At 41.4% G+C, this 57,671-nt stretch carries 47 protein-coding genes (1 of these 47 running past the window's edge); 26 read left to right on the forward strand and 21 right to left on the reverse strand.

The features are described from left to right. The coding region (locus BMY21_RS14255; RefSeq protein ID WP_143064248.1) for a helix-turn-helix domain-containing protein at positions 1-317 on the reverse strand (317 nt) is incomplete at its 3' end. Positions 318-424: 107 nt separating this feature from the next. Here BMY21_RS14255 and BMY21_RS14260 point away from each other — a divergent pair. The 5 genes from BMY21_RS14260 (at position 425) to gltA (ending at position 9,428) form a co-directional block, all read left to right on the forward strand. Next, complete coding sequence (locus BMY21_RS14260; protein ID WP_074645450.1) at positions 425-2,833, forward strand: helix-hairpin-helix domain-containing protein; 2,409 nt, start codon at positions 425-427, stop codon at positions 2,831-2,833. Positions 2,834-3,012: 179 nt separating this feature from the next. Beyond that, complete coding sequence (locus BMY21_RS14265) at positions 3,013-5,742, forward strand: hypothetical protein (RefSeq protein WP_074645347.1); 2,730 nt, start codon at positions 3,013-3,015, stop codon at positions 5,740-5,742. A 10-nt stretch (positions 5,743-5,752) separates the two neighbouring features. Beyond that, positions 5,753-6,961 (forward strand): hypothetical protein, encoded by a 1,209-nt coding sequence (locus BMY21_RS14270; RefSeq protein ID WP_074645349.1) that lies wholly within the window; start codon positions 5,753-5,755, stop codon positions 6,959-6,961. A gap of 126 nt (positions 6,962-7,087) precedes the next feature. Next, complete coding sequence (locus BMY21_RS14275; protein WP_074645351.1) at positions 7,088-7,942, forward strand: sulfide/dihydroorotate dehydrogenase-like FAD/NAD-binding protein; 855 nt, start codon at positions 7,088-7,090, stop codon at positions 7,940-7,942. A 10-nt stretch (positions 7,943-7,952) separates the two neighbouring features. After that, on the forward strand, positions 7,953-9,428 hold the full coding sequence (gene gltA / locus BMY21_RS14280; RefSeq protein WP_074645353.1) for an NADPH-dependent glutamate synthase: 1,476 nt from the start codon (positions 7,953-7,955) through the stop codon (positions 9,426-9,428). A 73-nt stretch (positions 9,429-9,501) separates the two neighbouring features. Here the strand turns inward: gltA and pyrG are convergent, their stop codons facing one another. Both pyrG and carB read right to left on the reverse strand, forming a co-directional pair. After that, positions 9,502-11,094, reverse strand: a complete 1,593-nt coding sequence (gene pyrG, locus BMY21_RS14285; protein WP_074645355.1) for a CTP synthase — start codon at positions 11,092-11,094, stop codon at positions 9,502-9,504. A 30-nt stretch (positions 11,095-11,124) separates the two neighbouring features. Then, on the reverse strand, positions 11,125-14,286 hold the full coding sequence (gene carB, locus BMY21_RS14290) for a carbamoyl-phosphate synthase large subunit (RefSeq protein WP_074645357.1): 3,162 nt from the start codon (positions 14,284-14,286) through the stop codon (positions 11,125-11,127). 207 nt (positions 14,287-14,493) lie between these two features. Between carB and BMY21_RS14295 the strand changes: the two genes are divergently transcribed. Continuing rightward, positions 14,494-16,584 carry a methyl-accepting chemotaxis protein gene (locus tag BMY21_RS14295; protein ID WP_074645359.1) on the forward strand — a complete coding sequence of 697 codons (2,091 nt, stop codon included), beginning with the start codon at positions 14,494-14,496 and terminating at the stop codon, positions 16,582-16,584. A 13-nt stretch (positions 16,585-16,597) separates the two neighbouring features. Here BMY21_RS14295 and BMY21_RS14300 read toward each other — a convergent pair whose 3' ends face one another. After that, the gene (locus tag BMY21_RS14300) at positions 16,598-17,740 is read right to left on the reverse strand and encodes a carbamoyl phosphate synthase small subunit (RefSeq protein WP_074645361.1); all 1,143 of its coding nucleotides are present in this window, start codon (positions 17,738-17,740) and stop codon (positions 16,598-16,600) included. Between the two features lie 248 nt (positions 17,741-17,988). On the opposite strand from BMY21_RS14300, the gene dapF reads away from it, so the two are divergent. After that, a complete protein-coding gene (dapF, locus tag BMY21_RS14305) occupies positions 17,989-18,852 on the forward strand; it encodes a diaminopimelate epimerase (protein ID WP_074645363.1) in 864 nt (287 codons plus the stop codon). A gap of 9 nt (positions 18,853-18,861) precedes the next feature. Further along, positions 18,862-20,061 (forward strand): LL-diaminopimelate aminotransferase, encoded by a 1,200-nt coding sequence (locus BMY21_RS14310; RefSeq protein ID WP_074645365.1) that lies wholly within the window; start codon positions 18,862-18,864, stop codon positions 20,059-20,061. On the opposite strand, the gene BMY21_RS14315 is transcribed toward BMY21_RS14310, so the two are convergent. The 5 genes from BMY21_RS14315 to BMY21_RS14335 are packed head-to-tail and all read right to left on the reverse strand — an operon-like array spanning position 20,039 to position 23,934. Then, positions 20,039-20,485 (reverse strand): DUF3021 family protein, encoded by a 447-nt coding sequence (locus BMY21_RS14315; protein WP_074645367.1) that lies wholly within the window; start codon positions 20,483-20,485, stop codon positions 20,039-20,041. The genes BMY21_RS14310 and BMY21_RS14315 overlap by 23 nt on opposite strands. Further along, positions 20,482-20,919 carry a LytTR family DNA-binding domain-containing protein gene (locus BMY21_RS14320; protein ID WP_074645369.1) on the reverse strand — a complete coding sequence of 146 codons (438 nt, stop codon included), beginning with the start codon at positions 20,917-20,919 and terminating at the stop codon, positions 20,482-20,484. Before BMY21_RS14320 ends, BMY21_RS14315 begins: the two co-directional genes overlap by 4 nt. A gap of 7 nt (positions 20,920-20,926) precedes the next feature. Then, positions 20,927-22,072, reverse strand: a complete 1,146-nt coding sequence (locus tag BMY21_RS14325; RefSeq protein ID WP_074645371.1) for a hypothetical protein — start codon at positions 22,070-22,072, stop codon at positions 20,927-20,929. After that, positions 22,069-23,274, reverse strand: a complete 1,206-nt coding sequence (locus tag BMY21_RS14330; protein WP_074645373.1) for a 4Fe-4S binding protein — start codon at positions 23,272-23,274, stop codon at positions 22,069-22,071. Before BMY21_RS14330 ends, BMY21_RS14325 begins: the two co-directional genes overlap by 4 nt. 15 nt (positions 23,275-23,289) lie before the next feature. Further along, positions 23,290-23,934, reverse strand: coding sequence for a sulfite exporter TauE/SafE family protein (locus BMY21_RS14335; RefSeq protein ID WP_074645375.1), 645 nt, complete (start codon positions 23,932-23,934; stop codon positions 23,290-23,292). 428 nt (positions 23,935-24,362) lie between these two features. Here BMY21_RS14335 and BMY21_RS14340 point away from each other — a divergent pair, with 428 nt between their 5' ends. After that, positions 24,363-25,172, forward strand: a complete 810-nt coding sequence (locus BMY21_RS14340; RefSeq protein WP_074645377.1) for a prephenate dehydratase — start codon at positions 24,363-24,365, stop codon at positions 25,170-25,172. A 131-nt stretch (positions 25,173-25,303) separates the two neighbouring features. Beyond that, positions 25,304-26,332 carry a 3-deoxy-7-phosphoheptulonate synthase gene (locus BMY21_RS14345; protein ID WP_083379885.1) on the forward strand — a complete coding sequence of 343 codons (1,029 nt, stop codon included), beginning with the start codon at positions 25,304-25,306 and terminating at the stop codon, positions 26,330-26,332. Here BMY21_RS14345 and BMY21_RS14350 read toward each other — a convergent pair whose 3' ends face one another. Then, positions 26,333-26,947 carry a DUF2271 domain-containing protein gene (locus BMY21_RS14350; RefSeq protein WP_074645381.1) on the reverse strand — a complete coding sequence of 205 codons (615 nt, stop codon included), beginning with the start codon at positions 26,945-26,947 and terminating at the stop codon, positions 26,333-26,335. Positions 26,948-27,251: 304 nt separating this feature from the next. On the opposite strand from BMY21_RS14350, the gene BMY21_RS14355 reads away from it, so the two are divergent. From BMY21_RS14355 to BMY21_RS14370, 4 genes are all read left to right on the forward strand, one after another. After that, a complete protein-coding gene (locus tag BMY21_RS14355) occupies positions 27,252-27,812 on the forward strand; it encodes a tryptophan transporter (RefSeq protein ID WP_074645383.1) in 561 nt (186 codons plus the stop codon). A gap of 38 nt (positions 27,813-27,850) precedes the next feature. Continuing rightward, positions 27,851-29,578, forward strand: a complete 1,728-nt coding sequence (locus BMY21_RS14360; protein WP_074645385.1) for an ABC transporter ATP-binding protein — start codon at positions 27,851-27,853, stop codon at positions 29,576-29,578. A gap of 79 nt (positions 29,579-29,657) precedes the next feature. Then, entirely contained in the window at positions 29,658-30,440 is a 783-nt protein-coding gene (locus tag BMY21_RS14365) for an energy-coupling factor transporter transmembrane component T family protein (protein WP_074645387.1), read from the forward strand. Positions 30,441-30,459: 19 nt separating this feature from the next. Further along, entirely contained in the window at positions 30,460-30,858 is a 399-nt protein-coding gene (locus BMY21_RS14370; RefSeq protein WP_074645389.1) for a PaaI family thioesterase, read from the forward strand. 96 nt (positions 30,859-30,954) lie between these two features. Here the strand turns inward: BMY21_RS14370 and BMY21_RS14375 are convergent, their stop codons facing one another. Beyond that, positions 30,955-32,235: an O-acetylhomoserine aminocarboxypropyltransferase/cysteine synthase family protein gene (locus BMY21_RS14375; RefSeq protein WP_074645391.1), complete on the reverse strand. Its 1,281-nt coding sequence runs from the start codon at positions 32,233-32,235 to the stop codon at positions 30,955-30,957. 633 nt (positions 32,236-32,868) lie between these two features. Between BMY21_RS14375 and BMY21_RS14380 the strand changes: the two genes are divergently transcribed. The 8 genes from BMY21_RS14380 (at position 32,869) to BMY21_RS14415 (ending at position 40,229) form a co-directional block, all read left to right on the forward strand. After that, complete coding sequence (locus tag BMY21_RS14380; protein WP_074645393.1) at positions 32,869-34,974, forward strand: glutamine synthetase III family protein; 2,106 nt, start codon at positions 32,869-32,871, stop codon at positions 34,972-34,974. 102 nt (positions 34,975-35,076) lie between these two features. Then, entirely contained in the window at positions 35,077-35,391 is a 315-nt protein-coding gene (gene ureA / locus BMY21_RS14385; protein ID WP_074645395.1) for an urease subunit gamma, read from the forward strand. An 18-nt stretch (positions 35,392-35,409) separates the two neighbouring features. Then, positions 35,410-35,727: an urease subunit beta gene (gene ureB, locus BMY21_RS14390; RefSeq protein ID WP_074645397.1), complete on the forward strand. Its 318-nt coding sequence runs from the start codon at positions 35,410-35,412 to the stop codon at positions 35,725-35,727. Positions 35,728-35,738: 11 nt separating this feature from the next. Then, complete coding sequence (gene ureB, locus BMY21_RS14395) at positions 35,739-37,466, forward strand: urease subunit beta (RefSeq protein ID WP_074645399.1); 1,728 nt, start codon at positions 35,739-35,741, stop codon at positions 37,464-37,466. Between the two features lie 21 nt (positions 37,467-37,487). Then, on the forward strand, positions 37,488-38,048 hold the full coding sequence (locus tag BMY21_RS14400; protein WP_074645401.1) for an urease accessory protein UreE: 561 nt from the start codon (positions 37,488-37,490) through the stop codon (positions 38,046-38,048). Continuing rightward, a complete protein-coding gene (locus tag BMY21_RS14405) occupies positions 38,005-38,718 on the forward strand; it encodes an urease accessory protein UreF (RefSeq protein ID WP_177177769.1) in 714 nt (237 codons plus the stop codon). Before BMY21_RS14400 ends, BMY21_RS14405 begins: the two co-directional genes overlap by 44 nt. Positions 38,719-38,747: 29 nt before the next feature. Next, positions 38,748-39,359: an urease accessory protein UreG gene (gene ureG / locus BMY21_RS14410; RefSeq protein ID WP_074645405.1), complete on the forward strand. Its 612-nt coding sequence runs from the start codon at positions 38,748-38,750 to the stop codon at positions 39,357-39,359. A gap of 18 nt (positions 39,360-39,377) precedes the next feature. Next, positions 39,378-40,229, forward strand: coding sequence for an urease accessory protein UreD (locus BMY21_RS14415; protein WP_074645407.1), 852 nt, complete (start codon positions 39,378-39,380; stop codon positions 40,227-40,229). A 112-nt stretch (positions 40,230-40,341) separates the two neighbouring features. On the opposite strand, the gene urtE is transcribed toward BMY21_RS14415, so the two are convergent. The 8 genes from urtE to BMY21_RS14455 form a co-directional block, all read right to left on the reverse strand. Next, positions 40,342-41,037, reverse strand: coding sequence for an urea ABC transporter ATP-binding subunit UrtE (urtE, locus tag BMY21_RS14420; protein ID WP_074645409.1), 696 nt, complete (start codon positions 41,035-41,037; stop codon positions 40,342-40,344). Next, positions 41,030-41,878 (reverse strand): urea ABC transporter ATP-binding protein UrtD, encoded by an 849-nt coding sequence (urtD, locus tag BMY21_RS14425; protein ID WP_143064249.1) that lies wholly within the window; start codon positions 41,876-41,878, stop codon positions 41,030-41,032. Before urtD ends, urtE begins: the two co-directional genes overlap by 8 nt. After that, positions 41,875-43,026, reverse strand: coding sequence for an urea ABC transporter permease subunit UrtC (gene urtC / locus BMY21_RS14430; RefSeq protein ID WP_083379888.1), 1,152 nt, complete (start codon positions 43,024-43,026; stop codon positions 41,875-41,877). The genes urtD and urtC overlap by 4 nt, the downstream gene beginning before the upstream one ends. A 10-nt stretch (positions 43,027-43,036) precedes the next feature. Continuing rightward, complete coding sequence (gene urtB / locus BMY21_RS14435) at positions 43,037-43,942, reverse strand: urea ABC transporter permease subunit UrtB (RefSeq protein WP_074645411.1); 906 nt, start codon at positions 43,940-43,942, stop codon at positions 43,037-43,039. Between the two features lie 148 nt (positions 43,943-44,090). Further along, a complete protein-coding gene (urtA, locus tag BMY21_RS14440; protein WP_074645413.1) occupies positions 44,091-45,287 on the reverse strand; it encodes an urea ABC transporter substrate-binding protein in 1,197 nt (398 codons plus the stop codon). A gap of 139 nt (positions 45,288-45,426) precedes the next feature. Continuing rightward, on the reverse strand, positions 45,427-45,705 hold the full coding sequence (locus BMY21_RS14445; RefSeq protein ID WP_074645414.1) for a hypothetical protein: 279 nt from the start codon (positions 45,703-45,705) through the stop codon (positions 45,427-45,429). Continuing rightward, positions 45,705-46,064, reverse strand: a complete 360-nt coding sequence (locus BMY21_RS14450) for a hypothetical protein (protein WP_074645416.1) — start codon at positions 46,062-46,064, stop codon at positions 45,705-45,707. Before BMY21_RS14450 ends, BMY21_RS14445 begins: the two co-directional genes overlap by 1 nt. A gap of 147 nt (positions 46,065-46,211) precedes the next feature. Continuing rightward, positions 46,212-46,571 (reverse strand): response regulator transcription factor, encoded by a 360-nt coding sequence (locus BMY21_RS14455; RefSeq protein ID WP_074645418.1) that lies wholly within the window; start codon positions 46,569-46,571, stop codon positions 46,212-46,214. Between the two features lie 577 nt (positions 46,572-47,148). Between BMY21_RS14455 and BMY21_RS14460 the strand changes: the two genes are divergently transcribed. Both BMY21_RS14460 and BMY21_RS14465 read left to right on the forward strand, forming a co-directional pair. Then, complete coding sequence (locus BMY21_RS14460) at positions 47,149-48,819, forward strand: ammonium transporter (protein ID WP_074645421.1); 1,671 nt, start codon at positions 47,149-47,151, stop codon at positions 48,817-48,819. A gap of 213 nt (positions 48,820-49,032) precedes the next feature. Then, positions 49,033-50,352 (forward strand): formylglycine-generating enzyme family protein, encoded by a 1,320-nt coding sequence (locus BMY21_RS14465; protein ID WP_074645424.1) that lies wholly within the window; start codon positions 49,033-49,035, stop codon positions 50,350-50,352. A 234-nt stretch (positions 50,353-50,586) separates the two neighbouring features. Here the strand turns inward: BMY21_RS14465 and BMY21_RS14470 are convergent, their stop codons facing one another. Continuing rightward, on the reverse strand, positions 50,587-51,471 hold the full coding sequence (locus BMY21_RS14470) for an alpha/beta hydrolase family protein (protein WP_074645425.1): 885 nt from the start codon (positions 51,469-51,471) through the stop codon (positions 50,587-50,589). A gap of 386 nt (positions 51,472-51,857) precedes the next feature. On the opposite strand from BMY21_RS14470, the gene asnB reads away from it, so the two are divergent. Beyond that, positions 51,858-53,612, forward strand: a complete 1,755-nt coding sequence (asnB, locus tag BMY21_RS14475) for an asparagine synthase B (RefSeq protein WP_074645427.1) — start codon at positions 51,858-51,860, stop codon at positions 53,610-53,612. On the opposite strand, the gene BMY21_RS14480 is transcribed toward asnB, so the two are convergent. Further along, positions 53,609-54,997, reverse strand: a complete 1,389-nt coding sequence (locus BMY21_RS14480; RefSeq protein WP_074645429.1) for an HD domain-containing phosphohydrolase — start codon at positions 54,995-54,997, stop codon at positions 53,609-53,611. The genes asnB and BMY21_RS14480 overlap by 4 nt on opposite strands. Positions 54,998-55,326: 329 nt before the next feature. Here BMY21_RS14480 and BMY21_RS14485 point away from each other — a divergent pair, with 329 nt between their 5' ends. After that, a protein-coding gene (locus tag BMY21_RS14485; protein ID WP_083379890.1) for a glutamate synthase-related protein crosses the window boundary here: on the forward strand, positions 55,327-57,671 show its 5' portion. The gene runs 2,245 nt beyond the window's last position; only the first 2,345 of its 4,590 coding nucleotides appear in the window; the start codon lies at positions 55,327-55,329; its stop codon lies off the right edge, out of view.

The following is a 57,671-nucleotide window of genomic DNA, read 5'->3' on the forward strand; positions in this document are numbered from 1 at the left end:
CCTTTAGTTTTATATTTTTTAACCCACTGACATAACTGTCCTGAATCTATTCCTGCATTACATGAAACTTCTTTTATTGAATTACCAGCAAGAACTTGTGCTACAAGTTCATAGCGTTCTGAAGCTCTCCATTTCTTTTTCTTTGTTTTGATTTTTAATGCCTCTGGTCCATTGGCATCTTCTATCTTTTTCCATCTTCGAATCATCTTATGGAAATCTTGCGGATCTTTGAAATGTTCTGGAGTTTCTTCCCAAAACCCTTGTTTGTACATTTCAACGCAGTGTCTTTTGTACTCATACGAGTAATGTTGATGCATAAAAATACCCCCTTTCTGTTTGTCCAGAAAAGGGGGTACATATCAATGTTTCGGGGCTTTTTTTTGGCTTGCCCGACTATCTTCTTTTCACTACAATTACTCCCACTATGGAATTTACACAAGAAACTATCGACGCACTTTCGGTTAACGAAGTGGAAATTATGAAAAAAATCGCTGCAGAGCTGAATATCCGCGTGCAGCAGGTAAGTGCAGTTATAAGCCTGGTTGAAGAAGGATGTACAATCCCGTTCATCAGCCGCTACCGCAAGGAAAAACATGACAATCTTGATGAGGTTCAGGTTCGTGACTGTGACCACCTCTATAAATCATATCATAACCTTGAAGATCGCCGCCTTGAAATTGTAAAAGGCGTTTTTGCTCAGGGAAAACTCACAGAAACTCTTTATAACGCAATTATGTCTGCCACAACAATGACAGCTTTGGAAGACCTCTGGGCTCCGTTCAAGAAAAAGAAGAAGACCCGCGGTATGGTTGCTGCAGAAAAAGGTCTCGAGCCATTGGCAGACTTTATGCTTGCAGACAACGATGACGCTGCAGTTGAAAAAGAAGCAGAAAAGTTCGTAAAGACTGATAATGAAGATTCTGCTTTGAATGTTGAGTCTGCCGCAGATGCCCTCGCTGGTGCAAAAGATATTATTGCAGAGCGTGTAAGCCAGGAAACTGCAAACCGCGAAACAATTCACGATCTTTATATGAGAACCGGAACAATCAAAACAAAGGGTATTGTTCCAGAAGGACAGGACGCTACTGTTGCCGAGAATACTTCTACTTACAAAATGTACTGGGATTACACAGAGCCTTTGAACGAAGTAAAACCACACCGCATTCTTGCTATCAACCGTGGTGAACGCGAAGGTGCTCTTGAAGTTACAATTGATGTTGATGTTGATTCAGCAGTTGCAGCTCTTCAGAGAAAGGCTACAATCAGCAATAAATATCATAAAGAAGCTATTGAAGACGGTGTTGTACGCTTGTTGAGCCCTGCCGTTGTTCGCGAAATCCGCAGTGACGAAGCAGACGAAGCTGATGTTCACGGAATCGGTATTTTCAGCGAAAACCTCAAAAACCTTTTGATGACACAGCCAATTAAGGGAAGCCGTGTTCTTGGTGTTGACCCTGGTATCCGTACCGGTACAAAGTGCGCTGCCCTCGACGAAACAGGTAAATATCTTGGTTATTTCAAGTTCTTCCAGGTTACAGACCCGGACGGTTCTTACAAAATGATCAATGACGCTATCGATAAGTATGACATTCAGGTTGTTGCTGTAGGTAACGGAACTGGAAGTCAGGAAGTTCAGGCTATCGTTAGCAAGGTTATCAGTGATAACTATAATGATGTAGTTTATACGGTAGTTGATGAATCTGGTGCTTCAGTTTACTCGGCAAGTGATATTGCCCGCGAAGAGTTCCCGGACCTCGACCTTACAATCCGTGGTGCCATTTCTATGGGCCGCCGTCTCCAGGACCCACTTTCAGAACTCGTTAAAATCGACCCTAAAGCTATTGGTGTTGGTCTTTATCAGCATGATGTAAATCAGAAAAAGCTTGCTGAACAGCTTGATGAAGTTGTAGGTTCGGTTGTAAATAATGTTGGTGTAAACCTCAATACTGCTTCTTACTCACTTTTGAAGTACGTTTCTGGTATCAATTCAACTACTGCAAAGAAGATTGTTGCTTACCGCGACCAGAACGGAAAGATTAAGAGCCGTGAAGACCTTAAAAACGTTCCTGGTCTTGGACCTAAGGCATTTGAGCAGTGTGCCGGCTTCCTTAAGATTGCAGAAAGCTCTGACCCGCTCGATAATACCTGGGTTCACCCTGAAAACTACGATGCAGCACGCGAAGTTCTTCCATATATTCAGAACAAAGAAAAGTTTCCTGCTGACCTGATTAAAAAGCTTGCAGAAAAATACAATATCGGCGAAACAACTGTAAAAGACATCGTAGAAGAGCTTCAGAAGCCAAACCGCGACCCTCGCGACGGCTATCCAGCTCCAATCATGCAGAAAGGCGTTTTGCAGTTTGAAGACCTTAAAGAAGGTATGAAAGTTACCGGTAAAATCAAGAACGTAGTAGACTTTGGTGCCTTTGTTGATATTGGTTTGCATGAAACTGGTCTTGTTCACCTTAGTGAGCTTAGCGACAGCTTCGTAGAAAACCCAATGGATGTTGTTAAAGTAGGTGATGTTCACGAGTTTACTATTATTGAACTCGACCGCGACCGCCGCCGTATCGCCCTTTCTCTTAAGAGTGATGCTGCAAGCCGTGCCGGAACTGGTCAGAAGAGCACTGCCCGCCGTGAACCATCTGCTGGAGCAGGTGCTTCAGGTAATGGTCGCCGTGTTGTTGTAGTAAAGAAGAGTGGAGCATCAGGAAATGCCGGCTCACAGCCACGTCGTGACGATAACCGCCGCAGTAATAACAACTACAATTCTGGCAGCGATGATGGTATGAGCTATAACCCATTTGCAGCCTTCTTTAACAATAAAAAATAATTTTTTGAAAAGTGTTTATTTTGTAGACCTCGCGTGTTATAATACCTAGGTCTACAAATAGACAAAAATTAATAAGATAAATTTAAGAATATAAAAAGTCCGTACATAAATCCAGATTATATATTAGATTATATATTTTAGAGAGAGTTTGCCGCGAGAGCGGATACAGGAGGTGTCTTATGAAAAAAATAGCTTTTGCTATCATTTCTATAGGCTTGGTATTTGCATTAGGAAGCTGCTCATGGAAGCTTCCGGAAACAATTTCTGTTAAGACAAATGCAGATTATGAGTTTTCACTTGGTAATGTTGAAAAAGATTTAAGTGATAAACTTGGGGTAAGTAATTTAATCGGTACGGTTGAACTTCCAAATAATGGAAAGATTTACGATTACTGGCCTAGGAAATCAGGTGACACTCAAAAATTCCTGATGTATATGCCTTTACAGAATATTCCTATAGATATCAGTGATTATTTTGATAAAGGAGCTCTCGCAGATTCTATCAGTAACATTTCTTTCGAAAAGGAATTTGAAGTTCCTACAGTAGACTTCAGTTATAATCTGGATATAGATCTTGATGAGGTTAATGAACAGATTTGTAATGAATTCAGACTTGCCGGTATCATGCTGAATTATGGTACGTCTACTTTCAGTCAGATTTATAATTTTGCAGATAAGTTGTCTTTTAAGCAAGGTACAATGAAGATTGCAGCATATAATGTTGATATATCTTCATCATCAACATCTGTGAATGATATTATTACAACTATCGATACTTCATATAATGGTACAGTTTATTTAAGAAGTAATGGAAAAACTGTCAGTGGAACTTTCTATAATGGTGTTGCAGAAATAAATTTGAGTTCATTTATTTTTAAGACATCAGATATCAGCATAGAATTCTCTGAAACTTCAAATTCAAAAGCATTCATTGCTACAATCGATACTTCAAATAAATCAGTACATCCATATCAGATTAATTCTGTAGAAGGCCTTACATTAACTCAGCCAATTTCATACAGTTTCACTCAGAATATTGATGGACTGAGTGGTCTTGATAATGTTGATGGATGTACCATTGGTGACGGAGATTTAACTCTGAATTTTTCAATTCCTAAAGAATGGAAAAATGTAAATCCTTCTTATGAGATTGAATTAACTGGTGGAATTAATCTTGGAAGTGGAGTTCAGACTGTAGCTACTAGTCCTGCCACTCTTCCATTGGATAATAAATCAATAACTACAGACGATATTCACGCAAATGTAGATTTCAATATTGTTATTGCAGATGCAACTATTGATTTTGAAAAGAAACCTTCTATTGGAATCGGAACAAAAATAAGAGAAATTGAAAGTGTAACAGTGAAACTTTCAAATCAGAGCCTTTCATTCAATGAAACTCAAGAAATACCAGAGGATGTGTTAAAAATTGTGAAGGAATTAGAGCTTCATAAATGTGGTGTAAAAGGTACATATACAAATACCTTACCTTCAGAAAATGTTATTTCTCTCTCTGTATTCTCTAACTTCTTCGATATTCATGCTGTGTCTGATGCAACATTAGGAAAGAACATAAATATTGAAGGCGGAAAAACAGATTCTCCAATAAATATTCTTAGTGGTGATGATGACGTTGAGGATTATACAAGAACAGTGAAACTTGAATCATCTCCATCTGCTTCAGATGAATTCAATGCATTTGATTTTAAGGTTGATGTTATACTTCCTGGTGGAGAACAGGATAAAATTACTGTTAAAAAGGTTAAGCCTGGAACAACATATACCTTTGCAATTAATCTTGAGCCTGTAATTGACTGGGAATCAGTAACTATCAATCTTGATACTCTTCCTTCAATGTCAGATACAATGGGAACAGGCTTTAATCCATCTTCATTGTATGCTTCTTTGGAAGATTCACTTGGAAAAGAATTCGCAGAAAATATTGAACTTCCAGATTGTAAACTGTATCTCTATCTTACCAGACCTGATGTAACAGTTGATGGCGATTCTGTATTTGAAAATCTGGATTTTGGTTCTTCATCAGTAAGAATGTTCTATGGAACAAACCCATCAGATGGTTCAACTCCAACTCAGTTAGGTGCTTTTGAAAAGCCAATTCTTACTAATGGTAAAGCTTATGATGAAAACGGAAACGAAGTAGATGTTGAGTTTGTAGCAGAACCAAATATTGTTACAGAAAAGAATGAAAATGGAGATGAAGTAGTTATATCTGAAGCAACAGTAGGCTCAAGTCTCATGCTTTCACTTCAAGATGTACTTAAAAAACCAAATGATATTGATGACAATACATTTAAAGATTCTCAGCTTTGTGTAGATTATAATATTTCTTTGAGTGGAACTGGAAGCAGTGGAATTAAAATTACTAAAGCTGCTTTGGAAAACTCAGAGTCAGGTTCTATCGGTATTTTTGCACTTTTAGAGTTACCTGTTAAGTTCCAGGTAAAGGATGATGATGATGGAATTGAAGAATTTGTTGAAATAGATCTTTCTTCGATAACAGGAGATTCTTCTAATACATCTAATTCATCAAGTTCAGGAAGTTCTGATTCATCAGATGATTCTATTTTTTCAAAATATATTGATGCTGTAGATTCTTTGGAAATCAAATATACAGTAAATCAATTGCCTATAACTTTTAAGGATGTTCAGATAGGTATAGATCTTTTTGGTACCGGAACAATTGACAATTATTATAAATTAGATAAGTCTGGTATAATACCTTTTGGTTCCGAAACTGTCAAACAACTACAGGCTTCTTCAGATAGTATTAGTCCAAAGATTAAATTACGAATGAAAGAAGGGGCGTCAATATCAATGACTCGTGATAAATCTGTAAATGTATATGTCGAAGTCGGTCTCAAAACAGATGGAATTGTTCAGATAAAGTAGGGGGTAGTATATGAAGAAATTATTTGCTTGTATTTTTGCAGTTTCAGTAATATCTACTGCTGCCTTTTCACGAAACTTCTTTTCTCAGCGATTCTTTGAAATAAAAGCTGGTACTGAACTTGGGGTATCAAATAATCTTTTTACCGTTAATGAACTTTTGAAAAAAGATTTGATAATTGATTTACCTCAGCTTGCTGCTGATTGCCCTGATAATGGTTTTAATATCCGTGCAGGTGCTAAACCAACCTGGGAAATGAATTTTAATATTGTAAATGTTCATGTTGGACTTTCAGCAGGAGTTGAGCTGTTTGAAAGCATGTCTGTAGGCAAGGACCTTTTTGATTTCCTCGGTAATGGAAATTCAGTTGGTGATGTTTTGAACTTCAACCTTGATAATGATGCAGATGTCTTTGCCTTCTCGCAACTTGATATTTGTATAAAGTTCGGAAAACTTAAGGTAGAGGTTCAGCCTGCAGTATTCCTTCCAATTATGTCTATGCGTGGTGGTGGTGCAAAAGCTACTGTTGTAAATGGAATTGATGGAAGTCTTGATATTTCTATGGACATGAACATGGATGTTTATTCCATTACTGAATTATCTGTAACTGATAATGGTTTTTCTTTTGATACAGATAAGTTAATTTCAGCATTGTCTAAAGGATTCGGTTTTGATTTTGGACTTGGTTTATCATGGGATATTACAAAATCATTTACAGTAGGTTTGACTAGCCGTATTCCAATCGTTCCTGGTACATTAGGTTATAAATCTAATATTCAGTGGGGAATGGATTATAGTGTAAAGGTTTCTGATTATGAAAATCCAGAGAAAACTGAGCGTGAAAGAACTGTAACAAATGAAAATGCGACATTAACTATTCACCGCCCATTAAAGGTTAATATTTATGCTGATAAAGCTCTTCTCGGAACACTCTTTAATGCCCGTGCAGGTGTTGGTTTTGGAATTAGAAGACCTTTCTGTAGCGATGCATTATTCTATCCTGAGTATTATCTTGGCATCGAGTTTAATCTTATTAATGCCTTTAAGCTCAAGGTTTCGACAGAATATAGGGACCAGACTTTTATTCATCAACTTGGTACAACAATAAATCTACGTCTTGTTCAGTTTGATTTTGGTATTTCAACACAGTCTTCAAACTTCATAAAGAGTATGGAAGTAGCCGGTTTAGGCGGTTACGCATACGTTTCTGTGGGCTTCTAATAAAGTCTGCTTGAATAGCGAAGAACGCGGTGGTAAGTGATCCACCGCGTTTTTTTTGTCCTCAATTGACTTGATTTTCCCCATATTGTACAATAATCTACCATTTATTTTTTAAGAGGACTGAAGATGTTTAAAATTATTGAAAAAAAACAGCTTTCTGCCGGTGTATTTTATATGAAGGTTACTGCTCCTGAAATTGCACGTAACCGCAAGGCAGGACAGTTTGTAATCGTTCAGGTTGATTTGGATTTTGGTGAGCGTATTCCGCTTACTATTGCTGATGCAAATGCTGAAGAGGGCTGGATTGCTCTCGTTTTCCAGGCTGTAGGTGCATCAACTTATAAACTCTCTTTGAAAGAGGCTGGCGAGGAACTTCCTGCAGTTCTTGGTCCTCTTGGAAATCCTTCTAAAATTGAAAAATATGACCGCCCTGTACTTGTTGTTGGTGGTGGTTTCGGTGTTGCCCCATGTTACCCAATCGTTCAGGCTCACAAGGCTATCGGTAATAAGGTAATCATGGTTATCTGTGCACGTAATAAAGACCTTTTGATTTATGTTGATGAAATGAAGGCTCTTGCTGACGAAGTAATCATCATGACAGACGATGGATCGGCTGGACGTCAGGGTGTTTCAACAGTACCTGTAAAGGAAATGTGTGAAAGCCAGTGCCCACCAGCAGAGGTTATCGCAATCGGTCCTCCAATTATGATGAAGTTCTGTGCTCTTACAACTAAGGAGTACGGTGTAAAGACAACAGTTTCTTTGAACACAATCATGATTGATGGAACTGGTATGTGTGGTGGCTGCCGTGTAAGTGTTGGCGGTGAAACAAAGTTCGTTTGTGTTGATGGTCCAGAGTTCGATGCACACATTGTAGACTGGGACAACATGATGATGCGTATGAAGTCTTTCAAGCCACGTGAAACTGAAGATTTCCACAAGTGCAAGATGCAGGCAGAAGCTGATAAGCTTGCAAAGTAGGAGCAAAAAAATGGCAATTAACGTAACAGAAGAATTAAATAAAATCCAGGATTTGATTAAAACTAACGGAAAGCTTACAGCTAAAGACCGTAACGCAATTCCACAGATGGAAATGCCAGCCCGCGATCCAAAAGTTCGCGCTCGCCAGATGGACGAAGTTGCTCTTGGTTTCAGTGCTGAACAGGCTATCGTTGAAGCTAACCGCTGTCTTCAGTGTGCAAAGCCATTCTGTATGGAAGGCTGTCCTGTAAACATCGATATTCCAGGCTTTGTAAAAGAGATTGCAAACGGCCAGTTCAAGGCTGCTGTTGATATTATTAAAAAGACATCACTCCTTCCTGCTATCTGTGGTCGTGTTTGTCCTCAGGAAAAACAGTGTCAGGGAAAATGTACTGTTGGTAAGGTTTACAAGAGTGCAGAAAAGGCTGTTTCTATCGGTCGTCTCGAGCGCTTTGTTGCAGACTGGGAACGCGAGAACAATCAGGTAACAATGCCTGAGGTTGCTCCAGCAACAGGAAAGAAGGTTGCAGTTATCGGTTCAGGTCCTGCAGGTCTTACAGTTGCTGCAGACTGTGCACGTGCTGGTCATGAAGTTACTGTATTCGAAGCTTTCCACAAGTGTGGTGGCGTTATGATGTACGGTATTCCTGAGTTCCGTCTTCCAAAGAAAATCGTTCAGGACGAAATTGAAAATCTTAAGAAAATCGGCGTAAAGTTTGAAACAAACTTCCTTGTTGGCCGTACAGATACACTTGATCAGCTTCTTGAAGAAAAAGGCTTTGATGCTGCTTTCGTAGGAACTGGTGCAGGTCTTCCAAAGTTCCTCAACATTCCTGGAGAAAACCTCATTGGTGTTTTCTCTGCAAACGAATATCTTACCCGTGCAAACCTTATGAAGGGTTACGATAAGGATCACGCTGCAACTCCAATTTACGAAGCAAAGCACGTTGTAGTTTGTGGTGCCGGAAACGTTGCAATGGATGCTGCCCGCATGGCATTCCGCCTTGGAGCAGAAACTGTTGATGTTGTTTACCGCCGTACAAGAAACGAAATGCCGGCTCGTCTCGAAGAGATTGGTCACGCAGAAGAAGAAGGCGTAAACTTCCGCTTCCTCGAAAACCCTGTAGAAGTACTTGGAAATGAAGAAGGAAAGGTTGTTGGCGTACGCTGTCTCAGTTACGAACTCGGTGAACCAGATGAATCAGGACGCCGCTCTCCAGTAGCTATTCCTGGTTCAGAGCATGATGTTCCATGTGACGCTATGATTGTTGCTCTCGGAAACGGTTCTAACCCACTTCTCGTAAGCACAACTCCAGGTCTCGATGCTGACAAGCGCGGACACATCCTCGTAGATGAAAAACAGGCTACACACCACGCAAAGGTATGGGCTGGTGGAGACATCGTTCTTGGTGCCGCTACAGTTATCCTTGCTATGGGTGAAGGACGTAAGGCTGCTGCTGGTATTAATGAATATCTTGCTAAGTAATTATATAGTGTAAATGAAAAAGGCCGGTTGGATCTGATTCCAGCCGGCCTTTTATATTTTAACGCGTTATTTCTTATTTATCGCAAGCCTTAAGGAATTCTACAAAGAGAGGTCCTGCATTGTTTGGACGGCTCTTGAATTCCGGATGGAACTGAACACCAACATGGAACTGGTCGGCAACTTCAACGGCTTCTACTAAAGTTCCGTCAGGGCTTGTTCCACTGATTGTGAGACCAGCTTCCTGCATCTGTGTGCGGTAATCGTTGTTGAACTCATAGCGGTGGCGATGGCGTTCATCAATATGTGTACTTCCATAAGCTTTTTCAAGAATTGTTCCTGGAGTAACTTCGCAAGGGTATGAACCAAGACGCATTGTACCGCCTTTGATTACACCTTCCTGATTTTTCATCAGATCGATTACTGGATGTTCACAAAGCTCATCAAACTCGCGGCTGTTTGCATCTGAATAACCGAGTATGCTGCGGGCAAACTCAATTACTGCTATCTGCATTCCAAGACAGATTCCAAAATATGGCAACTTGTGGGTACGTGCATAACGGCAAGAGCAGACCATTCCTTCTACACCACGGTGACCGAATCCGCCCGGAAGAATGATTCCAGCGCAGTCTTTAAATACTTCCGGTGCAGTTTCATCAGTTACGCTGTCTGAATCAACCCAATTGATTTTTACATTCTTACCAACAACAAAGCTTGCATGGTTGAGTGATTCAACAATACTCAGATATGAGTCGTGAAGTTTTACATATTTTCCAACCAGTGCAATCTGAATCTCACCCTGACGTGCATGAATTGTTTCTACCATTCGTGACCAGTCTGCAAGCATAGGATAGTCTGCGCCTGTTTCGAGTCCAAGGTCGCGGCATACAACATCATCCATATTCTGAGCGTGGAGCATCAGAGGAACTTCATAAAGGCTGCGGCAGGTTGTGTTGTTGATTACACAGTCTTCTCCAACATTACAGAAGAGGGAAATCTTTTTGCGGATGTCTGTTGGAATTTCCTTGTCACAGCGGGCAACAATAATATCTGGATGAATACCAACGGCCATGAGCTCTTTTACAGAGTGCTGTGTTGGCTTAGACTTATATTCATCTGAACCGCTGATATAAGGAACGAGACAAACGTGAATAAAAAGACAGTTACGGCGTCCAACTTCAAGCGCAAGCTGACGTATTGCTTCGAGGAACGGCTGGCTTTCGATATCACCGATTGTACCGCCGACCTCAACAATACTTACGTCGGCATTGCTAACCTCGGCGTTTTTCATAACAAAGTCTTTGATTTCATTTGTTACGTGAGGAATAATCTGAACTGTCTGTCCAAGGTATTCACCCTGGCGTTCCTTGTTCAAAACGTTCCAGTAAACACGTCCACTTGTCATGTTTGAATATTTTGTAAGATTTTCATCGATGAAGCGTTCGTAGTGTCCAAGGTCAAGGTCTGTTTCTGCACCATCATCTGTTACGAAAACTTCTCCGTGCTGGAATGGACTCATTGTACCCGGGTCAACGTTCATATATGGGTCGAGCTTCTGGCTTGTTACCTTAAGCCCGCGGCACTTCAAAAGGCGTCCTAAACTTGCTGCTGTAATTCCCTTTCCTAATCCTGATACAACTCCACCTGTTACAAAAATAAATTTACTCATATCTTTCCTCTCTAAAATAACTTTCCTATATTACATGTGATTGATGTCGACTAGACTGGCGTTTGTGAGGCTGAATGGTGATGCAAGGCTATCGGCCAGGGCATTAGCTGTATCGATTGCGGTGAGACAGTCGATGTCGCGTTCTACGGCGAGACGGCGAAGCTTTACGCTTTCTGCTACCGGATCGCGTCCCTTTGCGGAAGTTGAAACAACGTATGCAATTTTGCCGCTCTCGAGAAGAGTCATTACGTTGTCATTGTAATTTTCATGAACTTTTGCTACGTGAGTTACTGTCATTCCGCTGCGTTCAATTGTGTCTGCGTTTCCGGTTGTTGCGTAAAGAGTGAAGCCGAGATCGTAGAACTTGCGGGCAAGGGCAGGGAGTTCAGGAAGGTCTGAAGCACGAACGGAGAAAAGAATTCCGCTGCTTTCAACAGGCTTAGCTACTGTAGAGTTTGGTCTTATCATCTTCCAGCCGGCTGCAGCGAGTCCCTTAAAAATTGCTTCTTCGCGAGTGGTTGCGATTCCAAGAACTTCACCAGTTGATTTCATTTCCGGGCCAAGATGAGTGTCTACGTCCATCAGTTTTTCAAAACTGAAAACAGGAGCCTTTACTGCAAAGTAATCTGGCTTACGGTAAAGGCCTGTGCCATAGCCGAGGTCGCGGACTTTTTCTCCGAGCATTGCACGGGTTGCAAGTTCAATCATTGGAACTCCGCTTACTTTACTGAGGTACGGAACTGTACGGCTTGAACGAGGGTTTGCCTCGATGATGTAAAGGTCGTTTCTACTGCCATCGTCATAAATCAGATACTGAATATTAACGAGCCCTTTTGTACCGAGAGCCAGCGCAAGGTCTGATGACTGGCGAACAATTTTTTCTTCGATGTCTGATGTGAATATTCCAGGATAAACAGCAATTGAATCTCCGGAATGAATACCGGTTCGTTCAATATGTTCCATGATTCCAGGAATCAATACATCTTCACCATCACAAATACAGTCAACTTCAAGTTCCTGTCCTTCCATGTATTTATCTATGAGGACTGGATTTTCAATTCCAGCTCTCAAAATGATTTTCATGTATTCCTTTACGTCGGCACTGTTTCGGGCGATAATCATGTTCTGTCCGCCAAGTACGTAGCTTGGACGCATAAGAACAGGGTAGGTGATTTTTTCTGCAGCTTCCAGAGCTTCAACTTCTGTGAAAACTGTGAGACCACGAGGTCGTTTGATTTGCAGACGGTCACAGAGTTCTTCAAAACGTTCACGGTCTTCAGCAAGGTCAATTGCATCGGCACTGGTTCCGAGAATTTTTACTCCCTGACTGTCCAGATATTTTGCAAGTTTAATGGCAGTTCCACCACCGAATGCAACTACAACACCGAGCGGTTTTTCAACAGCGAGAACGTTCATTACATCTGCCGGTGTCAGTGGTTCAAAGTAAAGACGGTCTGCAGTATCAAAGTCAGTAGAAACTGTTTCCGGGTTGTTGTTTACGATTGCAACTTCATAGCCTAGTTTTTTCAGCGACTGTACGCACTGAACAGAAGCGTAGTCGAATTCGATTCCCTGACCAATTCGGATTGGACCTGAACCGAGAACTACAATAGTTCCTTTTGAATCTTTTTTATTTTCATGGAGTTCCTGAAGATACTGTTCAGCCTCATTGTCTCCATTTGTTGTTGAATAAAAATACGGAGTCTCTGCATTGAACTCGCCGGCGCAGGTATCAACCATTTTGAAACTGCGTGGTGGGAAGATGAGGGCGTCGGAAGTATCGGCAGCAGCAATTTTCTCCAGTTTCCACAAGAACCATTCATCAACTTTTGTAATGTCGTGAATCTGTTCTACAGTGAGAAGTTTGCGCTTAAGTGCCTGGTAAATGGCAAAAATGCGCTGGTCTGTGCACTGTCCAACACGCTCACGAATTTTTTCATCACCTTCTTTTACAAATGCTGGAAGGTTCAGGTCTTTTACGCCAACTTCAAGTCCGCGGCAGGCTTTCAGAATTGCTTCTTCAAAGTTCTGACCGATGGCCATAACTTCTCCAGTTGCTTTCATCTGAGTTCCAAGCTTGCGGGCAGCGTATACGAATTTGTCGAACGGGAACTTCGGCATTTTTACAACTACGTAATCGAGAACAGGTTCAAAGCAAGCCTTAGTTTTCTTTGTTACGAAGTTAGGAATCTCATCAAGTGTAAATCCAACAGCGATAAGAGCTGCTACCTTAGCAATAGGATATCCTGTTGCTTTAGATGCCAGTGCCGATGAGCGTGAAACTCGAGGGTTTACTTCAATTACAGCATATTCAAAACTATCCGGATTCAAAGCGAACTGGCAGTTACAGCCACCCTCAATTTCGAGTGCGCTGATGATGTTCAGGGCAGCTGAACGCAGCATCTGATATTCTTTATCTGCAAGAGTTACGGTTGGTGCAATTACAATTGAGTCTCCAGTATGAACACCGACCGGGTCAAAGTTTTCCATTGAGCAGACAGTAATTACGTTTCCTGTGCTGTCGCGCATAACTTCAAACTCAACTTCCTTCCAGCCCGAAATACATTTTTCAACAAGAATCTGATGGATAGGTGAGCGGTGAAGGCCGTTGTGGGCAATTTCATCAAGCTCGCGGTCGTTGTTTACGATTCCACCACCAGTACCACCAAGGGTAAAGGCTGGACGGATAATTGCCGGGAAGCCAATTTCGTTATGAACGAAATCAACTGCATCTTCGTATGTTGTTACAACTTTTGAAGGGATACAAGGTTCGCCGATAGCTTCCATTGTGTCTTTGAACATCTGTCGGTCTTCAGCCTTGTCGATAGTTTCAGGGCGGGCACCTAACAGCTGTACATTATGAGATTTCAAAAAGCCGGATTTTGCAAGCTCCATACTAAGAGTAAGACCAGTCTGACCACCAAGAGTTGAAAGCAGGGAATCAGGCTTTTCTTTTTCAATAATTCTCTGAAGGGTTTCAAGTGTAAGCGGCTCAAGATAAATCTCGTCTGCCATTGAATGATCTGTCATAAGAGTTGCCGGATTCGAATTGACAAGACAAACTTCAAGGCCCAGCTGCTTAAGGGCTTTACAGGCCTGGTTTCCGGCGTAGTCAAATTCGGCTGCCTGTCCAATTACGATAGGACCCGAACCGATAATCATTACTTTGTGTATGTTTTTATTGAGTGACATCATTAACCCCAAAAAAAAGGCGACACCACCCCTTTAGGATAGTGTCGCCATTGACTTAAAATAATATAGCGTAAATAAATGTTTATGTTAAGTAGGTTGATTTTTTACTATTGTATTTTTTGAAGTTGAAAAAAATCGTTTTGAGAAGTAAAATTACTATGTATAAGTACAAAGCGTATTTATAAAACTAGGAGAGAGAGAAAAATCATGACACTTCTAAAACGTTCTCTATTTATGATTTCGATACCGACAGTGGTATTGTTTCTTTTAATGATGTTCATATCTGCCAACAGATTGAAGTTCTATGCAAGCCAGCAGACACAGGATGATCTTATTTCAGCAAGTGATGCAGCTTCTGAATATGTAATGGGTGCAATGCAAAAACCCCGAAATCTGCTGGAAGCACTTACCGATACATTTGCAAGCGGTGCTTATGAAAATGAAGAGGATAACCTGAAGATCTTTATAAACTTCACTAAGTCGTATGTGGATTCCACAGGTTTTTATGGCGTTATAAACGAACATTATTATGATGGTTCTTTGTGGGAGCCGGATGCAGGCTGGGATCCGCATACACGTCCATGGTATTTAGGCGCTCTTGCAGATCCAGACAATTTTGTTTTTTCAGATGTTTATACAGATTCTGAAACTAATACTTCCGTAGTAAGTATTTCAAAAGAAGTTTTTGATGAAAGCAGAAAATCTCTTGGAGTTGTTTCCGTAGACTTTCCGTTATCAAAAATCCAGAAATCATTGAATGAAAAAAAACAGTATGAAGATGAACGAATGTTCATCCTTACAGATACCGGATATTTTGCGACCCACGAAAAATATACAGCAGAGGATAATATCAGAACAATTGAAAAAGGAGCGTATAAAGATATAGCAGATAAGTTCCTTTCCGGAAGTAATGAAATAATCCGTACAACAAAGGATGGTGTTCCTTATTACTATAAATCAACACAGATTGAAGGAACTCACTGGTATTTTATTTACGGTCGTTCTACAGCAGCAGTAGACTCATTCGTTAATAAATCAGTACAGATTATCATACTCTCTTTTGTAGTTCTGCTTGCAGTAATCTTTATTTTCCTGATTTTGATTCTTCGCGGTATTGTTCGTCCAATCCGTTCTACAGCTAAAGCCCTTCATGATATTTCTGCCGGTGATGCAGATTTGACCCGCCGTGTAAATATCAAAAGTTCAACAACAGAAATCAAAACTGTAGTAGACAGTTTTAATGTATTTGCAAACAAGCTTCAGAGTATGATAGGTAATATTAAATGCAGCAGTGCCAATCTAGATGTAGTTTCTGATAATGTACGTGACAGTGTTACAGCAGTTTCAGATGCAATGACAAATATCCGCGAAAATCTTGAAGGACTGCGTGAACAGATTGTAAAGCAGTCAGTTGGTTATAATGAAACAGCACTTGTTGTACAGGAAAGTGTGGACAGTATTTCTACAGTAACAAAGATGATTGATTCACAGACAGAAAGAATCAGTAAATCTTCTGCAGCAGTAAGCCATCTTGTAAACAGCATTGAACAGGTTAGTGATTCTATGGAAAACATGGCCGTTTCATTTAATGCGCTAGATACACAGGCAAAAGAGGGAGTTTCTAAGCAGAAGAAAGTAAATGAACGAATTGCCCAGATTGAAGAGCAGTCAAAAATGCTTCAGGCAGCAAACCAGGCAATCGCAAATATCGCAAGCCAGACAAACCTTCTTGCCATGAACGCAGCTATTGAGGCGGCACATGCTGGTGAAGCCGGAAAAGGATTTGCTGTCGTTGCAGATGAAATCCGAAAACTTTCAGAAACCTCTTCAGCACAGTCTAAGACAATTGGTGATCAGCTTAAGAACATTAAGGCCAGTGTTGATGAAATCGTTACAGCCTCTCAGGAATCAAGTGCTTCCTTTAATGAAGTTTCTGAACGCATTCTTGAAACAGACGGACTTGTTCAGTCTATAAGACAGTCCCTCGAAAAGCAGAATGAAGAATCTCATAACGTAATTGAAATGCTTTCTGAAATGGACAAGAACACAGACGATGTTCGTAAGGCTTCTCAGAATATGGCCGATAAGAGTATGCACGTTCTTGATGAAATGAACGGCCTTCACAGTTCTGTTGATGCAGTTGGAGACAGCATTGTTTCAATGACAGGAAACGCAAGAAGTGTTGTTAATAGCGGTAAGCAGCTTGATAACTGTGTTGAGGCCTTAAACCAGAACGTAAATCAGCTTGGCTCTGATGTCGGACAGTTTAAGACAGAAGCTTCGTATGATTTCGAATAATCACATTATTTAATTACTGCTTTGACCGGTTCATCAATTCTATGAATCGGTCAAACAGAAAGTTTGTGTCGTGCGGACCGCCGCATGCTTCCGGGTGAAACTGAACGCTGAAAGCCGGAATATCAGTATATGTAATTCCTTCTACAGTACCATCATTTACATTAAAGAAACTCATTTTTGCGTATGCAGGAATTGAAGTGTTTTCAACCGCATAACCATGATTCTGACTTGTGATATAAACACGGCCAGTTTCCGTATCTTTGCATGGATGGTTTCCGCCACGGTGACCATATTTGAGTTTGCTGGTTTTACAGCCGCGTGCAAGAGCGAGCATCTGGTGACCAAGACAGATTCCGAAAATTGGAAGAGTGCCGGCATCGCAAATCTTCTTCAGTTCTTCAATAATCTGAACATTGTCCGCCGGGTCTCCAGGTCCGTTACTGAGCATAAGTCCATCTGGATTAAGAGCGAGAATCTCGTTTGCAGTGGCAGTGCATGGAACAACAGTTACGTGGCAGCCGCGTTTTTCAAGTTCTCTCTGAATATTTGCTTTTGCTCCAAAGTCCCAAAGTACAATAGATTTTGAGGGAGAAGACTCTCCCTGCGCGCCCACTTCGTTGGTCGCTACCCTTTCAACGGGGGACACCCCCGTAACGCCCCCGACAGAATTCTGCTGAACACTTTCAACAGCCTGTTCAATTCTATATGCTTTGATTTCTTTTAAGAGAGCTTCAGTTACGGCAGGACAGCTTTCTACACCGCTGATAATCATACCGTTCATAACTCCGGATTCACGGAGGCGTTTTGTAAGGGCGCGGGTATCAATTCTACAAATTCCGACAATGTTCTGATTTTTCAGAAAGTCGCTTAGTGTACCGCCGCAGCGGAAGTTTGAAGGCAGGTCACAGAGTTCGCGAACAATGTAGCCGCGTACCCAGCATTTTTTACTTTCGTAGTCCATCGGAATATCGCCGTAGTTTCCGATGAGCGGGAAAGTCTGGGTAACAATCTGACCGAAGTAGCTTGGGTCGGTGAGAGTTTCCAGATATCCGGTCATGCCGGTTGTAAAAACTGTTTCACCGATTGTTTTACCGGTTGCCCCGATTGAGGTACCTTCGAAGATTGTTCCGTCTGCTAATATTAACCACGCCTTCATGATTTTCTCCAAAAAAAAGACGTTCATTCCATTTAAAGACAATAAGTCTGCAAATCGAATGAACGCCTTTGTTCTTTAATGTTATACAGCGTATGAAAGGTATGGTCAAGAGTTTTAGTAGTATTTAATAGTACTACTATTGACTTTTTTCTATTGAAAAGTTAAAACAAAATAACGGCAAAGAGGTCGTAGATAAGTTTCCCGGGGGAAATTTGTCTACGACCTCTTTTTGTTTTTGTGAGGTAATCATGAAGTTTACAAAAATGCATGGTTGTGGAAACGACTATATTTATTTTGATTGCACAAAGGAAGATTTTCCGGGTGGTGCTGAAGGCGAAAAGCAGGCAGCCATAAAGTTGTCAGACCGTCATTTTGGAATCGGCGGAGATGGAATCATCATCATCAAAAAAGGTACAAAAGCTGATTTTGAAATGGTGATGTACAACGCCGACGGAAGCCGAAGCCAGATGTGCGGTAACGGAATCCGCTGCGTTGGGAAATATGTATATGATGCAGGCTACGCTAAGGGCCGCGAGTTTACTGCTGAGTCTATGGGCGCAGTAAAAATCCTGAAAGTGGAAGAAGGCGAACCAGGCGATAAGGTAACAAAACTTTCAGTCGATATGGGAAGTCCTATTCTGGAAGCGGAAAAGATTCCTGTTGCGTTGAAGGGTGGCCGGGTAATTCAACATCCTCTGACAATTGCTGGTGTTGAATACATAACAACCTGCGTCTCAATGGGAAATCCACATGCAGTTGTGTTCATTGATAAAAAGCCTTCTGAATTCCCGGTTTGCGAAATCGGTCCGCTTTTTGAAAATGACAGGTTTTTTCCGGAGCGGACAAATACTGAGTTTGCTTATGTAGAAGACCGCCGCACAATCTGGATGCGTGTATGGGAGCGAGGAACCGGCGAGACTCTTGCCTGTGGTACTGGAACCTGTGCAACTGCAGTTGCTGCAATTCTGAACGGCCTTGTTGATGCGGGCGAGAAAATCACAGTACATCTGCTTGGTGGAGATCTTGAGATTCAATGGAGCGGCAACGAGGGAGACAGCGTATTTATGACCGGCCCTGCAGAAAATGTATTTACAGGAAACGTTGATTTATAGGAGAACAAAATGAAAATAAATAAGAATTTTTTAGACCTCGAAGCGAGCTATCTTTTCTCAACTGTTAATAAAAAGACCCGCGAGTTTATTGCATCGCATCCATCAGCAGATGTAATTAAACTTTCAATTGGTGATGTTACAAAGCCAATCTGTCCGGTTGTTATTGATGCCATGCATAAAGCTGTTGATGAAATGGCAGATGCAAAAACTTTCCGCGGATATCCGCCTGAGCAGGGCTATGATTTTGTGCGTGAAAAGATTCTTGAATGGGATTATACAAAGCGTGGAATTGATATGAAACTGGATGAGATTTTCCTTTCAGATGGTGCTAAGTCTGACTGCGGAAACATTGGTGACATTTTTGCAACAGACAATACAGTTGCAATCTGTGATCCTGTTTATCCTGTTTATATCGATACAAACATTATGAATGGACGAAAGAACAATATCATCATAATGCCTTGTTCTGCAGAGACTGGTTTCTTACCAGAGATTCCTTCAGATGATGCACCTGTTGCAGACATCATCTACCTCTGCTTCCCTAACAATCCAACCGGAGCAGTTGCACCAAAGAGCTATCTCAAAAAATGGGTTGATTATGCAAATGCTCATCACAGTGTAATTCTTTTTGATTCTGCTTATGAAGCTTTTGTAACTGAACCAGATGTTCCAAAATCAATTTATGAAATTGAGGGAGCAAAGACTTGCGCAATTGAATTGCGTTCATTCTCAAAGACAGCAGGCTTTACCGGCTTACGCTGCGGTTATACTGTTGTTCCTCATGAACTTGTTTTTGATGGAACTGAATTAAATGCTCTTTGGATGCGCCGCCAGTCAACAAAGTTCAACGGAGTTTCTTATATTACTCAGTGTGGTGCTGCTGCAATTTATTCTGAAGAAGGACAGAAACAGATTCAGGAAAATCTGAGTTTCTATCGTGAAAATGCACGCCTTATTTTTGAAGGTGTAACTGCTGCAGGCTTTAAGGCTTTTGGTGGAAAGAATTCTCCATATGTCTGGCTTCAGATTCCAGAAGGTTATACAAGCTGGAGTTTCTTTGATGAACTGCTTGAAAAGTGTCAGGTAGTAGGAACACCGGGAAGCGGCTTTGGACAGAAAGGTGAGGGCTACCTCCGCCTTACAGGTTTTGGCAGCCGCGAGCGAACTATCGAAGCAATCGAAAGAATTAAAGCTTCTTTCGGTCGTTAAGTTTTTGATTTATCTTTTTGGCTTCATTGAAGTCAAAAAGATAAACAAGAAGTGTTACAACAGCATAGACTGCAACAAACATAATCTCCATTGAAATAAGAGACGATAATTCTTTTCTGAACCATCCAAGATGTAAGCCAATCAAAAGCAGTACAACATTCAAAATTGAAAAGTAAATTATATGAATGATTATAGACTGTTTTGTAGTTGTATTTTTCTTAATGTAAAAAAGACCGAATGCAAGACCCGAAGCCAGACCCATCACCAGAATTCCACAAATGTCTTCTAAAGAAAACTTAATTAAATCGGCATCACCTATAACCAGATAGAATACTGCTATGGTTACAAAAATCATTGTGATTACTCGAGTTGCAATATTTATCATTATAGAAATCATTTCTTTTATTTCATCTGAGTTTTTCATAAACCTAATAACTCCTTTAATGTATTCAGGTAATTTCGTGAAATCACAACCTTATAGCCGTTCTGTAAAATGGCTTCAAAGCGTCCACCGAAAATAGGGGCAAGACTGTCGATTTTATCCAGATTCACGATTACTGCCTTATTGGCGCGGAAGAAAATACTGGCCGGTAATTCGGCTTCCAGCTGATACAGTTTTGACTTTGTTTCATAAACACAATCCGTTGTGTAGGCAAAAACCGAGTCATCCACAGATTCAAAATAGAGAACGTCCTCCGGTTCAACGAAAACGATTTTAGAATCTTTATAAAAATTCATTTTTCCTTTGCTGCCCTTAAACTGATTTATCAGTTTTGTGAGGCTTTCATCAAGGTAATCGCATTTTACGATAAGCTCGTCTTCTTCGCCGGCTTGTTTTTCAAGAATAGTAACTTTCATTATGAATCTATTGTAACACTTTTTTTGCTTCTTGCAATGAAAGAAATGCATTTGAATCTTTTCCGCACTTCTGATAACACTCATAAGCCATTACATAACAGTAGGCTTTTAAGTTTATGTCATCAGTAAGGGAAACAATGCGGATAAAGTTTTCAGCACCGCTTTCTGATTTTGCAAAAACCTGTTCCGGTACAGAAGCACTTACAGAGGCTCTTGTCAGAAGAGCTTCAATTTCGTCTGGCTTGTTGTAAGAAAGTTCTGCAGCTTTATCCATATATTCAAAACCTTTATTCACAAGGGAAACGGCAGACATGATATTTGACTGTCCGCCCTTTATTGCATAATACATTCCGTAATAAACCATGCTTAGATAATCTTCCGGATTTGCTTCCAGTTTATGGCTGTAATAAGAAAGACAGGCATCAATATCATCAGAAGAAGGTGCGTCTGAAGCTTGTGTTGTGAAAGTTTCTGCGGTTCTGCTTTGTGCATATAATTCTTTAACATGTTTTACATATGCAGCATTTTCTGCCTTTTCTTTCCTGGAGTTTTTTCTGACTTCCATGTTTACTTCCAGAGGTGATGATGTCGCGCTCTTATCGGCTTCTATATAGTGATAAGTTTTTTTAGCTCCAAGGACTGTCTGTATTTTTTTATCCTGAAGAGGAATACGAAGCTTAATTGTAGAACCATTGTTTAATAAATAATATTCAGAGCTGCAGAGGTAAGTGCCGTTATTGTCATAAACTTTTCCTTCTCCGTCAGAGATTTGAAGTGCAATATCATAATCTGTAACAGATTCCGGCTCAGTGAACTTTATGTAAATCATAAGTTTCTGATTGCCGGCATCGCGGTTTTTAAACTCAAGCAGCAGCTGCCAGTATTCTGCGTTCTGCTGCCATTTTGCATTTGTTACAGGCTGATAAACTGTATATCTGACAAGGTCATAATTTTCTACAGGGGTAACAAAATCTCCTGCAATTTCTCCACCAGTATATGAGGGATGTACATGCAGGAAGGAGCCGACAAAACTCGTCATAGTCGAAGAAAAAATAAAGAATAATGCAATTCCAAAAAAGCAGGTAAATACAGCTGTCAGTACATGATATTTATGGCTGATGGCAGCAAAAATCTCTTTTACAGTTTTATTCATTTTGCACCTCCTGAAATTAAAGCTGCGAGCGGACTGAAGATAATATTGAGTGTTTTAATCATAAATCCTGAAGACATGATTACAGAAAAAGTAAAGGCTGCAAAACGGAAGAGCTGTGCCGGATGAAGAAGTTCCTGAATAACACGTCCGAAATTTGTCTTTGGAGCTGATGATTTTGAGCCGCAGTTACAGCCACCTTTTTTAAGATTGAAGCGGAAATCATAAGAGATTGCTTTGTTAGGACAGGCCTTAATACATTCTCCGCATTTTGCACAGGTGATTTCCGGGTGACCTTTTTTATCCTGAATTGTTTTGATATCGATGGCACAGAACGGGCATGCGGTTGCACACTTCATACAGCCCGAGCATTTGTCTGTATCAATCTTAATTTGGAAAATACTGAAGCGGTCGGTAAGAGATGCAAATGCTCCAAACGGACAGAGAGCACTGCACTGAGTTCTTTTCTTTGTGAGAATTGGAAGAACAACAACCAGGCCGATAAAAAGTCCGACAAACATAATGGTTGCAATCAGGCTTGGAATGGAATTAACAGGACTGTATTCAGTTACAAGTTTGAAAGGGCAGAACCATTCACAATAAGTGCAGGCAAGTTCGCATAAAGAAGAAAGAATTATAAACATGAAAAAGCCAAAACTGATTTCTCTGATTTCTTTATTTTTAGGAAGCAGATTTATTCTGCGCTTTTTTCCGATGTGTGAAAAACCATCTTCCCAGCCACCGTAAAAGCATACCCAGCTGCACCAGCCGCGGCCGATAGTAATTGTGCAGATGAACCAGATTAAGAACATACTTGCAACGGCTGCGTAGTGTCCTGAGATTCTTGCAGGGAAGATAATTGATTTTGTAATCATAAGAGGAACGAGTACCTGTGGAATTGCAATGTGACAGAATGGCAGTTCTGAGTTACTCATTGCCTGATTTGTGATTGCCATGCTTCCGCGTTCAGCAAGTAAGTCAGTGATGAAAGCAATACAAAAACCAACTGCGAAAACAGTCTGGAAAATACGGCGGTAGATTACTCCGCTTCCGGCTCTTTTGCGTTCAGAAAAGGTCATCCTTGCGTAAAGGAAGAAAAGAAAAGCGGCATAAATAATTGCTGCCAGTGCAAAATTATTCATCAGAATAACAAAGAAGAAAATTATAAAAAACATTAAGCTGCTTAAAATAATACTTGAAATCATAATAGCTCCTTTTGATTAACCAAAAATCAGAGGCTGAAGGCCAAGAAAATATATAAAATAGATGCTTATAAAAAATTGTGCGATTCTGGAAATCTTTCTGATGATACCGACTCTCTTTGTGATAAACGGAATGCCAAGCAGCGGAATAAAAAACGGCAGGGTTCCAATGTAGAAAAATACAAAGTAGAAAAGTCCAGGAAGTCCGTGGCCACCAAAAATTGAACGAGTCATTGCTGTCCAGAGCGGAGGACAGATATGGAGTCCAACGGCAAGGCCTGCAATTACGGCGGTTACCCAGTCGTTACCGATATGACGGAGTTTTTGAACTCTGCAGCCGTTGTGTGAACAACCCCATGGAAATCTTACTCCGAGGGAATTACACAGGAGAATGAGTCCGCTGAAGATGTATGCAAAGAGTGAAAGCTTTCTTGCGAAAACCGGATCAATGTAGTCGTTTACGAGATAGCCTAGGCCAGCGAAAACTGTACCTAGAATAAAATAGGTTACGAGGCGTGCAGCGAGAAAAGCGCCTGTGAGGCCGGCGTTGCGTTTATAGCCTGGGTTTTCTGTGCCACATAAGAACGGAATAAGAACTGGACCGCAGTACATTGAACAGTAGGTGCCGGTTGATGCGCCTAATAAGATTGCTTCTAAAATCATGGTTGCTCCTTGAGGTGTGATTTACACCGTCATGCTGAACTTGTTTCAGTATCTGTTCTCATAATAAGGGCGGTTAGTTTTGCGCACAATATGGTTTTGGGCAAGATGCAGGAATGGGGTGGTGAAATGCATAAGTGCGGGGTGAAAATAAGAGCTTGTGGTCTAAGAAATTGCCGGGCGTGGGGGGATAACAAAAAATTATGTTTCTATGAATAATAACATATTGACGAAGTTTTTATGTTTCGCTAGTATTTCAACAATGATTTTTGGAATTTCTTTTTTTACATTTGCTTTCTTCTCATTTTTTGCCTTTTACTTTTTTGGCAAGAGATGCGTCGTACGAAAAGCATAGAATGTAGAAAATACAGCTGATACAAAAAGCGGTTCTATCTTTTCGGGTAGAGCCGCTTTTTTTTTGCGGAGGTTTTATGAAAATTGCATATAGCGGAATCGAAGGCGCGTTCGCTCACATTGCGGCACGGAGGATTTTCCCCGAGCAGGAGCTGCAGTCTTATGGAGATTTCCGCTCGGCTTATGAAGCAGTGGAGAAGGGAGAGTGCAATTACGCCGTTCTTCCGATAGAGAATTCCTATGCCGGTGAGGTTGGCCAGGTTACAGACCTTATGTTTCAGGGCTCGCTGTTTGTGAACGGCGTTTATACGCTGAACGTTATGCAGAACCTGCTCGGGGTCAGGGGCGCTCGCTTAGAGGGGGTGCGGAAGGTTGTGAGTCACCCGCAGGCTCTGGAGCAGAGCGGGGATTTTATTGCGGCGCACGGGTATGTGACGGAGCCGGCGGTGAATACGGCGCGGGCAGCGAAGATGGTAGCGGAACTCGGTGACCCTAGCGTCGTTGCAATTGCGAGCGCGGACACTGCAGCCTTGTATGGACTGGAAATTCTTGAGCCTGGCATAAATGGTCATCAGGACAACTCAACCCGCTTTGCAATTCTTTCAAAAAATGAAGGTGAACGTGTAGAAACTGGTTCAGATAATAATACTTTCATCTTGATGTTTGCAGTAAAGAACGAAGCGGGCGCTCTGGTAAAGGTTTTGAACAAGCTTGGTGAGTTCGGTTACAACATGAGTGTAATTCACAGCCGTCCGCTCAAAGGACTGGCCTGGAGCTATTATTTTTACATTGAGGCAGAGGGAGAGTTTGGCACCGAAGCCTATAAGCAGATGATTTCTGAAATGGAATACAGATGCAGTAAATTAAAAGTTTTAGGGAGGTTTTAAAGGGGTTTTAGGGGCTATGCCCCTAGGAGAGAGGGTAGCGACCAACGAAGTGGGCGCGCAGGGGGAGACTTCCCCCTCCTTCCTGGAACCTAGCACCTGAAACCTAAAACCTGATTATGGAGGTAAGTGAAATGAATATGCAATTCGAAAAAAGATTAGCAATCCCAGCGGAGGTAAAGGAACAGTATCCGCTCTCGGGAAAAGTTGGAAAAATAGTTGAGGAACAGCGTGCTGAACTTCGTGCTGTTTTTGAGGGCCGCTCAGACAAGCTGCTTTTGATTCTCGGCCCTTGTTCTGCGGACAACGAAGAGGCTGTAATTGATTATATGAATCGTCTCGTTCCTGTTCAGGAAAAGGTAAAAGATAAAATCATGATGGTGCCACGCATTTACACAAACAAACCGCGCACCACAGGCGAAGGCTATAAGGGAATGCTTCATCAGCCGGATCCAAAACAGAAGCCGGATCTTTACAAAGGAATTGTTGCTTGCCGTCACATGCACATGCGTGCTGTAGAAGAAACTGGCTTTATCTTTGCAGACGAAATGCTTTACCCGGAAAACTATCAGTATCTTGATGATGTTCTTGGTTACGTTGCAGTTGGGGCGCGCTCAGTAGAAGACCAGCAGCACCGTCTCACAGCCAGCGGTATCGAGGTTCCTGTAGGAATGAAAAATCCGACCAGCGGCGACTACGCAGTTATGATGAACGCAATTCTCGCGGCCCAGCATCCTCACACCTTTATCTACCGTGGCTGGGAAGTTCACTCAGAAGGTAACGAGCACTGTCATGCAATTCTCCGCGGTTCAACAGATAAGCATGGTGTAAATCAGCAGAACTATCACTATGAGGATCTGGTTCGTCTTTGTGATGCTTACGATAAACGTGAACTTAAAAATCCGGCCGTTATCATTGATACTAATCACTCGAATTCTAACAAGAATCCGTTTGAGCAGCCTCGCATCATAATGGATGTCCTCAATTCATGCCGCCATAGCGACCGTGTAAACAAACTCGTAAAAGGCTTCATGATTGAAAGCTACATCGAAGACGGCTGCCAGAAAATCGGTGAAGGCGTGTACGGCAAGTCAATCACTGATCCATGCCTTGGTTGGGAAAAAACTGAACGCCTGATCTACGACATCGCTGACAAGTTGTAATTAATTGGCCTTCACAGCCACAGCCTTTACAATTTTACGGGCTGTGGTGAGTTCGACTGGAACAGGATGGATATTTCCATCACTGCCATCTATTGCGCCGGTGCCGGAAAGTTGCAGGAGAATTTCACCTTCTGAGAAATCGGAGGAGATGTCGGCAATATAAACAATTGACGGCTGGCCGTTTACGCCGCTGTTTTTCTTGGTGTAGTTTTCGTTGTAGTCGAAGCTGGTGTTGAACTCTGCGCAGATACGACAAGCGGCTTCTCCAATATCAGCATTGAAAATGATTCCACCTTTTGGGGTTGCGCTTGTAACTGCGTCAAGTTCATTTTCTGTTTTTGCGGCTTTGTTTTTTGATTTATGATACCAGACCGGTAGTGATTCCGGGCGGCCTTCTTTTGGACTCATTCTCCAGTTCTTTTTGCTGGCTCGCTGAGTTACATAAAGAGTCCGAATAAAATTTCCATTTTCATCTTCCAGCCAGACTGAAAACTGCGGTTCACTTTTCTGCTTCCAGCATTCGCCGGCGCCAACTGAAATTGTAACTTCCTTTGCAAAAAGCATTGAAGTTATAAATATCATTCCAAGTGTGATTAATGCGATTATTTTTTTCATAATTATTTCTCCAGTTTCTTAGAAATTTTTTCAGAATGTTTAAAATATTTTGCTGAAAAAAACTTTCATCCTCAAATATTTGTATCTTATTATTATAACAGATAAAAGAGTATGAAATGTCAGCTTGAACAGCAGAAAAGATCTTTTTTATCGAAAATTTATGAAAATTTCCCAAATTTATCATTTTTTTTAATGTTACTATTGACAGTAACGTAAGTTAATGTTACTGTTAATAGTAACGAGAGGCGAGAGATGCCACTCAATTTTTCATGAAAAAAATCTACTTTAAACAGAGGAATCTAAAATGGAAAAAAGAGAATTAGCTCAGACAGAAAAAAAAGGCATCAGCCTTCAGGACCTGCTCCTTACAGCAGTATTACTTGCAGCCGGCGCAGTACTTAAGTTCTTCGTTGGAACTTTCATCAACTTCTTTGGAATGAAACCAAACTTCATTATCGCAATGTACTGTATGGCAATTGTTTTGATCAGACCAAAGGTATACTACAGCCTGATTATCGGTATTATCGCTGGTGCTATCTGCCAGTTCTTCCCTGGAACTCCTTACCTGAACTTTGCTTCTGAAGCAGCAGGTGCTCTTGCAATGGGTCTTTTGATTTTCATCCCAGCTAAGTCAAAAGGAATGAAAATTGGTCTTGCAGCAATTACAACTTTCGTAAGTACAGTAATTTCTGGCGGACTTTATACAGTTCTTCTTTTTGTATTCATCAAATCAGATCCTTCTGCAATGGCAGCTTATGTGCCTATCGTTCTTGGTACTGCAACTTTGAATGCTATTATCGTAGCTGCACTCTACGTACCACTTATGAAAGCACTCAAGAAAGAAATCATTGAAGAAGAAAAATAGGATCCTGAAACAAGTTCAGGATGACGGGACTGGAAATAATGATCGAAATACAGGAACTGACATTCAAGTACGCCGGAGCAAAGAAAAATGCTCTGGACAAAATCTCGCTGGAAATTGAAAAAGGCGGATTCGTAGGAATCATCGGCGAGTCTGGTGCGGGAAAGACAACACTTTGTAACTGCATCAACGGGCTTATCCCGCATCACTACACCGGAGATTTTTACGGCAGTGTTAAGGTTGATGGAACCGACACCTTTGATATTAATGCGGGAAAGCTTGCCTTGAAGGTTGGCTCTGTATTTCAGGATATTGAAAGTCAGATTACCGGATATTTTGTAGAAGACGAAATTCTTTTTGGTCTTGAAAACTTTGGTATTCCGGCTGATGAAATTGAAAGCCGTATCACTTCTTCTCTAGATACTCTTGGAATCGGCGAGCTTCGTCACAAAGAGATTTCTTCTCTCAGTGGCGGACAGAAGCAGAAGGTTGTGATTGCGGCTATTCTTGCGCTCGAACCGGATATTCTTGTTCTTGATGAACCTACCGGCGAGCTTGATCCTGCTTCTTCGGTTCAGATTTTTGAGATGCTTAAAAAGCTCAACGAAGAAAAGGGAATTACAATTGTAGTAGCAGAGCAGAAGATTATGCTGCTCTGCGAATTTGTAAAAAAACTTATTGTTCTTGAACACGGCACCTGCGTTCACTATGGCGAAATCAGAAGTACCCTTACACATCAGCGCGAAATGGAAGAGGCCGGAATTAACTGTCCCCGCGTTTTGACTCTTACTGGTAAGATGGTAGCCGAAGGACTTGCTCCTGCTGGTATGAAGCCTGAAGACAGAATCTGTTTGAATGCAGAAGAAGCTGCGGAGTTTGTACGTAAGGTGACTGGCAAGAAACTTGTTGCTGATGATAAGGCGGTTGAAACTGCCGACATCTCCAAGCCGGCCGAGAACACAGAAAATTCAGATGTCGTCCTCGAGTTTGCGGGTGTCGGCTTCTCTTACAACGAAACTGCCAATGTTCACGACTTAAATGTAAAAGTTCATAAAGGAGATTTTATCTCAATCATCGGATCAAACGGTGCTGGAAAATCAACTTTCTCAAAACTTACAAACGGACTTCTTAAACCAAGCGTAGGCGACGTACTCGTGCTTGGCGAAAATACAAAAAAACAGAAGGTCAGCGCACTTGCAAAGCACATCGGCTTTCTTTTCCAGAATCCGGACCGCCAGATCTGTTGTGCTACAGTCCGTGAAGAAATTGCCTTCAGTCTTCGTAACAACGGAATCGCAGAAGACGAAATTAAAAACCGTGTCACTAAGACACTTGAAGAGTTCGGTTTCGACGGCGACACAGAGCCGTTCAATATGAGCCGCGGTCAGCGCCAGAGACTCTGTCTTGCCTGTCTCATCGCACTTAATCCGGAAATATTAATTCTTGATGAACCTACAACTGGTCTCGATTACCGCGAGTGTATGGAAGTGATGAGCAGAATCCGTGAACTCAATGCAAACGGAACTACAGTAATTATGGTCTGCCACGATATGGAAGTTGTTCTCGACTTTGCAAAAACTGTCATCGTTATGAACCGTGGTGAAATCCTTGGTCAGGGTGAAACCCGCCAAGTTCTCAGTAACAAGGTGCTGCTCAGTAAAGCCCGCCTTCTTGCTCCACAGATTGCTCAGGTTGCAATGCTGCTCGGCGACAGCTTCAGCGGTGTTTTCACAGACGACGAAATGATTAAGATTATAAAATCACTGTGATATACGGCCACGTCAAGGCACGCTTCGCTCAGGGCCTTGACATGTCCGTTTATCAGGTTTTAAGGAGTATAAACCTGCTATGAAAGGATTTCTCGATTATCTTCCAGGAAGCTCAGTGCTTCATAAAATGCATCCCCTCGTAAAAATATTTGTTTCAATTTTGATTTGTGCAGCTTCGTTCTGTTCTGCAAATCCATTCTTTTTGATTGGTGTAATTGTTTTCAACGTTTTGATGGCTGCAGCTGGTAACGCAGGGATTGTCCATGGCAACGGCCTTTTAAAAAGAACACTGGGTATCCTCAAAGGACTCATCAAAATGTCAATCTTCCTGTTTGTCCTTCAGGTGCTGGTAATCCGTCAGGGAGATCCAATTCTAACAATCGGTAGTTTTTATATTACAGGTGTTGCAATTCAGAAGGCTCTTTTGCTTGTGCTTCGCCTTATGGGAGCTGCTCTTCCGCTTTCAATTTTAATTTCGGTAACAAACCTCAACGATCTTTCAAATACAATGGTAAAGTATCTGCACATTCCGTACAAATACGCTTTTACCTTTACAAGTGCAATCCGCTTTATTCCGATTTTCTCAATCGAGATGAGCGGAATCATCGAGTCGCAGCAGGCACGTGGTGTAGACTTTGAAGTAAAAAATCCTTTCAAAAAGATTGGAATGATTCTGCCACTCTGCTTCCCGCTGCTTATTTCTTCAGTCCGCAAGATTGAGTCGACAGCAACTGCAGCAGAGCTCCGCGGCTTTTATCTCCGTACAAGAGCCTGCTGTACAAAATCATACAAGGTACATTTTCGTGACATCGTGTTCCTTTTGCTTGGAGCAGCTGTTCTCGCAGGCGGAATTATTTTGTAAATAGTGGTAGATTAAACTTATGACAGATTTAGAAAAAGCCCGCGAGTTTTTTGGCGGTGACCTTTATGCAACAGAAACAACAGGAATTGTAATTGATGAAGTAGGCGAACATTATGCCCGCTGTTCAATGGAAATAACACGTAAACATCAGAATGCTTACGGCGGAGTAATGGGCGGAGCAACCTTTACGCTCGCAGATTACACCTTTGCCGTTGCCTCAAATTTCAATCAGCCGCAGACTGTTTCAGTTACAAGTCAGATAAACTTTATCGGAATGGCAAAGGGTACAAAGCTGATTTCAGAATCGCGCCTCATCAAAGACGGACGTTCTACCTGCCTTTACGAAATCGACATTACCGATGATCTCGGAACAAAAATTGCTTTCGTAACAATAAGTGGAATGAAACTCGTAAAATAAGCGGGGGCGTTACGGGGGTGGCAACCCCCGTTGGGTGGGGTAGCTCGCAACAACGTGCGAGCGAAGGGCGGGGCTCCGCCCTCCTAAGAAATTCTTTTAGATTGCCGCAAATCCGTTTTCAAGATCTGCAATGATATCATCAATATGTTCAGTACCAATTGAAAGACGGATTGTGTTCTGAGCAATTCCCTGATCAGCAAGCTCTGCATCATTGAGCTGACTGTGTGTTGTAGAAGCCGGATGAATAACCAGAGACTTAACATCAGCAACGTTTGCAAGCAGGCTGAAAATCTTAAGATTGTCGATAAACTTCCATGCTTCTTCACGGCCGCCCTTAATGTTGAAAGTGAAAATTGAACCACCACCATTAGGGAAGTATTTCTGATAAAGTGCATGGTCTGGATGATCAGCGAGAGAAGGGTGATTTACCTTTTCTACCTTTGGATGCTTGTTGAGGAACTCTACAACCTTCTTTGTGTTTTCTGCGTGACGGTCAAGACGGAGGCTCAAAGTTTCAACACCCTGCAAAAGAAGGAATGCGTTGAATGGGCTGATTGTTGCACCAGTGTCGCGAAGAAGAATTGCTCGGATGTAAGTGACGAAAGCTGCTGGTCCAACTGCGTCGTAGAAAGAAACTCCATGATAGCTTGGGTTTGGATCTGCAATCTGAGGATAGTTTCCGCTGGCCTTCCAGTTGAACTTTCCGCTTTCAATAATGATACCGCCGAGAGTTGTTCCGTGACCACCAATGAACTTTGTAGCAGAGTGAACAACGATATCAGCACCGTGCTCAAATGGACGGATAAGATAAGGTGTACCAAAAGTATTATCAACTACAACTGGAAGTCCATGTTTATGAGCGATTTCGGCAATTGCATCAAGATCAGGAATGTCGCTGTTTGGGTTACCCAAAGTTTCAATATAAATTGCGCGAGTATTTTCTTTGATTGCACCTTCTACTTCAGCAAGGTTGTGAGCGTCTACGAAAGTTGTTGAAATACCATACTGTGGAAGTGTGTGCGCGAGCAGGTTGTATGAACCACCGTAAATTGTTTTCTGTGCAACAATGTGTCCGCCGTTTGCAGCGAGAGCTTCGATTGTATAAGTGATAGCTGCAGCACCAGAAGCAAGAGCAAGGGCAGCCGAACCGCCTTCGAGAGCCGCTACACGTTTTTCAAGAACATCCTGAGTTGAGTTTGTAAGACGTCCATAAATATTTCCAGCATCAGCAAGTCCAAAACGGTCTGCAGCATGTTTTGAATTATGGAATACATATGATGTAGTCTGATAAATTGGTACTGCGCGTGCATCTGTTGCAGGATCTGCACTTTCCTGTCCAACGTGTAACTGTAATGTTTCGAATTTATAATTTGCCATAATGATACCTCTGTAATAATTTTTTAGGAGGGGAAAGCCTTCCCCTGCGCGCCCACTTCGTTGGTCGCTACCCCTTCTCCTAGAGGGCTTCGCCCCCTAAGACCCTTCATGTTATTTTTGGGAATGTGATTAAATTAGTGCAAACTACAAGTTTTGCGAAGCAAAACCTGGTAAGTTCGCGAAGCGAATGTCACAGCAGAGACGCATGACTCCGTTGCGGAAATTTTCACGGACTAATTTTTCGAAATAGATTTTCATTCCTGCGCCTCCTGTTTAAGATTTGACTTAAGAATTATCCCTACTGTTTTAGTAGGTAACTCCTTTATACAATGCTTTACCTACTATGTCAATAGGGAATTGTTTTTTTTCAAAAAAAATCAGAAAATATTAAATTCGCTTGACAATTTTTTTTTGAAACTGTATAACAAAACTATCAAACGGCAATGAGGTCGCAGAAATGGTATTTCTGCGACCTTTTTGTTTTAACTAACGCCGGAATGCGCACCGTAAGACATCAACGGTGTGGCGCCGGCACATTTTGGATATTATAGCAAAGGCGCAATAGACTGTTCCTGGAGGACGCTCCGGGAATAAACTATTGCGCCTTTACTTTTTTAATAAGGAGCATAAAAAATGGATGAAGTAACACCAATTTTTGGCGAGAACGTTTTTAATGAAACTGTTATGAAAGCTCGTTTGCCTAAGGAAACTTACAAACAGCTTATGAAAACTATTGAGGGCGGCGAAAAACTCGACGCATCGGTTGCTACTGTTGTTGCTAATGCAATGAAAGACTGGGCTATCGAAAAAGGCGCTACTCATTTTACACACTGGTTCCAGCCACTTACAGGAATCACTGCCGAAAAACACGACAGCTTTATTACTCCTACAAGTGATGGAAAAGTAATCATGGAGTTCAGCGGTAAGGAACTCGTTCAGGGGGAACCAGATGCTTCTTCTTTCCCAAGTGGAGGAATCCGCGCTACATTCGAAGCCCGCGGTTATACAGCATGGGACCCAACAAGTTATGCCTTCATCAAAGACGGCACTCTTTGTATTCCAACAGCTTTCTGTTCATATACAGGTGAAGCTCTTGATAAGAAAACTCCATTGCTTCGCTCAATGCAGGCAATTTCAAAACAGGCTGTTCGCGTACTTAAACTTTTTGAAGGAAATGAAGCAGTTACAAGTGTAAAAACAACTGTAGGTCCAGAACAGGAATACTTCCTTGTAGACAAATCAGTTTACGACAAACGCGAAGACTTGATTTATACAGGCCGTACACTTTTTGGTGCTAAAGCTCCTAAAGGACAGGAACTTGAAGATCATTACTTTGGTATGATTAAACCTCGTGTTCAGGCATTCATGAAAGACTTGAACAAAGAACTGTGGAAGCTTGGTATCCTTGCTAAAACAGAACATAACGAAGTTGCTCCAGCTCAGCATGAGTTGGCTCCAATCTTCTCTACAACAAACCTTGCCTGCGATCACAACCAGCTTACAATGGAAATGATGAGAAAGATTGCTGCAAAACATGGAATGGTTTGTCTTTTGCACGAAAAACCATTTGCCGGCGTAAACGGAAGTGGTAAACATAATAACTGGTCTATTTCTACAAATACTGGAAAGAACCTTCTTGATCCTGGTGCAACACCAGATCAGAATGCACAGTTCCTCCTCTTCCTCTGTGCAATCATTAAGGCTGTTGACGAGTATCAGGATCTTCTCCGTATCTCTGTAGCATCGGCTGGTAACGATCACCGTCTTGGAGCTAACGAGGCGCCTCCAGCAATCATCTCTATCTTCCTTGGAGATGAACTCAGCGCAATTCTCGACAGCATCGAAAAGGGCGTTCCTTACGGAAAACACGAAAAAGAAAAAATGCAGATTGGTGTTACTGTTCTTCCTGACTTCAACAAGGATACAACAGATCGTAACCGTACTTCACCATTTGCTTTCACTGGTAATAAGTTTGAGTTCCGTATGCTTGGTTCTAACGAATCAATCGCATGTGCAAACGTATTCTTAAATACTGTTGTTGCAGAAGAACTTTCACAGTTTGCTGATATTCTTGAAAAATCAAAAGACTTCAAGGGTGATCTACATGACCTCATCTTGAAGACAATCAAAGAGCACAAGAGAATCATTTTCAACGGAAACGGTTATGATGATTCCTGGGTTAAGGAAGCTGAAAAGCGCGGACTTTACAACCTCAAATCTACACCAGAAGCTCTTCCACACATCCTCGACGAAAAGAACGTTAAGGTATTCGAAAAGTTTGGTGTATACAGCAAGGTTGAACTTACAAGCCGCTTTGAGATTCATAACGAAAACTACTCTAAGATTATCAACATCGAAGCTGAGACTATGCTCGAGATGGCAAACAAGTTCATTCTTCCAGCTGCAAGCAAATATGCAAACAAACTGGCAGAAACAATCAATCTGAAAAAAGCTGCCTGCGGCGAGTGCGATACAACTTACGAAAGCTCTATGCTCAAAAAGGTTTCTGCACTTACAAGCAGCATCTACAGCAAAACAGACAAGCTTGAAAGCGAAGTTCTTGAAGCAAAGAAAACTGCAGATGCAGGCGACTCAAGCAAGACAGCATTCTTCTACCGCGAGCATGTATTTGCTGCAATGAACGAACTGCGCCTCTGTGCTGATGAACTTGAAACAATTACACCAAAAGAATTGTGGCCATTCCCAAGCTATGGTGATTTGTTGTTCTCAGTTCGCTAGAAAAAATAAATAGTTCTCTTTTTAATTAAATGGTAATGGAGCCGTAATCTGCAAAGTTTACGGCTCCATTTTTTTTGTCTTAGTGGATTTGGAGATTTAATAATGAAACTTACACCCAGGGAAACGGAGAAACTTCTTTTAAGTTATGCAGGGCTTGTTGCTCAGAGGAGAAAAGAACGCGGTTTAAAATTAAATTATGTTGAAGCAGTGGCCTATATTTCTTCGGAACTGATGGAACTTGCACGCGATGGAAAGACAGTAACAGAGCTTATGCGTGATGGAGCAAAAATTCTTACAGTAAATGATGTTATGGATGGAGTTGCTGACATGATAAATGAAGTTCAGGTAGAGGCAACTTTTCCTGATGGAACAAAACTTGTAACTGTTCATAATCCAATACGTGAAACTGCAGTTTAAGTTATAAGTGGAGGCGGTATGAAAATTGGTGAAATTATTTCCTGTAATGAAAGCATTGTTTTGAATGAAGGACGAAAGACTATAAAACTCACTGTACAAAATTCCGGAGATCGTCCGGTGCAGGTTGGTTCTCATTTTCATTTCTTTGAAGTAAATAAATGTCTTTCTTTTGATAGACAGACAGCCTTTGGTTATCGTCTGGATATTCCTTCCGGAATGTCTGTGCGTTTTGAACCTGGAGAAGAGAAGACTGTTCAGTTATGCAGCTTTGGCGGAAAATCAGAAATTTATGGATTGAATAATCTGACATCCGGAAAAGCAACGCCCGTAGTTTAGGGAGGACACAAATGAGTTTTACAATTGACGGAAAAAAATATGCTGCAATGTACGGACCTACAACCGGGGACAAAATCCGTCTTGCGGATACAAATCTCATAATTCAGGTAGAAAAGGATTTTACTGTATACGGCGACGAAGCAAAATTCGGCGGCGGTAAAACTCTTCGCGATGGAATGGGGCAGTCTGTAAATACAACAAGAGAAGACGGCGATCTTGATCTTGTAATTACAAACTGCATTATTCTAGACTATACCGGAATTTATAAAGCAGACATAGGAATAAAAGATGGAAAAATAGCAGGAATCGGAAAAGCCGGTAACCCCGACACAATGGACGGAGTTACTCCGAGTATGACCGTAGGTGCAGCAACTGAGGCTCTTGCAGGAGAGGGCCTCATTGTTACGGCCGGCGGAATAGATACTCACATTCACTTTATTTCTCCAGAGCAGGTAGGTACGGCACTTTGTTCTGGGGTTACAACGATGATTGGCGGGGGAACCGGCCCGGCTGATGGAACTAATGCCACTACCTGTACTCCGGGAAAGTGGAATCTTGAAATGATGATTAAGGCTGCAGAAGATTTTCCTATGAATATCGGCTACCTAGGAAAAGGAAATTGCTCTAATAAACAGCATCAGAGTGAACTTGTTGCTCAGATTAAAGCGGGTGCCTGCGGACTTAAGATTCATGAAGACTGGGGAACGACTCCTGCTGCAATTGACGCCGCTCTTACAATTGCAGATCAGTATGATGTTCAGGTTTGTATTCACACAGATACTTTGAATGAAGCGGGCTGTGTTGAAGATACGCTCAAGGCAATTAACGGCCGAACGATGCACACCTATCATACTGAAGGAGCGGGCGGTGGACACGCACCTGATATTTTGAAAGTTGCCGGCCATCCGAATATTATTCCGGCTTCTACAAACCCGACAATGCCGTTTACTGTAAATACTCTGGACGAGCATCTTGATATGCTGATGGTGTGTCATCACCTGGATAACAAGATTGAAGAGGATGTTGCATTTGCTGATTCACGTATCCGTCCGGAAACAATTGCGGCTGAAGATGTACTTCATGATATGGGTGCGCTTAGTATTATGAGCAGCGACTCTCAGGCAATGGGACGTATCGGCGAAGTAATTACCCGCACCTGGCAGACAGCTCACAAGATGAAAGAGGAGCGCGGGGCTTTACCGGAAGATTCTGCAGAAAACGATAACTTCCGTGCAAAGCGTTATGTTTCTAAGTACACAATTAATCCTGCAATTGCTCATGGTATTTCTGATTATGTTGGCTCTATTGAAAAAGGAAAGGTTGCAGATCTTGTTTTGTGGAATCCTGTTTTCTTTGGAGCAAAGCCTGATATGGTGATTAAGGGTGGGGCAATTATTCTTTCTAAGATGGGAGATTCAAATGCATCGATTCCAACCTGCCAGCCGATTTATTACAGAAATATGTTCGGCTATTACGGAAAGGCAAAATATATGACCTGTCTTACTTTTATGTCGCAGGCAGCAATTGATGAAAAACTGCCGGAGAAACTTGGACTTCAGAAGATTTGCCTTCCGGTAAAGAACTGCCGCGGCATTGGTAAAAAAGATTTGAAGTTTAATGATGCGCTACCTGTGATTGATGTGGACCCGGAGAATTATCATGTTACGGCTGATGGACTACCGATTGTTAGTAAGCCTGCGAAAGAACTGCCGTTAGCCCAAAGATATTTTATGTTCTAGAAAGGCAGGAAGGAAGACAAAATGATTTATACAAAAATAATTGGAAAGCTCAGCGGTGCAGAGTTTAAGGATAAGCCTGTAGACTACGTTGATTTTGAGTGGCATGAAACTTACTCAAAGCTTCACAGAAAAACTTCTCGGGATGGGCGCGATGTTGCTGTGAGCCTGGATGATTCAATTTTGAAAATTGGAATTAAGTCTGGTGATGTTTTTGGAGTTGATGAAGACGGCACTGTAATTGCAGCTGATGTTTTTGCGACAGATGTGCTTAGTGTAAAAATAGAAAATCCAGATTTCTTTTCAACTGCGAAAGTTGCTTACGAAATTGGAAACTGTCATGCGCCGCTTTTTGCAGGCAAAGGGGATAATGAACTTATCACAATTTTTAATGAGCCTATGCAAAAGCTTTTGGAAGACCTTCATGGAATAAAGCTTAAGGTTGAGAAGCGGAATGAAAAACTTGATTTCTCAAAACAGATTTCGTCGATTGTAGGCCACGGCCACGGTCATGCACATTCGTACGACCACGAGCATTCTCATGAACATTCTCATGAACATGGTCACTCGCATGGCGAACATTGATTTTGAACTTTTGCAGCTAAATGACTCAACATTCCCCATTGGAGCTTACACGCTCTCGTGGGGGCTTGAGACTTTTGTTCAGCAGAAAATAATTTGTGACAGTCAGACGGCACTGTCTTATCTTGAGTCAGAAATTACTTCCAGCTTTTTGAGTAATGAACTTTTGCCGGTAAGACTTTCTTATGAGTATGCGGCGAAGGGGCAGCTGGATAAAGTTTTTGAGATTGATGAGATTTATAATGCTGCAAAAAATGCGAAAGAAATCAGAGTTGGAAGTAAGAAGATTGCGGCGCGTTTTTTTAAGACGGTGAGTTTGTGGAAGAGTGGTGGGGAAGGCAAGCCAGAGGAGATGTTAGAGAAGCTTTCACGCCTGAGTCACTTTCCCGTGATTTACGGAGCTTACTGTGCTTTAAAAAAAATCCCCGTGGAAGACGCGCTCAAAACTTTTTTGTACAGCCAGTTTTCTGCGCGCGTAACGACACTGGTTAAACTGATTCCACTTAGTCAAAATGAGGGACAGAAAATCCTTCATTCGCTTTTTGAGGATTTTGACCAGATACTTTTGGATGTAGAAAAACTCGGAGAAGATGATTTATGCCGCTCGTGTCCATCAAGCGAAATCCGTGGAATGCAGCACGAGTATTTATACACAAGATTATATATGAGTTAGACCGACGTACGGTACTACGAGGAGTTCTTATGCGTTTTACAAAAATTGGAGTGGCAGGTCCTGTTGGTTCTGGAAAGACTGCCCTTGTTGAGGCTTTGACCCGACGCCTTGCAGACAAATATTCTATTGGTGTAATTACAAATGATATTTATACAAAAGAGGATGCGGAGTTCCTGGCTGCACATTCGGTTCTTCCAAAGGAAAGAATTGTGGGGGTAGAAACCGGAGGCTGTCCTCACACAGCAATCCGCGAAGATGCTTCAATGAATCTTGAAGCTGTTGATGAACTTAAAGCCCTCTTCCCTGATATTGAACTCATGTTCATTGAAAGCGGCGGCGATAACCTTTCTGCAACTTTTTCACCAGAGCTTGTTGATGCAACAATCTTTGTAATTGATGTTGCAGAAGGCGATAAGATTCCGCGAAAGGGCGGCCCTGGAATTATGAGAAGCAATCTTCTTGTAATCAATAAAATTGATCTGGCACCTATGGTTGGAGCAAGCCTTGAAGTTATGGCCCGCGATTCAAAAGAGATGCGTGGGGACAAGCCTTTTGTTTTTACAAATATCAGAAGCGGCGAAGGAATTGATGATGTAATTGCGTTCCTCGACAAGTACGTGTTTTTTACAGACTTGCAGTAGACTGTCGCCACACAGCTTATGAATCAGTTTGCTCATGTTTCCAGATTTGAAATTACTGCCTCGCGCGCAGTTTCTGGGAAAACTTTTATTGAAGACAGTTTTTTTACCTCACCTTTTAAAATCATGAAGCCCTTTGCTCAGGATGATGGCAGCATCGCAGTCTTTCTTCAAAGTGCAAGCCCGGGAATTCTTGCAGATGATACTCAGATTCACAAAATAAAAGTGAACAGGCGAGCAGGGGTAGAAATCAGAAGTCAGTCTTTTGAAAAGATTTTTAAGATGGATGAAGGAAAATCTGCTGAGAGGAAAATTACAGCAGAGGTGGCAGAAGATGCAGCGTTGATTTACAGACCTCTTCCGTGCATTCCTTTTTCTCAAAGTAATTTTTCTTCAAGTACAGAAATCCTTCTTGCCGAAAACTCGCGCCTTATTTATGAAGACTGTATCTGTGCAGGTCGCGTTGCCCATGGAGAAGTTTATGATTTTACGCGTTATAAGAATCTCGTAAAAATTTACCGTGAAGGGCACCTTGTTTACCGCGATAATCTTTTCCTTGAAGGAAGTGATGGTCAGACTCACCCGGAACGCAAAGTTCTGCTTCAAGGAAAAACAATGTTTGCAAATTACACACATTGTGGCGGTATGCTGATATTCGGTTATTCAAAAATTACTGACATCAAAAAACTTCGTGCAACACTTGGCCTTGATGAAAAACTTTTATATACCGAAGAAAAAATGAAGTCAGATAATCAGAAAATCCAGATAGAAGTTAGTGAAAATGATTATGGTGATTTTATTATCAGATGCCTTTCGGATAGCGCAGAAAAAATTCAGAACCTGTTTGAACTTGTAAGAAATAGTTTAAGATAAAAATCAGAATCAGGAAAATTAAAAAAAGAAAGCCGCGAAAGGTCGTTATATTTTTACTTTTTACGAGGAGGTTATTTCGACCTTCCGCGGCGGAGTGTACATTTTAATTGTATCAGCCAATGGACATTTTAGACTGGATAAGCGCTGAGTTTGCTTCTTTTGTAAGGCCGCTCAGTGTGATGGAACCTTTGTCCATAACGTAATAGATGTCGCTTACATCCAGTACAAAATCAAGATACTGCTCAACAATCAGAATTGTAATTCCAAGTTCACGGTTTACTCTCTGAATTGAAGTTGCAATGTCTTCAATGATTGACGGCTGAATACCTTCTGTCGGTTCGTCGAGAATCAACAGTTTTGGATGCGAAACCAAAGCGCGGGCAATTGCAAGCTGCTGCTGCTGACCACCACTCAGGTTTCCGCCCTTTCTTTTCAGAAAGTCTTTTATGATTGGAAAGAGTTCAAAAATCTCTTCACCGATTTTTCCCTTTCCACCTTTTACTTCCAGACCAAGCTCAAGATTTTCTTCAACCGTAAGCTGAGGAAAAATTTCACGCCCCTGAGGAACATACCCGATTCCGAGTTCTGCTCTCTCGTATGTTTTTTTATTTATGATTTCCTTGTCATCAAAAAGAATACTTCCGCCCGTTGTTTTTACCATGCCCATAATACTTTTGAGCGTAGTGCTTTTTCCAACACCGTTACGACCAATCAGGCAGGCAACCTTTCCGTTTGGAACAGACAGACTGAGGTCAGGAATTATATTACTTTCGCCGTACCACGAACTAAGATTTTTAATTTCAAGCATCTTTCTTTAATTCTCCTTCAGATGAGTCTACGGTTCCGCTCTTATGGAACTTACCGCGGCCAAGATAAACGGCGCGGACCTTTTCATCTGCAAGCGCATCTTCTGCAGTTCCTTCAACAAGAATCTTACCTTCGTGCATTACGGTAACTCTGTCGGCTACTGCGCGCACAAATTCCATATCATGCTCAACAACGACAACTGCATATTTTTCAGAAATCTTTCTGATGAGCTGTCCGGTTTTTAGAGTTTCTTCCTTTCCCATTCCGGCAACAGGCTCATCAAGCAAAAGTACAACCGGTTCCTGCACCAAAAGCATTCCGATTTCCAGCCACTGTTTTTGCCCATGTGAAAGCGACGAAGCCTTTTCATTTTTTTTATCTGATAAGCTGATGAAGTCCAGAATATTTTCTATCTGCTCTTTCTGCTTATCTGAAATCTTAAAAAACAACGAACCCCACACGCTTTTGCTGCCCTTCAAGGAAATCTCCATATTTTCCCAGACCGTAAGGCTTGTGAAAACTGAGGGTGCCTGGAACTTACGGCCAATTCCCTCGGAAACAATTTCTGATTCGCTGAGTTTTGTAAGATCCATATTTACATATTTTCGAATACCGAGGTCCTTACCGCCGTGATAAATAATTTTTCCTTTTGAAGGGCGGGTTTTACCACAGATGATATCTAGCAGAGTAGTTTTTCCAGCACCGTTCGGACCGATAAAAAAATGCACCTTATGCGGCATGATTTTTGTAGTTACATCTGTGAGAGCCTTAAAACCTTCGAAGCTTACAGAAATATTATCAATTTCAATTACAGGAGTTACGTTGATATTTACTTCACTCATACTTGAGCCTCCTTTGGTGTTGCTTCAGTTTTTGCAGCTTTTGCTTTTTTGATTAGCAAAGTGATTTTACTTACTGCGTCTGTGAAAACTCCGGTGAGTCCTCTTGGCAGGAATAAAACTACAAGTACAAAAATTGCGCCGATAAAGTATGACCAGATTTCCGGGAAGTTTTCGCTTATCAAAGTTTTTGTTGTGTTTACAATGAAGGCACCAACTACGGCTCCTATCAAAGTTCCACGACCACCAACGGCAACCCAGATTGCCATATCAATTGAGTTTGAAATGCTCATTTCTGATGGAGAGATGATTCCACTGAATGGTACGAAAAGCGCGCCAGCAATTCCTGTAAAGAGAGCACTTAAAACGTACACGAAGGTTTTGTAAGTTGCGGTCTGGTAGCCGGAGAATCGGGCGCGGTTTTCGCCGTCGCGGATTGCTACGAGAACTCGGCCACACTTTGTTTTCATGATTTTTGTGAAAACAAAATAGGTGAGTACAAGGAAGGCGAGGGCAACGTAGTACCACATGTATTTAGCGCTCTTTCCGGCGATTGGCAGGCCGAAGAGTGTAGAGAACTCGGTGATTCCGTTTGTACCGCCAGTGTATGGTTGAAGGCCGATAAACAGTGTTACAAAAACCAGAGCTAATGCCTGTGACAGAATTGAAAAGTAAACGCCCTTAATTCTGTTCATAAAGGTCAAAAGACCAAGTACAAAAGCAAGCACTGATGGTACAAGAATAATCATCAAAACTGCTTCTGGTGCTGTTTTATAAAATTCCCAGAACCAGGGAAGGGTTGTTCGGCCGCTCCAGCTCATAAAGTCCGGGAGCTTTCCGTGGCTTGCAACAAGCTTAAGGTACATTCCCATTCCGTAACCGCCGAGTCCGAAAAATACTCCGTGGCCAAGGCTTAAGATTCCGGTATATCCCCAGATTAAATCTATGCTCAAAGCAACAATTGCATAGGTAATAAACTTACCTACCAGGCTTACTCTGAACGGTGAAAGGAAAAGCGGAAGTAAAGCAATTATCAAAACTACAATTGCAAAAGCCAGATTTTTTTTCTTTGCATTTAATCCGTCAATTGTAGGTGCATTGCCAAAAGAGGCTGATGTAAAAAGTTGTGATATTTTTGTGTTTATTCTCATTTGAGCCTCCTTACTCATCAAGTGCGCGTGAGTGAATTGTGAACAGTCCCTGCGGCTTTTTCTGCAGGAAGAGAATTACAAGAATCAGAACGATTGCCTTTGCAATGTTTGCTGAAGTTCCAAACTGAATTATTGCATTACTCATTCCGATTAAAAGCGCTCCGGCAATTGCTCCGGAAAGTCTTCCGACACCGCCAAGAACAACGACCATAAATGTATCGATGATGTAGTTCTGGCCGAGAGAAGGACCGACTGAACCAAGCAGACACAAAGCACAGCCTGCAACTCCGGCTAATCCTGAACCGATTGCAAAAGTGAAAGTGTCTATGCGGTTTGTTTTGATTCCAAGACACTGAGCCATTGCGCGGTTCTGCATTGTTGCGCGAACTTTTTTTCCGTATGAAGTTTTGTACATCAGAAGGTACATGAAAACCAGACACAGAATTACAAGTAAGATTATGAAAAGTCGTTTGTAGGTCATGGCAACACCTGCGATTTCGAAGTTGCCGTTGAGTACAGACGGAGAGCTGACGTTCACATTAGGGGCACCGAAAATTGATCGGGCAAGCTGCTGTAAGAAAAGGCTGATTCCCCAGGTTGCGAGGAGGGAATCTGTTTCGCGTCCATAAAGGCGCTTGATAACAAGTCTTTCAAGAACACAGCCGAAAAGTGCTGCTGCTAAAAATGAAAATACAATTGCCACCGGATAATAAAAGTCGAATGCGGATTTAGGCAAGAAAGCGATGAAAAAATTTTGTACGAGGAATGTTGTGTATGAGCCGATCATTATGAACTCGCCGTGAGCCATATTGATGACGCGCATCAGTCCGAACGTAACCGACAGACCTATTGCTGCCAGCAGTAAAATAGAACTGAGGCTGATTCCATTAAATAAAATTGTAAGAACTGTTTGCATAAAAATTGTCCTTAATTATTTGAGGGGACAGACGGGCATAGCCCGTCTGTGCGCATTTTGTAGGAGAATCCTAAACCGACCCGCTGCCGCAGCTCGGTTTTTAACGGATTTCCTATAAGAGAGGGGGGGACCTTCCCCCTCCTATATCCTACAAACCTTTTGCCCAGTCATATGTTGAAAGATATGGATCCGGCTTAACGGCACCGCTTGTTGCCCAAACTTCATCAATCAAACCTGTTTCATTAATCTTTCCGATTCTTACAGGCTTGTAGATGTGCTGGTTGTCTCCGTCGAGAGTTACTGTCCCTTCTGGAGCGGCAAAACTAAGTCCCTTTGCAGCAGCCTTAACTTTTTCTACGTCGAACGAACCTGCCTTTTCACAAGCCATTGCCCAGAGGTAAACTCCGATATAACCTGCTTCGATAGGATCGTCTGTTACACGCTTTTCACCATAAGCCTTTTTGTAAGCTGCAACGAATGCGCTGTTTTCTGGTGTTTCTGTTGTCTGGTAGTAGTTCCATGCAACGTAGTGTCCCTTAAGGTTTTCAATTCCAACACCGCCAACTTCCTCTTCTGCAATTGAGAAGCTCATTACAGGAATTGTTGAAGCTGTAATTCCGGCATCTGTAAGCTGCTTGAAGAATGCAACGTTTGAGTCACCGTTAAGGGTGTTGATGATACAGTCTGGTTTTGCTGCCTTAATTTTTGATACGATTGTTGCAAAGTCTGTGTGTCCCATTGGAGTATACTCTTCGCCGGCAACTGTACCGCCAAGGTAGTCGAGCTGAGCTTTGATGATTTTGTTTGCAGTTCTAGGGAATACGTAATCGCTTCCTACAAGGAATATCTTTTTACCAAACTTTTCTGTACAGAAATCTACGGCTGGAACTGCCTGCTGGTTTGGAGCTGCACCCATGTACATGATGTTAGGGCTCATTTCCATACCTTCGTACTGAACAGGGTACCAGAGCAAAGCTCCTGTTTCTTCTACAACTGGTTTTACAGCCTTTCGTGATGCACTTGTCCAGCAGCCAAAAATTGTTGCAACTTTATCGCTCTGAATAAGCTTTCTTGCACGTTCTGCAAAAATCTGAGGTTCAGAAGCACCGTCTTCCTGAACTACTTCAATCTGCTTTCCAAGAACACCGCCTTTCGCATTAATTTCATTTATAGCAAGGAGTTCTGCGTCTCTTACTGATGTTTCAGAGATGGCCATTGTACCGCTCAATGAATGAAGAATTCCAACTTTTACTGTTTTACCTCCATCTTTCTTTGCACAAGACGTAAGAAGTGATGCGCTTAAAAGTGCAACTGCTGCACCAACAAATAAATTTACCTTTTTCATAGTAATTGCCTCCAACAAAATAAAAAAAATAATTTATGATTTTTAATTAAAAAGGCGTCTGTTCTCTTTGCCAGCATAAGAAAACAGACGCCTTTGTCTTTTTTAAATTTTCAGTCTATATATTTTATAAAATATCTGATTAAGCAGGTTTTCGTTTTTGCAACAAGCTATGTGCAGCAAATACCAGAAGACCACTAATTAAAATTATGGCTCCAAGAATTGTGTCTTCAATACTCAAATCAAAAAAGCCTTCTCCGCCAAGTACCGAAGCAACTCCGTCTATGCTCCACATCAGGCTTGCAGCCCAGAACATAAGCATTGCCATAAATACACTTTTGTTTACATTTCCCTTTTTCTTATTCACAAAAAATGAAGCTGTAAAAACGATTGCAGTAATAGCTGTCATTATTAAACACATCAGAAGGCCCCCTTTAATTGAGGTTTCTGTGATTTTGTTTTTATGAAATATGAGGCCACTTCTGCAATGGCCCAGACAACAGTAACTATTGCTGCCATGGAAACTCCAACTGTTGACATTTCATGAAGCATCTCCGGAATATCTTCCGGATTTTTCATTGCTGTAAGAAATGGTGGATAAAGAACTACTTCTCCATGATAAATATGTTCAATAGCCAGAAGAAAACTTCCCCCGTAAAGCATATTATTAAGATGATCAAGTTTTGCTTTTATTACAGAATCTGCATTTTTCTTAAATGCGATTTTTTTAGCGACAGAAAGAATTATTCCTTCGGCCAGTGGAATTGTAAAACATGCCATGAGTTTATACCTCCTCGTATAGCTTCATGTCAAAAAAAGGGGCTGACATTTTGTGTCAGCCCCTTTGCTTAAACTTGAACCAACAATATTTATTTCCTGGAAAATTGTCAATCATAAAAAATGGAACTTTAGTTTGATTTTTGTTATTTAGTCCAGCTGAATATTATATACAAGATTCAGAAGCTGGGTTCTTGAGCTTACTCCTGTCTTATTAAAAATATTATAAATATGTTTTTTTACGGTTGAAATTGAAATTGCAAGACTTTCGCTTATTTCTAAATTTGTTCTGCCATCTATTAATTTTTTTATGACTTCTATTTCGCGATCTGAGAGAATATATTTAATTTGAATTGCAGGAAGTTTTTCGTCCAGCTTTTCAATTTTGTTGTTGTTTACCAGAAGCTTCAATAATTGATTTTCAATTTCTTCTGATGAAGAATTATTTTTTTTATTATATAAACTGATTAAATCGATTTTGATTTCTTCCCATTCTGAATTATTTAACATTTGGAACCTCTCAAAAATAAAAAAGTCTTTTCTGTAATATAAGAAAAGACTTCATTGCCGAAAAAAAATGGAGCTGTGAAAAGACACAGCTCCATTGCTAACTATGAAAGGCACAGTATCATTTTAAATTTTCTGTGTCAATGTATTGAGTTTTTTATAAATGATATAAGTTATATTTCTTTATAAGATGCAATTAAACTTTAGAATAATTAAAAAAAATTAAAAATTTATATTGACCTTTTTTTTTGAATTCATTATAAAGAAAAATAACTTAGACAAAGGCGTCGAAGAATTACCACTTCGACGCCTTTTTTTATTTCTGGCAATGACGCTGTGGATACGACGTTTTCTAACTAACGTTCGTTATTTGCAGCGTTTATTTTTTAGGCGGCGATGATGTCGAACATTTGTGCACAATGTTTGGATTATCGCCGTTTTTTTTTGCGCTCATGCAGACAACTGCTTACGCAGTTGCAGCATAGCTCAACTATACAATGACGCTAAAGCGCATTGTAAATTAGCTTCAAAACTGACAACCTACGGTTGCAGTTTAACCCATATACGGAGGTTAATAAATATGAGTGAAGTTTGGAGTGTGTGGTTTTTGATCGGCGCTGCACTTGTATTCTTTATGCAGTGCGGATTCGCAATGGTAGAAACCGGTTTTACAAGAGCGAAGAATGCAGGTAACATCATCATGAAAAACCTGATGGATTTCTGTATCGGAACTCCTATGTTTATGCTGCTCGGATTCGGCTTGATGATGAGCGAGAATTATTTCTTTGGTTTGATTGGTAAACCAAATATGCAGTTGTTTACAAACTTTGCGGAAGGAGACTGGTCTGCATTTGTGTTCAACCTGGTATTCTGTGCAACTGCTGCAACAATCGTTTCTGGTTCTATGGCAGAACGAACTAAGTTCAGTGCTTACTGTATTTACTCTGCTGTAATTTCTGCAGTTGTTTATCCTATTGAAGCTGGTTGGGTATGGAACCCACAGGGCTGGCTTGTTCAACTTGGTTTCGTAGACTTTGCCGGTGGTGCTGCAATTCACTCAGTTGGTGGTACAGCAGCTTTGATTGGTGCAATTTTCCTTGGTCCACGTATTGGAAAGTATGATTATGATAAGGACGGAAAGGTAACAAAGGTACACGCTATTCCTGGTCACTCTTTGACTCTTGGTGCTCTTGGAACTTTCATCCTCTGGTTCGGATGGTACGGATTCAACGGTGCTGCTTGTACTCAGCTTCTTGGTGTTGGTGGTCTTGCTGCTGTATTCACAACAACAACAATTGCTCCTGCAGTTGCTGCTGTTACAACAATGATTTTCACATGGATTAAGAACGGTAAGCCTGATGTTTCTATGACACTCAACGCTTCACTTGCAGGTCTTGTTGCAATCACTCCTACTTGTGCTACTGTAGATGCTCTTGGTGCATCAATCATCGGTATTGTTTCTGGTATCATCGTAGTAGTTGTTGTTGAGTTCCTTGATATGAAGCTCCACATTGATGACCCGGTTGGTGCTGTTGCAGTTCACCTTGCAAACGGTATCTGGGGTACTTTGAGTGATGGCCTTTTCAACGTTGAAAACGGTGTATTCTACGGCGGCGGATTCAAGCACCTTGGTGTTCAGTGTCTCGGTGAGTTCACAATTGTTCTTTGGACAGCAGCTTGTATGCTTGTTACATTCACATTGATTAAGAAGCTTCACGGACTTCGTGCAAGCCGCGAAGAAGAAATCATCGGTCTTGATAAGCTTGAGCACGGTATTGATTCAAGCTACGCTGGATTTATCATGGCTCCTCAGGTTATGACAGAAGGTGCTGCAGGTGGAGAATCAAGCGTTCCTGTTGAAAAGGCAGTTCCAGTTGCAAAGGCTACAAGCCGTCCGGATGCAAAGTTCCACATGGTTACAATCATTACTCGCCAGAGCAAGTTCGACGAACTCAAGGCAGCAATGAACGACATCAATGTAACAGGTATGACAGTTACAAACGTACTTGGTTGCGGACAGCAGCACGGAAACGTTCAGAAGTACCGTGGTGTTGAAATGGATATTACACTTCTTCCAAAGATTAAGGTTGATATCGTAGTAAGCGAAGTTCCAGTAGACCTCGTAGTAACAGCTGCTAAGGAAGTTCTTTACACAGGCCACATCGGCGACGGAAAGATCTTCGTATACGATGTTCAGAACGTTGTTAAGGTTAGAACTGGCGAAGAAGGATACGAGGCTTTGCAGGATTAGGCTAACTAACGTTAGGTTGTTTTCTATTTACTCATAATATTTGCCCGGCGAAAGCCGGGCGTTTTTTTATATCTTCGATTCCAGACCAGTTAGGAATGTTTGTTTAAAATAAATATAATAAGTTGTTATATTTAAAACAGATAAAAGGACATAAATGAGCTGAATTGGTAAAATAGTTAAAAAAATTTCAAAAAACATAGGAGAAAAATGTTTATGAAAAAAATGAAATTGATTGCCTTAGCGGCAATGATGGTACTGTCGTCAGCTTTTACAGGCTGTAATAATTCAGTTGGAACAGAACCTGCAAATGAAACTCAAAAACAAAATGAGATGGCATTTGTTATACAGCTTCCAGAAGCAACCAAAGCAAGAGTTGCATATTATGAACAATCTGATGCAACATCTTACAAAGTACAGCTTTTGAAATCTGGTACAGTTCTTAAGACTGAAACTGGCAATCCAGGCGACAAAATCAGACTTACAGTAGCAGAAGAAGGCTCTTACTCAATTCAGGTAACAGCCTATAAAGACACTACAGTAATTGCAGAAGGTTTGTCACCAGTTTCAATCAGCCTTGCAGATGGCGATGTAAAGGTAAATGTAAAACTGATTCCAAATGCAAAAGAAGTTGGTATTGATGTTGAGATTGAATGGGGAAGTGGAGCAGAAACACCTGTTTTATCAGCTAACTTTGTAAAGGTAGAAGGTTCTACGGTTGCAGGAGGTACAAAGTTTGCTTATTCAGGAAACTTGTATAATGATGATTATCTTAAAGGTGTATTCCGCAAAGGCCGTACAGTAACTATAGATAGTTTTTACATGTGCGACCATGAGGTAACTCAGGCAGAATATGTAAGTATAATGGGAACTAATCCTAGTGGTTTTAACAATAATGCAGCAGGTGGTGAAGTTCAGGAGAACCTGCCTGTAGAAAGTGTAAGCTGGTATAACGCAATTGTATATTGTAATAAAAGAAGTATTGCAGAAAAGCTTACACCTTGCTATTCAATTAGTGGCAGTACGAATCCAGCAGACTGGGGAGAAGTTCCTGCAAGCAGTGATTCAACATGGGACGCAGTAAACTGTAATTTCAAGACAAGCGGATATCGATTACCAACAGAAGTTGAATGGGAATATGCTGCACTTGGGGGAAAAAATGGTGTAACAGCAGATGATCCAACAGATTTCGCAGGAACAAACGACATATCAGAACTTGGTGAATATGCTTGGTATACATCAAATAGTGGAAGTAAAACACATGAGGTGAGAAAGAAATTATCAAATGCTCTAGGCCTTTATGATATGTCTGGAAATGTATGGGAATGGTGCTGGGATTGGTATGATAATGAAAATACTCCAAGCATAATATCTTCAACACCTGCAACTGGCGTGACGTCTGGTTCCAGCCGCGTTGTACGTGGTGGTAGCTGGAACGTTGTTGCCGAGTACTGCTCTGTTGCGGACCGGTGCTACGACCACCCGGATGACCGCTTCGACCGTCTTGGCTTCCGCGTGGTTCGCTCCGCTCAGTAATACCCTTAAAAAAAACTTCTGTATGGAATGGGGAGCTACCCCTTCTCCTAGGGGGACGCAGCAAGCTGCTTTTCCCCTAACCCCCCCCTTTATCTACAGAAATCCTAACACGGAAGCGGCCTGCTGTGGTTTAACCGGGTAGAATTTAGAGTAGAGTTCTGCATCAGAAATTACTGTTTTGACGATAAATGTTCAAAACGATAATACTTTGCTTAGTTTTATATAGACAAAGTATTATGATTCGATAACTTCTTTGAGCCAGCCAAGAATTCCGTTTGGAAGTTCCGGATATATGGGTGTTCCATCATCAAACATAAGGTTACAGTGCATAGAATTGATAAGACAGTGTTGACCTATTTCAACTCCGATGTTTATGGATGCAATTCCTTTATCACCGTTGTAAACCCATTCTGGAGTAAAAATATAACTGTGTTTCATCTGTTTAAGGCGAGGTAAGTGTGGAATAATTTTTGTTTGATATTCATTGTATTCATCATGTTTACTGACTGCCAGAAAAAGCCAGATATTGTTTTGATCATAGCGATCTAGGGTTTTATTATCAGAAATATCAGATGTTCCGATTGGGATAAGTGCATCAAAATAATCGGTATAAGCATCAACGATTCTAAAGCATATCGAGGCTCCAAGAGAATGCCCAAATATAATCTTCTTACTTATTGCTACATCTTTAGAAGTAATCGTTTTTATAAAATATTCTATCAAACCATGAATCTGTGGAATATAAGTCTCGTTCCAGTAGCCATGACAATTACCCTCTGTGTCACGATATTCATTTGCCAAAGGAATCAAAATATAGGCTCCACCAAGAACTTTTTGGTATTCATCCTTTGCATAAAATTCTGCTCCAGAATAATTGATACAGATATCCCCTTCTAGAGAATTTGCAAAACCGTGAAGAAAAATCAAAACTGGATATTGTTTACCTTTTGGAAAACCATGCTCTGTTGGATCATAATAGTAATATTTGAGATTAGCTTCTTCGAATAGCCCTTTGTGGAAGCGTGAGAAATACTCACCGACTTTATATGTTGGCGAATACGAGATAAAAGAACCTTTTGGAATTTCATTTGCCCATGGTGGGAGTGAATTTGTACTCATAGATTTTCTCTCTAAAATTTTATTAAATTTGCTATGCCGATATTTTAATAAGGGCAACTAGGCATAGTTATATTATACACCTTATTACGATTTATTGACACAAAATAATCAAAGTTGTATAAAATATATACGACAAAGAGGCCGTAGATAATATTTCGCAAATTTGCGAGGTACTGTCTACGGCCTTTTTCGTTTTTAGACTGAATTTGGAGGAAAAGGGAAATCGCTGAGATTTTTGGAAGAGGAAGATTCTAAAAAGTTGTTTCACGTATTTGCAACTTTTTTAACGAATCTTCGGTTTGCCACGGAGCCGATTGGAGGTAAAAACCTAAATTGGATTTTTCCGTGGGAAAATCCAATTTTTAACGGTTTTTCCTATTGTAGGCATGTGCGGCTTTGTAGGAGCATTTGATTTAAACAGTGGTAGCGCGCCGATTGCGGAGGGATTAAAAGAGGAGCTTCGTGCGCAGGTTTTGGAGATGTCTAAAAAAATTCGTCACCGTGGTCCGGATTGGAGCGGTGTATATACCGGCAATAATGCGATTTTGAGTCACGAGCGTCTTTCAATTGTAGACCCACTTTCTGGAAAGCAGCCGCTGGTTAGTGATGATGAAAAAATCATTCTTGCGGCAAACGGTGAAATCTATAATCACAAGGAAATCCGTGCCCGTTTCGAAGGCAGCTACAAGTTCCGCACAGGAAGTGATTGTGAGGTAATAATTCCTCTTTATAAAAAATACCGCGAGTCTGGCGACTTTTCAAAAATGATTGAAGAGCTTTCGGGTATTTTTGCTTTCGCGCTTTATGACAGCGAGCACGATGTTTACCTCATTGCCCGCGACGAAATTGGCGTTATCCCTCTCTATCAGGGCTGGGACAAGGCCGGCCGTTATTATGTAGCCAGCGAGCTCAAGGCTCTCGAAGGCGACTGTCAGACAATCGAAGAGTTTCCGAACGGACATTACTTCTACTCAAAAGACGAGAAACCAACCCGTTGGTATCACCGTGACTGGGAGTCATTCGATGCAGTAAAGAACGCACCTAAAGCAACAGACGACAAGGGCGAAGTTATAAACCCAAGTGTAATCGAAAAAGTTTGCAACGGACTCGAATCTGCTGTAAAGGCACAGCTGATGTCCGACGTTCCATACGGCGTTCTTCTTTCTGGCGGTCTCGACTCATCAATCATCGCGGCTGTAACTCAGAAATACAGTAAAAAACGAATTGAAACAGACAGTAAGGAAGCAGCCTGGTGGCCACAGCTCCACTCATTTGCAGTTGGACTCGAAGGTTCTCCAGACCTCATCGCTGCACAGAAAGCCGCAGATTATATAGGAACCGTTCACCACGAAGTTCACTTTACAATTCAGGAAGCCCTCGATGCTCTTCCAGATGTAATCTATCATATCGAAACTTACGACATCACAACTGTTCGTGCCAGCACCCCTATGTACCTGCTTGCGCGCGTAATCAAATCTATGGGAATCAAAATGGTTCTTTCGGGCGAGGGTAGTGATGAGCTTTTCGGCGGATACCTTTACTTCCACAAGGCTCCAAATGCACAGGAGTTCCACGAGGAGCTCGTTCGCAAGATGAGTAAGCTTCATCTTTACGACTGTCTCCGTGCAAACAAGTCTCTTATGGCATGGGGTGTAGAAGGCCGCGTTCCTTTCCTTGATAAAGATTTTATTGATATTGCAATGGGCTTGAATCCATCTGATAAAATGAACATCAAACTGCCGGACGGCAAACAGCGCATGGAAAAATGGATTTTGCGTAAAGCCTTTGAAGATCTTCTTCCAGAAAGCATAGCATGGCGTCAGAAGGAACAGTTTAGTGACGGTGTAGGCTACAACTGGATTGATACCCTTAAAAAGATGACAGAAGAAAAAGTAAGCGATGCAGAGTTTGCACGCCGTGAAAACCGTTTCCCTGTAAATCCTCCAAAAACAAAAGAGGAATATTATTACCGCGAAATCTACAGCCGCCTCTTCCCAAGCGACAGTGCAGCCCGCTGTGTACCACACGAAGCCGGAGTTGCCTGTTCAACGGCTAAAGCACTTGAGTGGGATGCAGCCTGGAAGAACATGGACGAGCCTAGTGGACGTGCCATTGCCGGGGTTCATGATAAAGCTTACTAATCTATATACTTAAAGCTTTCATTGACGGAAGCGGCTTTTCCCTTGATCTGAAGGAATTCATGAGCAATAATCGGATCAAAGTGAATGCCGCTTCCTTCGTATATTATCTTAAAGGCTTCTTCATAAGACATTGGAGATTTATAAACTCTCGGCGAAACCAGTGCATCAAAAACATCTGCAATTGCCATAATTCTTGCACATAAAGGAATTTCACTTCCCTTCAGATTATCAGGATAACCAGTGCCATCCCATTTTTCATGATGATATTTTGCAATATTAGCAGTAATGTCTATGTATTCCGGATCTTCATAGCCATCCATAATTTCATGTACGATACGACCGCCTTCCGAAGCATGTCTTTTCATTTGAGTAAATTCATCATCTGTCAGATAACCAGGCTTTTTTAAGATTGCATCAGGAACAACGATTTTTCCGATATCATGCATAGGTGCTGCACGTTTTAAAAATCTTACATAACGCGGATTAAGGATTTCTGAATAATGATTGTTTTTCATTAACTGAACCGCAAGAAGTTCAACATAAGCTCTTGTTCGTCGAACATGTTCGCCTGTATCTTCGTCGCGGTTTTCAACAAGGTTGGAAAGACTTTCGATTGTGTGATTCTGCATCTTGATTACAGCGAGCTTAGAACGTTCGATTTCAGATAGTTTTTCCTTCAACTCATTTTCTTTTTCATCAAGTTCAACTTCAGTATAATCCAGAGAAGTTTCCAGCCTGTGGTTTTCGAAAATGACCATTATCAGAAAAGTGATGGAATAGCCTGTAGTAATAAGATATAGTCCATGTTGAGTTAACTGAATAATCTGGGCAATCTGCGGAAATAATACAAAGGAAAGAATTGTAGCTACTTTCTGAGCTTTCAGAGTCTTTCGATTTGATATGAGATATATAATCATTAAGACATAAATCAAAGCTTGAAGAGAATAAGGAATAAAAATTAAAGGTCCGTACTCTTTTGAATTATCTGCATGAAGTACATAATACGCACCAGTAAAAGGTGTTAAAATCAGGAAAAAACTAAAGACAATGGTTATAGCAAGCAGAGAAATTGTAAGAGCTTTTTTGAAGCGGTTTTGATTAAGATAAAGAACAATAAAAATTATCGTTATATCGATAATTGCAAAAACTGCAAGGTACATAATAAAAATCGCAATTGAGCATATTATGTAATATACAGTTCCTGTTTTTGTTCTGAAAAGCAGATAGCAGGTATGCGTCGCAGCCAGAATAATGTTCGAAATTACCATCCACTTAATCCAGTTTTGCTGTTTAGTTATGGTATTGCGGCGTAAAGCAATTGAGATAATTAGAATAATGCCCAGAAATATATTATAAATATTCAGGGCGATGTTTACAGGTGTCATTTTTTTCTTCTCTCCGATATGTTCTCACACCCAATTATAAATTATATCATGGTATTTAGAGATTTTTCAAATAAAAAGTATTACCGTAAAAATACTTCAGGTGATTTTGTTTCTTTTTATAGAATACTTGACTATGATTATAAAAATTCATTATTATTAAAGAACTAAACGGCAAAGAGGTCGTAGATAGAATTTCGGATTTAACGAGATTGTGTCTACGGCCTTTTTTGTTTTTAGATATTTTATCTCAAAGTCGGCAATGGGGCTGCGTGTACAGAAATAGAAATTCTGTGCGTGCGGCCTTTGCTTTTTTCTGGAGTATGACGAAGATGAAAACTTTATACGAGCCAAGTTTTGAACACGACAACTGTGGAATTGGAGCTGTAGTTAATATTGATGGAAGTAAGTCACACAAAATTGTGGACAATGCTCTGAGTATTGTTGAAAAACTGGAACATCGCGCAGGTAAAGACGCGAGTGGTGAAACAGGAGACGGTGTTGGAATCCTGGTTCAGATTAGTCATGATTTTTTTAAGAAGGAAGCTGTTGACCTTGTTGGAAAACTCGGTGAACGTGAATACGGAATTGGTCAGTTCTTCTTCCCTGCTGACGGCGCAGCCCCAGAAAAAGCCCGTTTCGAAGCCTGTGTAAAAGCTGAAGGACTTAAGTTCCTTGGCTGGCGTAAGGTTCCTGTAAAGGCAGAAGTGCTCGGTAAGAAAGCCCGCGACTGTATGCCGGAAATCTGGCAGGGATTTGTTGAGAAGCCTGCTGATTGTGAGACGGGGATTGAGTTTGACCGCAAGCTTTATATTGTGAGACGTGAGTTTGAAAAGGCCGACGCCGCTCATAAGACTTACGTTTGTTCTTTGAGCAGCCGTACAATCGTTTACAAAGGAATGTTCCTTGTACACGAGCTTCGTACTTTCTACAACGATCTTCAGTCTGCAGACTACGCTTCAAGCCTCGCAATCGTGCACTCTCGCTTTTCTACAAACACACAGCCAAGCTGGCAGCGTGCTCATCCAAACCGCTTCATAGCACACAATGGTGAAATCAATACAATCCGCGGAAACGTAGACCGTATGCTCGCCCGCGAAGAAACTGTTGAATCAAAGAAGCTTTCCGGCGACCAGATGAAAAAGGTTCTGCCTGCTGTAGATACAACTGGTTCCGACTCTGCAATGCTCGACAACACACTCGAGTTCCTTTTGATGAACGGCGTTCCTCTTCCACTCGCAGTTATGATGTGTATCCCGGAGCCTTGGAAGCACGACGACAATATGCCTTCTCTCAAAAAAGATTTCTATCACTACTGGGCAACCATGATGGAAAGCTGGGACGGTCCTGCCGCAATTCTGTTCAGTGATGGTGACCTTCTTGGTGCAACTCTCGACCGCAACGGACTTCGTCCAAGCCGCTACTACATCACAAAAGACGGAATGCTTATCCTCAGTTCAGAGGTTGGTGTTCTCGACATCCCTGAAGAAAATATCAAAATCAAATCACGCCTTCAACCGGGCCGCATTCTCCTCGTAGATACAGTTCAGAAAAAAATCATCAGCGACGAAGAATGTAAAAATCAGTATGCAAATCTTTTCCCTTATGGCGAATGGATTGATATGAATCTTGTTCATCTTGCTGATCTTAAAATCCCTAACAAAAAGATTCCGGTTCATACTCTTGAAGAGCGCAATATTTTGTACCGCGCTTTCGGCTGGAATTATGAAGATGTAAATGAAATGGTTCTGCCAATGGCAAAGAATGGCGTTGAACCTACCGCAAGTATGGGGGTTGATACACCGCTTGCTGTTATGAGTGAAAAACATCCGAGCCTCTTCAGTTATTTCAAGCAGCTGTTCGCTCAGGTAACTAACCCGCCGATCGACAGCCTCCGCGAAAAAATTGTAACAGACACAACAGTTTATGTTGGAACTGATGGAAACCTTCTCGAACCAACTCCAAAGAACTGCCGTGTTCTCGAAATTAATAATCCAATTCTTACAGGTACAGATCTTATAAAAATTGCGGCTCTCAATCAGCCCGGCTTGAGATCTAAAACTCTTTCGATTTTATTTGAAGTAGGAGGGGAAAGCCTTCCCCTCGCTCCAGCCGGCGAGCCGTCTTCCGCTACCCCTTCTAGCGGGGACACCCCGCAACGCCCCGCACTTGAACGTGCCCTCGAGAATCTCTTCTCACAAATCGACGCTGCCTACGCCGAAGGCTACAACATCATCATCCTCAGCGACCGCGGTGTAGACAAAACCCACGCTGCTATCCCTGCAATTCTTGCAACCTCTGCTGTTGAACAGTACCTCATCCGTACAAAGAAACGCACTGCTGTTTCAATCATTCTTGAGACTGCCGAGGTTCGTGATGTTCATCAGGCTGCAATGTGTTTGAGCTACGGTGCTCGTGCAATCAATCCTTACCTTGCTCACGAAGCAATTTCCGAGCTCATCGATCAGAAGCTTTTGGACAAGGATTATCACACAGCAATCGATGACTACAACAAAGCAATCATAAATGGAATTGTAAAGATTGCCGCAAAGATGGGAATCTCTACAATTCAGTCTTACCAGTCTGCTCAGATTTTTGAAGCAGTTGGTATTGCATCTGATGTTATTGAAAAATACTTTACAAATACAGTAAGCCGTGTTGGTGGTGTAAGCCTCAA

Source organism: Treponema bryantii, assembly GCF_900111035.1.
GTDB classification, from domain to species: domain Bacteria; phylum Spirochaetota; class Spirochaetia; order Treponematales; family Treponemataceae; genus Treponema_D; species Treponema_D bryantii_C.

Bases quoted from the DNA above. Each gene is read 5' to 3' on its own strand.
- BMY21_RS14445 (WP_074645414.1), bottom strand. From the start codon at position 45,705: ATGTGTTTAATAATGACAGCTATTACTGCAATCGTTTTTACAGCTTCA.
- gltA (WP_074645353.1), top strand. From the start codon at position 7,953: ATGGCAATTAACGTAACAGAAGAATTAAATAAAATCCAGGATTTGATT.
- BMY21_RS14480 (WP_074645429.1), bottom strand. From the start codon at position 54,997: ATGACACCTGTAAACATCGCCCTGAATATTTATAATATATTTCTGGGC.
- dapF (WP_074645363.1), top strand. From the start codon at position 17,989: ATGAAGTTTACAAAAATGCATGGTTGTGGAAACGACTATATTTATTTT.
- BMY21_RS14450 (WP_074645416.1), bottom strand. From the start codon at position 46,064: ATGGCATGTTTTACAATTCCACTGGCCGAAGGAATAATTCTTTCTGTC.
- BMY21_RS14470 (WP_074645425.1), bottom strand. From the start codon at position 51,471: ATGAGTACAAATTCACTCCCACCATGGGCAAATGAAATTCCAAAAGGT.
- BMY21_RS14315 (WP_074645367.1), bottom strand. From the start codon at position 20,485: ATGAAAAACTCAGATGAAATAAAAGAAATGATTTCTATAATGATAAAT.
- urtE (WP_074645409.1), bottom strand. From the start codon at position 41,037: ATGCTTGAAATTAAAAATCTTAGTTCGTGGTACGGCGAAAGTAATATA.
- carB (WP_074645357.1), bottom strand. From the start codon at position 14,286: ATGTCACTCAATAAAAACATACACAAAGTAATGATTATCGGTTCGGGT.
- BMY21_RS14295 (WP_074645359.1), top strand. From the start codon at position 14,494: ATGACACTTCTAAAACGTTCTCTATTTATGATTTCGATACCGACAGTG.
- pyrG (WP_074645355.1), bottom strand. From the start codon at position 11,094: ATGAGTAAATTTATTTTTGTAACAGGTGGAGTTGTATCAGGATTAGGA.
- BMY21_RS14350 (WP_074645381.1), bottom strand. From the start codon at position 26,947: ATGAAAAAAATAATCGCATTAATCACACTTGGAATGATATTTATAACT.
- urtD (WP_143064249.1), bottom strand. From the start codon at position 41,878: ATGAGTGAAGTAAATATCAACGTAACTCCTGTAATTGAAATTGATAAT.
- BMY21_RS14355 (WP_074645383.1), top strand. From the start codon at position 27,252: ATGGAAAAAAGAGAATTAGCTCAGACAGAAAAAAAAGGCATCAGCCTT.
- BMY21_RS14460 (WP_074645421.1), top strand. From the start codon at position 47,149: ATGAGTGAAGTTTGGAGTGTGTGGTTTTTGATCGGCGCTGCACTTGTA.
- BMY21_RS14335 (WP_074645375.1), bottom strand. From the start codon at position 23,934: ATGATTTTAGAAGCAATCTTATTAGGCGCATCAACCGGCACCTACTGT.
- BMY21_RS14365 (WP_074645387.1), top strand. From the start codon at position 29,658: ATGAAAGGATTTCTCGATTATCTTCCAGGAAGCTCAGTGCTTCATAAA.
- BMY21_RS14360 (WP_074645385.1), top strand. From the start codon at position 27,851: ATGATCGAAATACAGGAACTGACATTCAAGTACGCCGGAGCAAAGAAA.
- BMY21_RS14345 (WP_083379885.1), top strand. From the start codon at position 25,304: ATGAATATGCAATTCGAAAAAAGATTAGCAATCCCAGCGGAGGTAAAG.
- urtB (WP_074645411.1), bottom strand. From the start codon at position 43,942: ATGCAAACAGTTCTTACAATTTTATTTAATGGAATCAGCCTCAGTTCT.
- urtA (WP_074645413.1), bottom strand. From the start codon at position 45,287: ATGAAAAAGGTAAATTTATTTGTTGGTGCAGCAGTTGCACTTTTAAGC.
- ureB (WP_074645397.1), top strand. From the start codon at position 35,410: ATGAAAATTGGTGAAATTATTTCCTGTAATGAAAGCATTGTTTTGAAT.
- BMY21_RS14400 (WP_074645401.1), top strand. From the start codon at position 37,488: ATGATTTATACAAAAATAATTGGAAAGCTCAGCGGTGCAGAGTTTAAG.
- BMY21_RS14325 (WP_074645371.1), bottom strand. From the start codon at position 22,072: ATGAATAAAACTGTAAAAGAGATTTTTGCTGCCATCAGCCATAAATAT.
- ureA (WP_074645395.1), top strand. From the start codon at position 35,077: ATGAAACTTACACCCAGGGAAACGGAGAAACTTCTTTTAAGTTATGCA.
- BMY21_RS14310 (WP_074645365.1), top strand. From the start codon at position 18,862: ATGAAAATAAATAAGAATTTTTTAGACCTCGAAGCGAGCTATCTTTTC.
- ureB (WP_074645399.1), top strand. From the start codon at position 35,739: ATGAGTTTTACAATTGACGGAAAAAAATATGCTGCAATGTACGGACCT.
- BMY21_RS14330 (WP_074645373.1), bottom strand. From the start codon at position 23,274: ATGATTTCAAGTATTATTTTAAGCAGCTTAATGTTTTTTATAATTTTC.
- BMY21_RS14265 (WP_074645347.1), top strand. From the start codon at position 3,013: ATGAAAAAAATAGCTTTTGCTATCATTTCTATAGGCTTGGTATTTGCA.
- BMY21_RS14270 (WP_074645349.1), top strand. From the start codon at position 5,753: ATGAAGAAATTATTTGCTTGTATTTTTGCAGTTTCAGTAATATCTACT.
- asnB (WP_074645427.1), top strand. From the start codon at position 51,858: ATGTGCGGCTTTGTAGGAGCATTTGATTTAAACAGTGGTAGCGCGCCG.
- BMY21_RS14340 (WP_074645377.1), top strand. From the start codon at position 24,363: ATGAAAATTGCATATAGCGGAATCGAAGGCGCGTTCGCTCACATTGCG.
- BMY21_RS14415 (WP_074645407.1), top strand. From the start codon at position 39,378: ATGAATCAGTTTGCTCATGTTTCCAGATTTGAAATTACTGCCTCGCGC.
- BMY21_RS14380 (WP_074645393.1), top strand. From the start codon at position 32,869: ATGGATGAAGTAACACCAATTTTTGGCGAGAACGTTTTTAATGAAACT.
- BMY21_RS14300 (WP_074645361.1), bottom strand. From the start codon at position 17,740: ATGAAGGCGTGGTTAATATTAGCAGACGGAACAATCTTCGAAGGTACC.
- BMY21_RS14320 (WP_074645369.1), bottom strand. From the start codon at position 20,919: ATGAAAGTTACTATTCTTGAAAAACAAGCCGGCGAAGAAGACGAGCTT.
- urtC (WP_083379888.1), bottom strand. From the start codon at position 43,026: ATGAGAATAAACACAAAAATATCACAACTTTTTACATCAGCCTCTTTT.
- ureG (WP_074645405.1), top strand. From the start codon at position 38,748: ATGCGTTTTACAAAAATTGGAGTGGCAGGTCCTGTTGGTTCTGGAAAG.
- BMY21_RS14275 (WP_074645351.1), top strand. From the start codon at position 7,088: ATGTTTAAAATTATTGAAAAAAAACAGCTTTCTGCCGGTGTATTTTAT.
- BMY21_RS14375 (WP_074645391.1), bottom strand. From the start codon at position 32,235: ATGGCAAATTATAAATTCGAAACATTACAGTTACACGTTGGACAGGAA.
- BMY21_RS14370 (WP_074645389.1), top strand. From the start codon at position 30,460: ATGACAGATTTAGAAAAAGCCCGCGAGTTTTTTGGCGGTGACCTTTAT.
- BMY21_RS14260 (WP_074645450.1), top strand. From the start codon at position 425: ATGGAATTTACACAAGAAACTATCGACGCACTTTCGGTTAACGAAGTG.
- BMY21_RS14405 (WP_177177769.1), top strand. From the start codon at position 38,005: ATGAACATTCTCATGAACATGGTCACTCGCATGGCGAACATTGATTTT.
- BMY21_RS14455 (WP_074645418.1), bottom strand. From the start codon at position 46,571: ATGTTAAATAATTCAGAATGGGAAGAAATCAAAATCGATTTAATCAGT.
- BMY21_RS14465 (WP_074645424.1), top strand. From the start codon at position 49,033: ATGAAAAAAATGAAATTGATTGCCTTAGCGGCAATGATGGTACTGTCG.